General features: G+C 58.6%; 54 protein-coding genes (2 of these 54 only partly in view). 28 read left to right on the top strand and 26 right to left on the bottom strand.

The annotated features are described in order from the left end of the window. The 6 genes from RD1_RS01905 to RD1_RS01880 all read left to right on the top strand — a co-directional run. Nucleotides 1–720: the 3' portion of a CCA tRNA nucleotidyltransferase gene (locus RD1_RS01905; RefSeq protein WP_011566747.1), read on the top strand. Its footprint begins 459 nt before the window's first position; only the last 720 of its 1,179 coding nucleotides appear in the window; its start codon lies beyond the left edge, outside the window; its stop codon occupies nt 718–720. Between the two features lie 170 nt (nt 721–890). Continuing rightward, on the top strand, nt 891–2,729 hold the full coding sequence (locus RD1_RS01900) for an ABC transporter ATP-binding protein (protein WP_011566746.1): 1,839 nt from the start codon (nt 891–893) through the stop codon (nt 2,727–2,729). After that, a complete protein-coding gene (locus tag RD1_RS01895; protein WP_011566745.1) occupies nt 2,726–4,558 on the top strand; it encodes an ABC transporter ATP-binding protein in 1,833 nt (610 codons plus the stop codon). The genes RD1_RS01900 and RD1_RS01895 overlap by 4 nt, the downstream gene beginning before the upstream one ends. 38 nt (nt 4,559–4,596) lie before the next feature. After that, nucleotides 4,597–5,823 (top strand): class I SAM-dependent RNA methyltransferase, encoded by a 1,227-nt coding sequence (locus tag RD1_RS01890; RefSeq protein WP_011566744.1) that lies wholly within the window; start codon nt 4,597–4,599, stop codon nt 5,821–5,823. Between the two features lie 19 nt (nt 5,824–5,842). Further along, nucleotides 5,843–6,622 carry an ion transporter gene (locus RD1_RS01885; protein WP_011566743.1) on the top strand — a complete coding sequence of 260 codons (780 nt, stop codon included), beginning with the start codon at nt 5,843–5,845 and terminating at the stop codon, nt 6,620–6,622. 86 nt (nt 6,623–6,708) lie between these two features. Next, nucleotides 6,709–7,209 carry a L,D-transpeptidase family protein gene (locus RD1_RS01880; RefSeq protein WP_044032889.1) on the top strand — a complete coding sequence of 167 codons (501 nt, stop codon included), beginning with the start codon at nt 6,709–6,711 and terminating at the stop codon, nt 7,207–7,209. 4 nt (nt 7,210–7,213) lie between these two features. On the opposite strand, the gene RD1_RS01875 is transcribed toward RD1_RS01880, so the two are convergent. Continuing rightward, a complete protein-coding gene (locus RD1_RS01875; protein ID WP_011566741.1) occupies nt 7,214–7,759 on the bottom strand; it encodes a CAP domain-containing protein in 546 nt (181 codons plus the stop codon). A gap of 164 nt (nt 7,760–7,923) precedes the next feature. Between RD1_RS01875 and RD1_RS01870 the strand changes: the two genes are divergently transcribed. Next, entirely contained in the window at nt 7,924–8,535 is a 612-nt protein-coding gene (locus RD1_RS01870) for a L,D-transpeptidase (RefSeq protein ID WP_011566740.1), read from the top strand. Between the two features lie 141 nt (nt 8,536–8,676). Further along, nucleotides 8,677–8,853 carry a hypothetical protein gene (locus tag RD1_RS21110; protein ID WP_044025465.1) on the top strand — a complete coding sequence of 59 codons (177 nt, stop codon included), beginning with the start codon at nt 8,677–8,679 and terminating at the stop codon, nt 8,851–8,853. Between the two features lie 72 nt (nt 8,854–8,925). Here RD1_RS21110 and hemH read toward each other — a convergent pair whose 3' ends face one another. Continuing rightward, a complete protein-coding gene (gene hemH / locus RD1_RS01860) occupies nt 8,926–9,999 on the bottom strand; it encodes a ferrochelatase (protein ID WP_171959982.1) in 1,074 nt (357 codons plus the stop codon). Between the two features lie 55 nt (nt 10,000–10,054). Further along, a complete protein-coding gene (locus tag RD1_RS01855) occupies nt 10,055–10,873 on the bottom strand; it encodes a methyltransferase domain-containing protein (RefSeq protein WP_044032888.1) in 819 nt (272 codons plus the stop codon). Nucleotides 10,874–10,889: 16 nt separating this feature from the next. Between RD1_RS01855 and RD1_RS01850 the strand changes: the two genes are divergently transcribed. The 4 genes from RD1_RS01850 to RD1_RS01835 are packed head-to-tail and all read left to right on the top strand — an operon-like array spanning nt 10,890 to nt 13,192. Beyond that, nucleotides 10,890–11,621 (top strand): ComF family protein, encoded by a 732-nt coding sequence (locus RD1_RS01850; RefSeq protein ID WP_011566737.1) that lies wholly within the window; start codon nt 10,890–10,892, stop codon nt 11,619–11,621. Between the two features lie 39 nt (nt 11,622–11,660). Next, entirely contained in the window at nt 11,661–11,918 is a 258-nt protein-coding gene (gene grxC, locus RD1_RS01845) for a glutaredoxin 3 (protein WP_011566736.1), read from the top strand. Next, on the top strand, nt 11,918–12,748 hold the full coding sequence (locus RD1_RS01840) for a carbon-nitrogen hydrolase family protein (RefSeq protein ID WP_011566735.1): 831 nt from the start codon (nt 11,918–11,920) through the stop codon (nt 12,746–12,748). The genes grxC and RD1_RS01840 overlap by 1 nt, the downstream gene beginning before the upstream one ends. Then, nucleotides 12,749–13,192 carry a MarR family winged helix-turn-helix transcriptional regulator gene (locus RD1_RS01835; protein ID WP_011566734.1) on the top strand — a complete coding sequence of 148 codons (444 nt, stop codon included), beginning with the start codon at nt 12,749–12,751 and terminating at the stop codon, nt 13,190–13,192. It abuts the gene before it with no gap. 98 nt (nt 13,193–13,290) lie between these two features. Here the strand turns inward: RD1_RS01835 and ubiG are convergent, their stop codons facing one another. Continuing rightward, nucleotides 13,291–14,037 (bottom strand): bifunctional 2-polyprenyl-6-hydroxyphenol methylase/3-demethylubiquinol 3-O-methyltransferase UbiG, encoded by a 747-nt coding sequence (gene ubiG / locus RD1_RS01830; RefSeq protein WP_011566733.1) that lies wholly within the window; start codon nt 14,035–14,037, stop codon nt 13,291–13,293. Nucleotides 14,038–14,085: 48 nt separating this feature from the next. On the opposite strand from ubiG, the gene pip reads away from it, so the two are divergent. The 6 genes from pip (at nt 14,086) to infB (ending at nt 21,424) form a co-directional block, all read left to right on the top strand. Next, nucleotides 14,086–15,057, top strand: coding sequence for a prolyl aminopeptidase (gene pip, locus RD1_RS01825; protein ID WP_044032887.1), 972 nt, complete (start codon nt 14,086–14,088; stop codon nt 15,055–15,057). Continuing rightward, the gene (locus RD1_RS01820) at nt 15,054–15,947 is read left to right on the top strand and encodes an ABC transporter substrate-binding protein (protein WP_011566731.1); all 894 of its coding nucleotides are present in this window, start codon (nt 15,054–15,056) and stop codon (nt 15,945–15,947) included. The genes pip and RD1_RS01820 overlap by 4 nt, the downstream gene beginning before the upstream one ends. A 143-nt stretch (nt 15,948–16,090) precedes the next feature. Next, entirely contained in the window at nt 16,091–16,681 is a 591-nt protein-coding gene (gene rimP / locus RD1_RS01815; protein ID WP_011566730.1) for a ribosome maturation factor RimP, read from the top strand. Next, the gene (nusA, locus tag RD1_RS01810) at nt 16,681–18,297 is read left to right on the top strand and encodes a transcription termination factor NusA (RefSeq protein ID WP_011566729.1); all 1,617 of its coding nucleotides are present in this window, start codon (nt 16,681–16,683) and stop codon (nt 18,295–18,297) included. The genes rimP and nusA overlap by 1 nt, the downstream gene beginning before the upstream one ends. A gap of 22 nt (nt 18,298–18,319) precedes the next feature. Continuing rightward, nucleotides 18,320–18,940: an RNA-binding protein gene (locus RD1_RS01805; RefSeq protein WP_011566728.1), complete on the top strand. Its 621-nt coding sequence runs from the start codon at nt 18,320–18,322 to the stop codon at nt 18,938–18,940. 9 nt (nt 18,941–18,949) lie between these two features. Next, a complete protein-coding gene (gene infB, locus RD1_RS01800) occupies nt 18,950–21,424 on the top strand; it encodes a translation initiation factor IF-2 (RefSeq protein WP_011566727.1) in 2,475 nt (824 codons plus the stop codon). Nucleotides 21,425–21,757: 333 nt separating this feature from the next. Here infB and mutT read toward each other — a convergent pair whose 3' ends face one another. Genes mutT through RD1_RS01785 form a run of 3 tightly spaced genes read right to left on the bottom strand, consistent with a single transcriptional unit; the run spans nt 21,758 to nt 24,265 of the window. Next, nucleotides 21,758–22,156, bottom strand: a complete 399-nt coding sequence (mutT, locus tag RD1_RS01795; RefSeq protein ID WP_011566726.1) for an 8-oxo-dGTP diphosphatase MutT — start codon at nt 22,154–22,156, stop codon at nt 21,758–21,760. Between the two features lie 18 nt (nt 22,157–22,174). After that, entirely contained in the window at nt 22,175–23,401 is a 1,227-nt protein-coding gene (argJ, locus tag RD1_RS01790; protein ID WP_011566725.1) for a bifunctional glutamate N-acetyltransferase/amino-acid acetyltransferase ArgJ, read from the bottom strand. A 6-nt stretch (nt 23,402–23,407) separates the two neighbouring features. Beyond that, entirely contained in the window at nt 23,408–24,265 is an 858-nt protein-coding gene (locus tag RD1_RS01785) for a foldase protein PrsA (protein ID WP_011566724.1), read from the bottom strand. Between the two features lie 174 nt (nt 24,266–24,439). Here RD1_RS01785 and secA point away from each other — a divergent pair, with 174 nt between their 5' ends. Then, entirely contained in the window at nt 24,440–27,154 is a 2,715-nt protein-coding gene (gene secA, locus RD1_RS01780) for a preprotein translocase subunit SecA (protein ID WP_011566723.1), read from the top strand. 256 nt (nt 27,155–27,410) lie between these two features. On the opposite strand, the gene dnaJ is transcribed toward secA, so the two are convergent. After that, complete coding sequence (dnaJ, locus tag RD1_RS01775) at nt 27,411–28,565, bottom strand: molecular chaperone DnaJ (RefSeq protein WP_011566721.1); 1,155 nt, start codon at nt 28,563–28,565, stop codon at nt 27,411–27,413. 78 nt (nt 28,566–28,643) lie between these two features. After that, nucleotides 28,644–30,554 (bottom strand): molecular chaperone DnaK, encoded by a 1,911-nt coding sequence (gene dnaK / locus RD1_RS01770; RefSeq protein ID WP_011566720.1) that lies wholly within the window; start codon nt 30,552–30,554, stop codon nt 28,644–28,646. A gap of 210 nt (nt 30,555–30,764) precedes the next feature. On the opposite strand from dnaK, the gene RD1_RS01765 reads away from it, so the two are divergent. From RD1_RS01765 to galU, 4 genes are all read left to right on the top strand, one after another. Then, nucleotides 30,765–31,364 carry an alpha-ketoglutarate-dependent dioxygenase AlkB family protein gene (locus RD1_RS01765; protein ID WP_011566719.1) on the top strand — a complete coding sequence of 200 codons (600 nt, stop codon included), beginning with the start codon at nt 30,765–30,767 and terminating at the stop codon, nt 31,362–31,364. 335 nt (nt 31,365–31,699) lie between these two features. Then, nucleotides 31,700–32,500 carry a 3'(2'),5'-bisphosphate nucleotidase CysQ gene (gene cysQ / locus RD1_RS01760; protein ID WP_011566718.1) on the top strand — a complete coding sequence of 267 codons (801 nt, stop codon included), beginning with the start codon at nt 31,700–31,702 and terminating at the stop codon, nt 32,498–32,500. Then, nucleotides 32,500–33,300 carry a 3-deoxy-manno-octulosonate cytidylyltransferase family protein gene (locus tag RD1_RS01755; protein WP_011566717.1) on the top strand — a complete coding sequence of 267 codons (801 nt, stop codon included), beginning with the start codon at nt 32,500–32,502 and terminating at the stop codon, nt 33,298–33,300. Before cysQ ends, RD1_RS01755 begins: the two co-directional genes overlap by 1 nt. 213 nt (nt 33,301–33,513) lie before the next feature. Next, nucleotides 33,514–34,407: a UTP--glucose-1-phosphate uridylyltransferase GalU gene (gene galU, locus RD1_RS01750; protein ID WP_011566716.1), complete on the top strand. Its 894-nt coding sequence runs from the start codon at nt 33,514–33,516 to the stop codon at nt 34,405–34,407. Between the two features lie 51 nt (nt 34,408–34,458). Here galU and RD1_RS01745 read toward each other — a convergent pair whose 3' ends face one another. The 12 genes from RD1_RS01745 to RD1_RS01690 form a co-directional block, all read right to left on the bottom strand. Continuing rightward, entirely contained in the window at nt 34,459–34,923 is a 465-nt protein-coding gene (locus RD1_RS01745) for a PTS sugar transporter subunit IIA (RefSeq protein WP_011566715.1), read from the bottom strand. Between the two features lie 40 nt (nt 34,924–34,963). Further along, nucleotides 34,964–35,530, bottom strand: a complete 567-nt coding sequence (gene raiA, locus RD1_RS01740; protein WP_011566714.1) for a ribosome hibernation-promoting factor, HPF/YfiA family — start codon at nt 35,528–35,530, stop codon at nt 34,964–34,966. Nucleotides 35,531–35,776: 246 nt separating this feature from the next. Further along, complete coding sequence (gene lptB, locus RD1_RS01735; RefSeq protein ID WP_011566713.1) at nt 35,777–36,535, bottom strand: LPS export ABC transporter ATP-binding protein; 759 nt, start codon at nt 36,533–36,535, stop codon at nt 35,777–35,779. After that, nucleotides 36,536–37,027 carry a lipopolysaccharide transport periplasmic protein LptA gene (gene lptA / locus RD1_RS01730; protein ID WP_011566712.1) on the bottom strand — a complete coding sequence of 164 codons (492 nt, stop codon included), beginning with the start codon at nt 37,025–37,027 and terminating at the stop codon, nt 36,536–36,538. Nucleotides 37,028–37,030: 3 nt separating this feature from the next. Next, on the bottom strand, nt 37,031–37,597 hold the full coding sequence (locus RD1_RS01725; RefSeq protein ID WP_245897159.1) for a hypothetical protein: 567 nt from the start codon (nt 37,595–37,597) through the stop codon (nt 37,031–37,033). 47 nt (nt 37,598–37,644) lie between these two features. Beyond that, nucleotides 37,645–38,607 (bottom strand): KpsF/GutQ family sugar-phosphate isomerase, encoded by a 963-nt coding sequence (locus tag RD1_RS01720; RefSeq protein WP_011566710.1) that lies wholly within the window; start codon nt 38,605–38,607, stop codon nt 37,645–37,647. Then, on the bottom strand, nt 38,604–39,218 hold the full coding sequence (locus tag RD1_RS01715; RefSeq protein WP_044032886.1) for a ribonuclease D: 615 nt from the start codon (nt 39,216–39,218) through the stop codon (nt 38,604–38,606). Before RD1_RS01715 ends, RD1_RS01720 begins: the two co-directional genes overlap by 4 nt. 205 nt (nt 39,219–39,423) lie before the next feature. Then, nucleotides 39,424–39,840 (bottom strand): alternative ribosome rescue aminoacyl-tRNA hydrolase ArfB, encoded by a 417-nt coding sequence (gene arfB, locus RD1_RS01710; protein ID WP_011566708.1) that lies wholly within the window; start codon nt 39,838–39,840, stop codon nt 39,424–39,426. Nucleotides 39,841–40,173: 333 nt separating this feature from the next. Then, nucleotides 40,174–40,794 carry a queuosine precursor transporter gene (locus tag RD1_RS01705; RefSeq protein WP_011566707.1) on the bottom strand — a complete coding sequence of 207 codons (621 nt, stop codon included), beginning with the start codon at nt 40,792–40,794 and terminating at the stop codon, nt 40,174–40,176. A 69-nt stretch (nt 40,795–40,863) separates the two neighbouring features. Continuing rightward, nucleotides 40,864–41,748 (bottom strand): esterase-like activity of phytase family protein, encoded by an 885-nt coding sequence (locus RD1_RS01700; protein ID WP_044032885.1) that lies wholly within the window; start codon nt 41,746–41,748, stop codon nt 40,864–40,866. 8 nt (nt 41,749–41,756) lie between these two features. Then, a complete protein-coding gene (gene mepA / locus RD1_RS01695) occupies nt 41,757–42,686 on the bottom strand; it encodes a penicillin-insensitive murein endopeptidase (RefSeq protein ID WP_011566705.1) in 930 nt (309 codons plus the stop codon). Beyond that, on the bottom strand, nt 42,683–44,047 hold the full coding sequence (locus tag RD1_RS01690; protein WP_011566704.1) for an MFS transporter: 1,365 nt from the start codon (nt 44,045–44,047) through the stop codon (nt 42,683–42,685). The genes mepA and RD1_RS01690 overlap by 4 nt, the downstream gene beginning before the upstream one ends. 156 nt (nt 44,048–44,203) lie before the next feature. On the opposite strand from RD1_RS01690, the gene RD1_RS01685 reads away from it, so the two are divergent. The 3 genes from RD1_RS01685 to yaaA all read left to right on the top strand — a co-directional run bounded on the left by RD1_RS01685 (nt 44,204) and on the right by yaaA (nt 47,455). Next, nucleotides 44,204–44,491, top strand: a complete 288-nt coding sequence (locus RD1_RS01685) for a YggT family protein (protein ID WP_011566703.1) — start codon at nt 44,204–44,206, stop codon at nt 44,489–44,491. Between the two features lie 107 nt (nt 44,492–44,598). After that, nucleotides 44,599–46,641: a DNA helicase RecQ gene (recQ, locus tag RD1_RS01680; protein ID WP_011566702.1), complete on the top strand. Its 2,043-nt coding sequence runs from the start codon at nt 44,599–44,601 to the stop codon at nt 46,639–46,641. A 34-nt stretch (nt 46,642–46,675) separates the two neighbouring features. Next, the gene (yaaA, locus tag RD1_RS01675) at nt 46,676–47,455 is read left to right on the top strand and encodes a peroxide stress protein YaaA (RefSeq protein WP_011566701.1); all 780 of its coding nucleotides are present in this window, start codon (nt 46,676–46,678) and stop codon (nt 47,453–47,455) included. On the opposite strand, the gene RD1_RS01670 is transcribed toward yaaA, so the two are convergent. The 5 genes from RD1_RS01670 to RD1_RS01650 form a co-directional block, all read right to left on the bottom strand. Next, nucleotides 47,440–49,698 carry a response regulator gene (locus tag RD1_RS01670; RefSeq protein ID WP_044032884.1) on the bottom strand — a complete coding sequence of 753 codons (2,259 nt, stop codon included), beginning with the start codon at nt 49,696–49,698 and terminating at the stop codon, nt 47,440–47,442. The two genes, yaaA and RD1_RS01670, sit on opposite strands and share 16 nt — an antisense overlap. Nucleotides 49,699–49,797: 99 nt before the next feature. Beyond that, complete coding sequence (locus RD1_RS01665; protein WP_011566699.1) at nt 49,798–51,840, bottom strand: membrane protein; 2,043 nt, start codon at nt 51,838–51,840, stop codon at nt 49,798–49,800. Continuing rightward, a complete protein-coding gene (locus tag RD1_RS01660; protein ID WP_011566698.1) occupies nt 51,837–54,614 on the bottom strand; it encodes a DUF4159 domain-containing protein in 2,778 nt (925 codons plus the stop codon). Before RD1_RS01660 ends, RD1_RS01665 begins: the two co-directional genes overlap by 4 nt. Beyond that, nucleotides 54,611–55,441: a DUF58 domain-containing protein gene (locus tag RD1_RS01655; RefSeq protein WP_050759117.1), complete on the bottom strand. Its 831-nt coding sequence runs from the start codon at nt 55,439–55,441 to the stop codon at nt 54,611–54,613. The genes RD1_RS01660 and RD1_RS01655 overlap by 4 nt, the downstream gene beginning before the upstream one ends. 71 nt (nt 55,442–55,512) lie before the next feature. Continuing rightward, complete coding sequence (locus RD1_RS01650; RefSeq protein WP_011566696.1) at nt 55,513–56,520, bottom strand: AAA family ATPase; 1,008 nt, start codon at nt 56,518–56,520, stop codon at nt 55,513–55,515. A 69-nt stretch (nt 56,521–56,589) separates the two neighbouring features. Between RD1_RS01650 and RD1_RS01645 the strand changes: the two genes are divergently transcribed. Then, nucleotides 56,590–57,165 carry a DUF1285 domain-containing protein gene (locus RD1_RS01645; protein WP_011566695.1) on the top strand — a complete coding sequence of 192 codons (576 nt, stop codon included), beginning with the start codon at nt 56,590–56,592 and terminating at the stop codon, nt 57,163–57,165. A gap of 75 nt (nt 57,166–57,240) precedes the next feature. After that, nucleotides 57,241–57,396, top strand: the 5' portion of a protein-coding gene (locus tag RD1_RS01640; RefSeq protein WP_011566694.1) for a hydroxypyruvate isomerase family protein. The gene runs 606 nt beyond the window's last position; the window shows 156 of its 762 coding nt (coding positions 1–156); the start codon lies at nt 57,241–57,243; its stop codon lies off the right edge, out of view.

The following is a 57,396-nucleotide window of genomic DNA, read 5'->3' as shown; positions in this document are numbered from 1 at the left end:
CGGCGGGTCAGATTTATCGAAGACCCGCAAAAACGGATCCGTGAAGACTATCTCAGAATTCTGCGGTTTTTCAGATTTCATGCGTGGTATGCGGACCCTGCTGCCGGGTTCGACCCGGATGCGTTGGATGCGATTGCGCAAAACACCGCTGGATTGGCGCAGCTTTCGGCTGAACGGATTGGCACGGAAATGATGAAGCTCTTGCGCGCGCCCGACCCGGCGCCTTCGGTGGCAGCAATGCGGCAGACCGGGTGTCTGGCACGGGTTTTGCCCGGCAGCGATGACCGGTTTTTGGCACCTGTTGTCCATCTTGAAGGCTCAATGGGTCATGGGCCTGATCCGGTGTTGCGGCTTTCTGCCTTGGGGGGTGATATGGCAGAGGACGTTCTGCGGCTCAGCCGGGCAGAGGCGCGAAAACTAAAACAACTGCAGGTGTTTGGCTTTGGTCCCATGTCGCTTGCCGAGATTACCTATCGTGAAAACGCGGATCTTGCGCGCGGTGCGGCGATCTTGCGCGCAGCTTTTGCCAGCCAGCCCGTGCCAGCCTCGGCACAGGATGAGATTTCCAAGGGCGCGCAGGCAGAATTTCCTATCAAGGCGTCGGATCTGATGCCGACCTATCAGGGCAAAGCGCTGGGTGACCGGGTGCGCCTGCTCGAACAGCAATGGATCGCATCGGGGTTTTCGCTGACGCGCGATGCGTTGCTCGCTTTGGAGTGAGGCACTCGACAACCGCCCCGATTGTCTGATACGCCTCTCACACGACAACGGAGGAATACGAAATGTATCGCGGGATCTGGGACAGCTGAGCTTGTCATAACCCTATCCTGCCGGATTTGCCGCAGCGGCGTCCGGGCATTTCGTGCACCTAAACCCCAAGGCCTCCGCCCATGTTCCGTTATTTCGAAAACCTTATCGATCCCTATGCTGATTATGTGGAAACCGATCAGCCGCCCGCAAAACTCTGGCCCTTTTTGTGGAGTTTCGCCGGGCAGTTCCGCAAACTCTTTATCGTAGCGGGGTTCATGTCGATCATCGTCGCCGGGATCGAGGTCGGGCTGATCTATTACATGGGCCGCGTCGTTGACCTGATGGAAGGCGATCCGGCGGTCTTCTGGGCGAGGCATGGGACGGAATTGATCCTTGTGTCCTTGTTCATCCTGTTTCTTCGTCCGGCGATACAGGCGCTGGACGTTCTGGTGTTGAACAATGCGATCCTGCCGAATTTCGGCTCCCTGATGCGGTGGCGCAATCACCGGCATGTGTTGCGGCAATCGGTTGGCTGGTTCGAAAATGATTTCGCGGGCCGGATTGCAAACCGGATGATGCAGGCGCCGTCCGCCGCAGGCGAGGTGGTGTTTCAGATCTTTGATGCGCTATCGTTTTCGCTGGCGTATTTTCTGGGTGCCGCCATCTTGCTCAGCACCGCTGATCCGCGGCTGTTGATCCCGCTGTTGTTGTGGTTCGTTCTCTACGCGGCATTGGTGCGCTGGACGGTGTTGCGCGTCGGTCCTGCGTCCGAGGCTGCGTCAAACGCCCGTTCCAAGCTGACGGGGCGGTTGGTGGATGCCTATACCAACATCCATTCGGTGAAGATGTTCGCCCATCACGAACGCGAAATCAACTATGCCCGCGAGGCGATCGAAGAGACCCGCGTCACGTTCCAGAAAGAGATGCGCGTTTTCACCAAGATGGATGTGGTTCTGGTCATGCTGAATGGTGTGCTGATCATCGGCGTCGTCGGTTGGGCGATGTTGCTGTGGGTACAGGGCACGGCCAGCGTCGGTGTGGTTGCCGCGGCCACGGCGCTGACGCTTCGGCTGAACGCCATGACCGGTTGGATCATGTGGGCATTGACCAGTTTTTTCCGCGAATTGGGTGTTGTCGCTGAAGGGATGCAGACCATCGCGCAGCCTGTGACGCTGACGGATGCAGCAGATGCCAAGCCATTGCGGCTGACCTCGGGCGAGATTTCGATCGAAGGGTTAAGCCACCACTACGGGCGCAGCAGCGGCGGTCTGGACAGGATTGATCTGACCATCCGCCGTGGTGAAAAAGTCGGGCTGATTGGCCGTTCAGGTGCGGGGAAGTCCACTTTGGTCAAATTGCTGTTGCGGTTTTACGATGCCGAAGCAGGCAGGATCACCATTGATGGGCAGGACATCAGCACGGTCCGGCAGGACAGTCTGCGGCTGGCCATCGGTATGGTGCAGCAGGATAGTTCGCTGTTGCATCGTTCCGTGCGCGACAACCTGATGTACGGCAGGGCCGGGGCCAGCGAAGAACAGATGATCGCGGCGGCCAAACAGGCACAGGCGCATGAGTTTATCCTCGACCTTGAGGACCCCGAAGGTCGGCGGGGGTATGATGCGCATGTCGGTGAGCGGGGCGTCAAACTGTCTGGGGGGCAACGCCAGCGTATCACGCTGGCGCGGGTCATTCTGAAAGATGCACCGATCCTGCTGTTGGATGAGGCGACCTCCGCATTGGACAGCGAGGTCGAAGCGGCCATTCAGGACACGCTCTATGGGATGATGGAGGGCAAGACCGTCATTGCGATTGCGCACCGTCTGTCCACCATCGCCAAGATGGACCGGATTTTGGTGATGGATAAGGGGCGAATTGTCGAAGATGGCAGCCACGACGCGCTTTTGTCCAAAGGCGGGCTATATGCAGATTTCTGGGCGCGCCAGTCGGGCGGATTTCTAAGTGTTGAGGAAAATCAATGAACATTGGAGGCTGGATAGACGCGTTTCGCCGGGCAGACGGATCCCCGCCGCAGTCGTTGGGCGCGTTCATGCTTTGGTGCCTCTCTGGATCATGGCCCGCCCTGTGCCTGGCCACGGTGCTCTCGGCCCTTGCCGGCGCTATGGAGGTGGGCACGGCCCTGATCCTCGGTTTGGTGATCGACGCCACGGCAGCCTCGACACCTGATGCGTTCTTTTCCGGTGACAACCTGCCCGTCGTGATTGGCGCCTTGGCTTTTTTCCTGCTGGCCCGCCCGGTGTTGTATGGCCTGTCATCGGCCACGAACTCCATCATCGTGATGCCGAACGTGAACCCGCTGGTTTTGTCGCGTTTGCATCGGTGGACGTTGGGCCAGACGGTCGGGTTTTTTGACAATGACTTTGCCGGGCGGATCGCGCAGAAACAGATGCAGGCGGCGCGGGCGGTTACGGATGTTGTGTCGGAACTGATCAACGTCGTGGCCTTTGCGTTGGCGGCGCTGATCGGTTCTGTTGCCTTGCTGTTTGCGATTGACTGGCGTGTGGCGCTCTGTTTTGCGGTTTGGCTGGTTGCGTATTTCGCGCTGATCAACTGGTTCCTGCCCCGTATTCGCGAGCGTTCGGCGCGGCGTGCCGGGGCGCGGGCCATGGTGTCCGGGCAGATCGTCGATACGATCACCAATATCAAGACGGTCAAGCTTTTTGCCCATGCCGAGTATGAAGACAAGGCCGCACTGGGCGCGATGCAGACCTTTCGTGAACGCGCGCTTGCCTTCGGCTATCTCTCGGCGGGGTTCCGTTTGGCGCTGATGTCCCTGGCCGGGCTTTTGCCCGTGTTGCTGATCGGCGGGACGATCCTGCTCTGGCAGGCAGGGCAGGCGACGCAGGGCGATATCGTTGCAGCGGGTGCTGTCGCGATCCGGATTGCGCAGATGACCGGTTGGGTCAGTTTCACACTGATGCAGATCTATTCCAACATCGGCGAGGTCGAGGATGGGATCAAAACGCTGACGCCGCGCGAACGTATCGAGGATAATGCCAGCGCGAAAACGCTGGATGTACCCGCAGGACAGATCAAACTGCAGGATGTGGGCTTTGCCTATGGGCGCGAAACGGGCGGCGTTCAGGGGATCAACCTGACCATTCATCCCGGCGAGAAAATAGGCATCGTCGGTGCATCCGGTGTGGGTAAATCCACGCTGGTGGCGCTTTTGTTGCGTCTTTACGATGCTGAGAAAGGCAGGATTACGATTGATGGCGCGGATGTCACGGAGGTGACACAGGAAAGCCTGCGCAGGAATATCGGGATGGTCACGCAGGAAACGGCCATGTTCAACCGCTCTGCCATGGATAATATCCTCTATGGGCGGCCCGATGCGACACGCGAAGAGGTGATTGCGGCGGCACAGAAGGCCGAAGCCGATGCATTTATCCAGACCCTTGAGGATCACCGCGGGCGCACGGGTTATGACGCGCATCTGGGCGAACGGGGCGTGAAACTCTCCGGCGGGCAACGCCAGCGGATCGCTCTGGCGCGCGCCATTCTCAAGGATGCCCCTATCCTTGTTCTGGATGAGGCGACAAGCGCGCTCGACAGTGAGGTCGAAGCCGCCATTCAATCCGCGCTGGAGCGGGTGATGGAGGGTAAAACCGTCCTTGCCATCGCGCACCGTCTGTCCACGCTGACCGAGATGGATCGGATCATCGTGATGAAAGACGGCCAAATCGTCGAAGATGGCCGTCACGAGGCATTGCTGGCACAGCAGGGTCTTTATGCGCAGTATTGGGAACGCCAGTCTGGCGGGTTTATTCGCACGCAAGCGGCGGAGTAGGGCTGGCCGTGGCGCCAAATCAAACGTAAAGCGATGCCATGACAGAACTTCTGATTTCGCGCTTGGGGCTTCATGGGGATGGGATCGCCGATGGCCCGGTCTATGTGCCGCGCGTCTTGCCCGGTGAAACGGTCGAGGGACGTGTTTCCGGGCAGGTGCTGCAGGATGTAAAAGTGATCCGCCCGTCGGATCGGCGTGTTTCTGCCCCTTGTGCGCATTACAAGTCCTGCGGTGGGTGCCAGTTGCAACATGCGGATGATGCATTCGTGGCGGATTGGAAGGTCGATGTCGTCCGTCAGGCGCTTGCCAACCACGGAATAGAGACTGTTTTTCTTCCGATCAGGACATCGCCCGCGAAATCGCGCCGCCGTGCTGGCTTTGCTGCGCGTCGCACGAAAAAGGGCGCGCTGGTCGGGTTTCACGGGCGTGCCTCTGACACGATCATCCCGGTTGAACGCTGCGAGATTCTGGACCCGGCCGTTTTGCAGGGCGCGCGCATCGCCGAGGAGTTGGCGCTTGCGGGCGCCATTCGGAAAACCGCATTGGCCGTCAGTGTGACGCTGACCAAATCCGGGCTGGATGTGGCCGCGTCAAAAGGAAAACCGCTGGACGGGCCACTGCGCCAGCGGCTTGCGGCGATCTGTGAGGCGCAGGTGATTGCCCGGTTGTCGTGGGATGATGAAGTCGTCGCCATGCGCACCCCACCGCAGTATGAATTTGACGGCATAGATGTCGCGCCACCGCCCGGCGCGTTTTTGCAGGCGACCGCTCACGGCGAGGCGGCCCTTTTGGCTGCCGTGCGCGACATCACGCAGGATGCAGGCAGGATCGTTGATCTGTTTGCCGGATGCGGCACCTTTGCACTGCCGCTCGCGCGTCGCTGCGAAGTGCATGCGGTTGAAGGTGACGGTGACATGACGGCCGCGCTGGATGCGGGGTGGCGTCATGCACAAGGATTGAAAAACGTCACCACCGAAACACGGGATTTGTTTCGCCGCCCCCTCGTGCCGATGGAGTTGACGAGGGTGGATGCGGTCGTGCTGGACCCACCGCGCGCCGGGGCCGAGGCGCAGGTCGTTGAACTGGCCGAGGCAGCCGTGCCGCGCCTTGCCTATGTTTCGTGCAACCCCGTGACATTCGCGCGCGACGCGGCTGTGTTATGTGCTGCCGGCTATGTGCTGGATTGGGTTCAGGTGGTGGATCAATTCCGCTGGTCGGCGCATGTAGAGCTTGCCGCGAGCTTTACCGCTGCACATATGCGGTAAGCGCATAAAGGAGAGCCCGATGGGTGTAAGAGAGCAACTTGATATCTGGCTGGACAATCGCTGGGTGACGAACCTTGTGATTGCCGTGATCATCTTCAACGCCATTCTTCTGGGGATGGAGACGTCGCCGCAGATCATGGCCGAGGCGGGCGATCTGATCATCATGCTGGACAAGGCCTGTCTGACCTTCTTCGTGGTTGAGATTTTCCTGAAACTGGTCGCACGCGGGCGGCGGTTTTTCAAAAGCGGCTGGAATATCTTTGACGTTCTGATTGTTGGTGCAGCGCTGGTGCCGGGATCGCAAACGATGTCGGTGCTGCGCGCCCTGCGTATCCTGCGGGTGCTGCGCGTGATCTCCGTCGCGCCCAGCCTGCGCCGTGTGGTTGAGGGTTTTGTGACGGCCCTGCCGGGCATGGGCAGTGTTTTCGTTCTGATGGCGATCATCTTTTACATCGGGTCGGTCATTTCAACGAAACTGTTCGCGGCCAGTTTCCCGCAATGGTTCGGGTCGCTGCCGCAAAGCGGATATACGCTGTTTCAGATCATGACGCTGGAAAGCTGGTCGATGGGAATCGTGCGCCCGGTGATGGAGGTTTATCCCTTTGCATGGATGTTTTTCATCCCCTTCATCATGATGACCACGTTCGCGGTTGTGAACCTGCTGGTGGGTTTGATCGTGAATTCCATGCAGGACGCGCACCAACAAGAGGCGGGCGAGCAAACGGACGCCTACCGGGATGAGGTTCTGTCCCGTCTGATTGCCATCGAAGAGAAACTCAAAGACAGGCCCCGGTCCTGACGTTTTTGTGACCTTGCTTAACGTCTTGGCCATGCTAGACGTGTAAAAAAGAGCAGAATGTCAGAACGACAAACAGGACAGCGAAAATGCGTCGACGAGAGTTAATGTTGGGGACAGCCGCGTTGATGTCCCTTGGGGCCTGTGCGACAGGGTCAAAGTTCAAACGCTATTCCGGGCCGGAAGTCACCTTTGTGGTGGTGAACAAAGGGGCGCGGCGGATGCATCTTTTGCACAATGAAACCGCGCTCAGAAGCTATGACATCCATCTGGGATTTGCGCCCGTCGGTCACAAACAGTTCGAAGGGGACGGCAAGACGCCGGAGGGACTGTATCGCATCGACCGGCGCAACCCGAACAGTGATTTCCATTTGTCGCTGGGCATTTCCTACCCGAATGTGAACGACTATGCGGCGGCCAAGGCGGTCGGGAAATCACCGGGCGGCGATATTTTCATCCATGGGCAGAAGTCGCCCTTCAGAAAGGATGAACCTGATTGGACATGGGGATGCATCGCGGTGACGAATCCTGAAATCGAAGAAATCTATGCGATGGTTCAGAATGATACACTGATCCAGCTGAACGCCTGAGGGATCAGCTGCCCAGACCGGCACCCGCACCGGATGCCTTTCCGAGAATCAGCGTCCACCAGATCTTGCCGTTGTCTTCCTGAAACCACGCAAAGCCGAGGCGATTCGCATCGGGGGACAGGATCACGCGCCTTGTGTCCGGCTTTTCCATCCATGCCCCGAGCGTTTCGATCTCCGTCTCATAGGTTTCAGAGATGTTTTCCCCCACAAGCGTGCCCGCAAAACCCACCCGCTGCACGCGATCAATGGGGGAGGATCCGTCCGACCCAAAATGCCAGGGTCTGTTTTGCACGGACATATCGCGCGAATGGGTCGCTGCCGCTGCATTCAATTGCGCATCAAGGGCCACAGGGCCCTGACCCGAGGCTGAGCGCAGGGCGTTCACCGCATCCAGCATCCGGAATTGAATATTCGCCGTGTCACGCTCCTTGATTCGGTAGACCTGCGGCAAAGGTTTGCCGTCAGAGCCCAGCCGCGTGCCCGATGATGTCGGAGCACAGGCCGCCAAAGCGACGGTTAACGCAACAAGCAGCGATATCAGACGGATCATTCGGTTCTCCTCAAAGGGTCGTGTTGCCACATATCGCGCAATCGGCGATATATCAAACCCACGCGCATCAGGTTGGTGTGATGACATCTGTTTGATTTGCGACTGAGGCATTCTGGCCATATTATGCCGCGCAACAAAGACCACGGAATTTATGGAGACAGCGAATGTCTGAACAGAACTTCAAAAACCCCGGACGCCGGGCGTTCCTCGCGGGCGGTGCTGCCTTGCTCGCGTCTCCGGCGATCGCGCAGGACCTTGGGTCAGTCAATTCAGCGGGCACCACGCAAGGAGAGCGGGACCTGACGGAAACCGTGCGCCGTAATATATCGAGTTTCCGGACCCTTGACTGGCAACCTTATTTCTCTGATCTGCGAAGGGGCGCCATCCTTGTGGATATCGACAGCCGCGCGTTGCACTATTGGGCGGAAGGCGGAGATTTCTACAAACTCTACCCCTCAAGCGTGCCCCTGTCCGAAGAATTGACTCGCCGCGGCCGTACCAAGATCGTGCGCAAGGTCGAAGGCCCAAGCTGGCGTCCGACGCCGTCCATGCTGGAACGCAACCCCGACTGGCCCGAATTCATCGGCCCCGGGCCTGACAACCCCATGGGCACGCATGCGCTCTACCTCAGCTGGACCTACTACCGGATTCACGGCACGCATGACACACGCAAAATCGGTCGTCAGTCGTCAAACGGATGCATCGGGCTTTTCAACGAACACATTGCCGAGCTTTATGAACTGTCCGAAGTTGGTACACAGGTGTTGCTAATTTGACGACATTTCGGCGGTTTGCGGCTAGAAAAGTGGAATCTGGTTTGCAAAAACAAACCTTTGGTGCTTTACAGTCAATCACGACGTAATACTTGGGCCTGTGCTATCGCTTTGCGTGGCATGCCTTTTCTGGAGGTTTAATACATGAAAAAACTCGTTCTCGCAGCCGCTTTCGCAGCAGCAGCATCGACAGCTTTTGCTGGTTCTTTGGAAGAGCCAATCGTTGAAGCGCCGGTCATCGTAGAAGAAACACAAGGTTCTTCCGCGGGTATCCTGCTTCCACTGCTCCTGCTGGTTATCGTTGCAGCAGCTGTTTCCTGATAGGAATACAAGCATTAAAAAGAGGCGGTGCTTTTCAGCGCCGCCTTTTTTTATTTTCCGGGGTGATCCAGCTTACGTGTCAACCCAACCCTTCAGGTTGTCGTCGATCGTGTTGCACAGCGCCGCGATATGCGCGTCATCATCGTTGAGGCATGGAATATAGGTGAACTGCTCGCCGCCTGCCTCTTCAAAGCTTTCCTTGATCTCTTCGTTGATCTCTTCCAGCGTCTCGATGCAATCCGCCGAAAATGCAGGCGCGCAGACGGCGATGTTCTTTTTCCCAGCCTCTGCCAGTCTTGCCACTTCCTCTACGGTATAGGGCTGCAACCATTCCTCGGGGCCGAACTTGGACTGGAATGTGGTGGTGATTTCCGTATCAGCCCAACCCAAACGCTCTTTCAGCAGGCGCGTCGTTTTCTGGCACTGACAATGATAGGGATCGCCCTCCATCAGATAGCGGATCGGCACGCCATGGTACGAGCACACCAGAATATCCGGCTTGGTGACCATCCCCGCATAGGCCCGCTCAATCGACTGCGCCAGCGCTTCGATATAGTCGGGGCGATCGAAATACGGGTCCACCGTGCGGGTGGTCGGCTGCCACTTCTCGTAGGTCAGTGAGCGGAAAAATTCGTCATTTGCCGTGGCGGATGTGGCCCCGGCATAATGGGGATAAAGTGGGAAAAACAATATCTTGCGACATCCTGCGGCCGTCATGGCCGCAACTTTTGACCGGGTCGACGGATTGCCGTAGCGCATGCAGAAATCAACCATGACCTCGTCCCCATGACGCTGCGCCATGACCTCTTTGACCTTTTTGGTCTGCGCCTTGGTGATGGTCATCAACGGGCTTTCGCCGTCCTCTTCGTTCCAGATGGATTTATAGGCCGCACCGCTGGAAAAGGGGCGTTTTGACAGGATGATGAGCTGCAAGAGCGGCTGCCAGATCCACGGGCTGTAGTCGATCACGCGGCGGTCAGACAGGAATTCGTTCAGATACCGGCGCATCGACCAGTAATCATAATTGTCCGGCGTCCCAAGGTTTGCCAACAGAATGCCGACCTTGGGTTTTGCGACTTCCGGGTGGTCGCTCTCTGCATGTGTGGGCCGCGCCATTGCATTCGCGTGGGAGCTGCTATCCAGCATGTTCTTTTCCTTGTCTACAGGCCATGACCGTCAGATAGATGGTTTTTGGCTCGGGTCAATCACGCAACGGCTGCTCGGGTACACGCAGGGCATCCGCGAGCCGTTGTTTTGCAGAACCAGGTCGAAGCGGCTTTTGTTGCGTGTCGCTTGCCGCCCATCCGGTCAGAAACACCATTTCAAACGTCGCAATAACCTGATCTGCCTGTGTTGCATAGTTTTCTGCGTAAATTGCCGCCATCCGTTCAAAAAGTGCGCGCGGCGGGGTCACGCGCCGCCTTTGTTCCAGCGCGTTCGTTTCACCCATGTTGCGCAGGTCACGCATGAGGTGAAATGCGTCGCGGTATTGCGCCCGCAACGTCACACTGTCCGCCACCGGCAGCGCAAAGCCTGCCCGCTGCAACAGCGCCCCGAGATCGCGGATTTCCCCCATCGGGGCGATGCGCGGGGACAGACCACCGGTGAGTGCGATCTCTGCATCGCCAAGGCAGTTGCGCAATTCCTGCAATGTCTGCCCCCCCAGCGTGGCCGCAATCATCAGGCCATCCGGCTTCATGCTGCGCCGACACTGGATCAACTGACCGACCGGATCATTCGCCCAGTGCAGCGACATGGCATGGATCACCAGGTCATGTGCGCCCACCTCCAGATCCAGCGTTTCTGCGTCGCGAACGATGTGGGCACCCGGCATATGTTTGCGCCAGAGATCGGGAAAAGGCGTGACAACGGCAGGGACTGTAAACGCCCTATTAACCAAGGTCAGCCGATCCTGCACTTCGTCCGCTGCCGATTCTTGCAAGAACAGTTCTCCCGCCACTGCGCGTGCGCGGTGTCGTTCAAGAGCCTGCGTGTCGGTCAGTTTTGTGTCTTTTATCATAAAAGGATCAATTAAGGTGTCGCAGCTCAGTTTTCAAACGGCAGTTTCGCTCGTCTACCCTCCGCGCTGTCTGGGATGCGGCGGACAGGTCGAAAGCGATTTCGGTCTGTGCGGCGGCTGCTGGCGGGATACGCCCTTCATCGGGGGGTCGATCTGTGACAGTTGCGGTGCACCTTTGCCGGGCGACAATCATAACGAATGTCTTAAGTGCGATGACTGCATGATCACGCCGCGCTCTTGGAGCAAGGGGCGTGCGGCGCTGCTTTACAAAGACAACGCGCGGCGTCTGGTGCTTGCCCTAAAACACGGGGATCGTCAGGAAATCGCCGAGCCTGCGGCGCTCTGGATGTCGCGCGCCATCGAAGACTTGCCGTTGGACAATGTTCTGGTCGCTCCGATTCCCCTGCATTGGACGCGGTTGTTGAAACGCAGGTATAACCAATCCGCGCTTTTGGCACAGGCCTTGGCCCGTCACGCAGGGTTGCCCGTATGCCCGGATCTTTTGCAGCGACAACGGCGCACGCAGCCGATGGACGGAATGACCAAGGAAGTCCGGTTCACCTCTGTCAAAGGCGCGATCCGCGCACACCCCAAAAGACGCCACCGGATGGCGGGCCGACCTGTTCTGCTGGTGGATGATGTTTTTACCTCCGGTGCCACCTTGTCGTCGGCCACCGATGCCTGTCTGGCCGCGGGATCAGGGCCGGTTTACGTTGTGACCCTAGCGCGCGTGACAAAGAATACCTAAATGCCTCTTCAACGTCTGTGTTGAACAAGGATCGGTCGAATGAAAAACGTGGAAATCTATACCTCCCCTTTGTGTGGCTTTTGTCATGCGGCCAAACGGTTGCTCTCGCAAAAGGGAATCGACTTTGCCGAAGTGGATGTTCTGGCCGACCCGGATCGCAAGCCGGAAATGGTACAGCGCGCCAAAGGCAGCCGCACGGTTCCGCAGATTTTCGTGGGTGATGTGCATGTCGGTGGGTGCGATGATCTTTACGCGCTTGAGCGTGCGGGCAAGCTGGATCAACTGCTGGCCGCGTAATGAAAACCGCACTGATCCAGCTGAATGTCACCGATGATCCGGAAGAAAACCTGCCGGTCACGCTGGGGTATGTGCGTCAGGCCGCGGCAGAGGGCGCGACATTCATCCTCACGCCCGAGGTGACGAATTGCCTGTCCAACAGCCGATCCCACCAGCGTGAAGTCCTGTCACACGAAGAAGACGACCCCACGCTGAAGGCGCTGCAACATGAGGCGCGCACCCTTGGCGTCTGGATTCTAATCGGCTCGCTTGCATTAAAGACGCAGGATGCGGATGGGCGCTTTGCCAACCGGTCGTTCATGATCGACCCGCAGGGGGATATCGTAGCGCGCTATGACAAAATCCACATGTTTGATGTGCAGGTCACGCCCGAAGAAACCTATCGCGAATCCGAGGGGTATCGACCCGGCGGGCGCGCCGTCACCGCGCAGACGGATTTCGCCACCGTGGGCATGACCGTTTGTTATGACGTGCGCTTTTCCGCGTTGCACATGGCGCTGGCGCGGGCGGGTGCGGACATCCTGACCGTTCCGGCGGCGTTTTCCCCGGTCACGGGTGCCGCGCATTGGCATGCATTGCTGCGCGCGCGCGCAATCGAGACGGGCTGCTATGTTCTTGCGCCTGCGCAAACCGGCACGCATGCGAGCAAGCATCACAAGACGCGGGCAACCTATGGCCATTCCCTTGTGGTTGGCCCATGGGGAGACGTGCAATTGGACGCAGGCACGCAACCGGGCGTTTACATGACCGATCTGCATATGGAACAAGTAGGGTCAGCGCGGGCGAGAATTCCAAGCCTTGCGAATGCGCGCCTTTTCGATGGTCCATGAATGAATGAAGACAAAAACGCCCTTGCAATAGCTCTGTTTACCGAAGTTATGGCGGCTGACCAACTTGTGCGCGCCCGTCTCAGCCGCGTGCTGCCCAAGGGTATGGAAATCTCGCATTTCTCGGTGTTGAACCATCTGGCGTGGATCGCGGATGAACGCACCCCGGCGCAACTTGCCGAGACGTTGCATGTGACGCGCGGGGCGATGACCAACACCTTGGGCAAGCTGGAATGGGCCGGCTATGTCCACATCCGCCCGGATTGGGACGATGCGCGGCGCAAACTCGTCGCGATCAGCCCGGCAGGGCGTCAGGCGCGCGACTATGCCGTCGGCACGGTCACGCCCGTGATTACACAGATGGTCGACAAGATGGGCGCAGAACAGGTACGCGGTGCGATACCCATTCTGCGCGAAATGCGCATGCTCCTTGGGGATGAGGGCTAAAGCGTCGTCTGAAAACCTGAAGTACGCAACGCTGCCTGACTTCAAGGGTTTCAACGCATGACATAACGGTTGTTATTTCAGGCATCGCGTCAGACGCTCTAGGCGGGCTTCACGCTCGCCGTGACGTAGTTCACGCTCAGATCCCGACCCGACAGTTTCCAGGACCATGAGATCGGGTTGAACACGAATCCCTTGCGGTCCACCGGGTCCATCCCCGATTGACGCAGCAGATCGTAAAGCTCATCCGGGGTGATGAATTTGGACCACTCATGCGTGCCTTTGGGCAGCCAGCGCATCACATGTTCTGCCCCGATGATGGCCATCACATAGGATTTCGGGTTGCGGTTCAGGGTCGAACAGACCTGCAATCCACCGGGTTTCAGCAACTGACGACAGGCGATCAGGTAGTCGATGGGGGAGGCGACATGCTCCACCACCTCCATGTTGAGGACCACGTCGAATTGCTCTCCCTCAGCGGCCAGCGCTTCGGCGGTGGTATGGCGATAATCTATGGTCAGGCCCGATTGCTCGGCATGTACACGCGCCACGGGGATGTTCCGCTCTGCCGCATCTGCGCCCACGACATCCGCTCCGAGCCGCGCCATGGGTTCGGCCAGCAACCCGCCCCCGCAGCCGATGTCCAGAATACGCAATCCTTTGAACGGTTCCGGGCTTGCCAGATCGCGGTCAAATTCACCTGCAATCTGCGTGGTGATGTAATCCAGCCGACACGGGTTCAGCATGTGCAGCGGTTTGAATTTCCCGTTTTCGTCCCACCATTCAGCCGCCATCGCCTCGAACTTGGCAATTTCGGACGGATCAACAGTTGTTTGTGGCGCTTGCATTCTCGGCTCCATATGATCATGTATCTTTCCGTACTATATAGGCCCCTAATGGATAAATTCTCGGACCAAAAGCGCGCAGTGCAATACCTGTACCCTCCGGTTGATCCCTTCGATCAGCGGATGCTGGATGTTGGTCAGGGGCATCGCATTTATGTTGAACAATGTGGCAACCCCGCAGGCATTCCCGTGATCGTGTTGCATGGGGGCCCCGGCGGTGGATGCAGCCCTGCCATGCGCCGGTATTTCGACCCTACGGTCTTCCGTGTGATCCTGTTTGATCAACGTGGCTGTGGTCGCTCGCGACCCCACGCCAGCGTGACGCATAACACCACATGGCACCTTGTGGATGACATTGAACTGATCCGGCGCACGTTGGATATCGACGATTGGATCGTATTCGGCGGCAGTTGGGGGGCCACACTTTCGCTGATCTATGCGCAATCACACCCGGACCGCACGCGGCATCTGGTCTTGCGCGGTGTGTTCCTGATGACGCAGGCCGAGCTTGACTGGTTCTATGGTGGTGGCGCGGGCAAGTTCTGGCCAGAGGTCTGGGCGCGGTTTACCGGGCCGATCCCCGAAGACGAGCGGGGCGATCTGATCGAAGCCTACCGCCGCCGCCTGTTTTCCGGTGACATGCCGCAGGAGACACGTTTTGCCAAGGCCTGGTCGTCCTGGGAAAATGCGCTGGCGTCGATCCACTCTTCGGGCACATCCGGGGACGCCCCCGGTGAATATGCGCGGGCCTTTGCACGGCTTGAGAATCATTACTTCTCCAATGCCGGGTTTCTGGATTTTGACGGGCAGATTCTGGCGAATGTGGGCCGGATCGCCCATATCCCCGGTGTCATTGTGCAGGGGCGCTATGACATGATCTGCCCCCCTGACAGCGCCTACCGCCTCGCGGAAGCCTGGGAGAATTGCGAGTTGAAAATGGTCCGCAATGCCGGGCACGCCCTATCCGAACCGGGAATCAGTGCAGAACTCGTGCGCACCATGGACAGGATTGGCGGGCGATGACGCGGCGCTCGCATATGGATCGTCGTGCGCTGTTTGCCACGGGTGCCGCTGCGGCCTTGCTCGCGGCCACGGGCGTATCGGTGCAGGCAAGTCCGTCGCGCAAGGGACGGTTGCGCGCGGCCCTCTCGGGGGCAAGCCGGACGGATCGTTTCGATGCCCGGCAAGACCATGGCCTGTTCATGCAGGTGGCCATGGCCGGTGCGGTTTTCGACACGCTGACCGAAGTCGCCGCGGATGGCACGCTTCATGGCGAGTTGTCGACCGCTTGGGAAGGGGATGCGCGCGCGCAGGTCTGGACCCTCACGCTGCGAGACGATGTCGATTTTCATGACGGCACGCGGTTTGCGGCACAGGATGTGGTGGCGTCTTTTGATCTGCACCGCGATACGTTGCTGGCCGATGTGGCGCGGGTTGCCGTGCTTGATGCGCGGCGTGTTCTGGTTGAACTGCACAGAGGCGACCCTGACTTCCCCTATCGTTTGTCGGACCCCCGGTTGGTGATGTACCCGTCCCGCAATATCGCGGAGGCGATGAGAGACGGCATCGGCACGGGGCTTTACAGGGTGCAGCGCTTTCAGCCCGGTCGGCATTTTCTGGGTGCACGGGTTGCGCATCACTACAAAGACGGGCGCGCCGGGTGGTTTGATACGGTGGAACTGGTGGCGCTGTCCTCAAGTGCTGTGCGGGCCGAAGCGCTCAGGGACAATTACGTGGACGCAGCGGAACTGTCGGATACGGCTGATCTGGCGGACCTGTCGGGCATCACGCTGTTGCCGGAAACGCACGCAATGACGGCGGCTGTGTCGCAGGGTCTTGCCTTGCCGGCCCAGACCGGGAGGCGCTGGCCACTGGATAACCTGCGCGCCGCTGAGCGGTGGTGGATGGCCTGAGACGATCAGGGGTTGCAGTAGCGGCATACCGGGTCTATATGCTGTTCAACAGCGGCGCTTTCGGGTCCAAACCGAAAGCCCAACCGGAATTTTGAACGGGCCCTGCGCCCGTTTTTTTGTGCTTGAAGCAAAACGAAAGACGTATGAACAACGACCTGATTGCCAAGGCTGCCATAGACCGCCGCATGGCCGAGATCATCACACCGGTGATCGAGGACATGGGATTTGAACTGGTGCGCGTCCGCCTGATGTCGGGCAAGTCGACCATTTTGCAGATCATGGCGGATAGGCCGGATGGCGGGATCGAGGTGGATGACTGCGCCGAGATCAGCCAGGCGGTGAGTGCGGTGCTGGATGTCGAGGACCCGATCCTTGATGAGTACACGCTTGAGGTTTCAAGCCCGGGCATCGACCGTCCGCTGACACGTCTCAAGGATTTTGAGATGTTCGAAGGCTATGAGGCCAAGATCGAAACCGGTGATATGGTTGATGGCCGCCGACGGTTCAAAGGCGCGCTGGCCGGTGTTGAAGATGATGAGGTCCTGATCAATATCGAAGAGGGCACGATTGGCCTGAAGTTCGACTGGTTGAGTGATGCCAAACTGGTGCTCACGGACGACCTGATCAAGGAAATGCTGCGCCAGCGTAAGGCTGCCGGTGCGCTTGACGAGACAAATTTCGACGAGGTTTCTACGGAGCTAGAGACCGATACGCCTTCTGAGGGAGACCAATAATGGCGATTACATCCGCAAACCAGCTTGAGCTGTTGCAAACGGCCGAGGCCGTGGCACGAGAGAAAATGATCGACCCCGGTCTGGTCGTAGAAGCGATGGAAGAATCGCTCGCCCGCGCGGCGAAGTCTCGCTACGGCGCGGAAATGGACATCCGGGTGCATATTGATCGCAAGACGGGCCGGGCGACGTTCACCCGCGTGCGCACGGTGGTCGAAGACGAATTGCTGGAAAACTATCAGGCGGAATTCACCGTTGAGCAAGCCAAACAATACATGGAAAACCCTGAGGTCGGCCAGCAACTGATCGAAGAAGTCCCCCCGGTAGAGATGGGCCGAATCGCGGCGCAATCCGCCAAGCAGGTGATCTTGCAAAAGGTGCGCGAAGCCGAGCGTGACCGCCAGTACGAAGAGTTCAAGGACCGCGCGGGCACGATCATCAACGGTCTGGTCAAGCGCGAAGAATACGGCAATGTCATCGTGGATGTGGGGGCTGGCGAAGCGATTCTGCGCCGCAACGAAAAGATTGGCCGCGAATCCTATCGCCCGAACGACCGTATCCGTGTCTACATAAAAGACGTGCGCCGTGAGCAACGCGGCCCGCAGATTTTCCTGTCCCGCACAGCGCCCGAATTCATGGCCGAGCTGTTCAAGATGGAAGTGCCTGAGATTTACGATGGTATCATCGAGATCAAGGCGGTCGCGCGGGATCCCGGATCACGTGCAAAGATTGCGGTGATTTCGTATGATGGGTCGATTGACCCGGTTGGTGCCTGTGTCGGTATGCGCGGCAGCCGTGTTCAGGCAGTGGTGAACGAGTTGCAGGGCGAGAAAATCGACATCATTCCGTGGAATGAAGATCAGCCGACGTTCCTTGTGAACGCGCTGCAACCTGCCGAAGTGTCCAAAGTTGTTCTGGACGAAGAAGCAGGCAAGATCGAAGTCGTCGTCCCCGAAGAGCAGTTGAGCCTTGCGATTGGTCGCCGGGGTCAGAACGTGCGTCTGGCGTCACAACTGACTGGTCTCGACATCGACATCATGACCGAAGAGCAGGAAAGCGCGCGCCGTCAGGCCGAATTTGAACTGCGTACGAAGCTTTTTGTCGACAATCTGGATCTGGATGAATTCTTTGCCCAGTTGCTCGTGTCCGAAGGTTTCACCAGCCTTGAAGAAGTCGCCTATGTCGAAGTGGATGAGCTGTTGGTGATCGACGGGGTCGATGAGGATACGGCGAATGAGCTTCAGGCGCGGGCCCGCGATGTGCTTGAGGCACAGAACAAGGCAGCCCTTGAAAGCGCGCGCGCCCTCGGTGTCGAGGACAGCCTGATTGAATTCGAAGGGCTGACACCACAAATGATTGAAGCGCTGGCAAAAGATGACGTCAAAACGCTTGAAGATTTTGCAACCTGTGCCGACTGGGAACTGGCAGGCGGCTGGACCACGGTGGATGGTGAACGCTCGAAAGATGATGGCGTGCTGGAACCCTTCGACGTCACGCTGGAAGAGGCGCAGGATCTGATCATGACCGCCCGTGTCATGTTGGGTTGGGTTGATCCGGCAGATCTTGAGCCCGACGAAGACGTTGCCGAAGACGCTGAAGCGGAGGAAGCCGAGGTCTGATCTCAGGCCTCGGTGGCACCTGATGGGTCGTGGTGGCGCTCCCAAAGACCGCGGTGACGGTCCTGAACGCAAGTGCATTGCCACGGGCGACGTGCAGCCTAAGTATGGGCTGGTACGTTTCGTGGTCGGGCCCGACGGGGATGTCGTGCCCGATATTCTTGGCAAATTGCCGGGGCGCGGTATCTATGTCTCCGCGGATCGGGCTGCGTTGGAAAAGGCCATCGCCAAAGGTCTCTTCTCGCGTGCTGCGAAACAATCGGTTAAAGTGCCAGAAACACTTGTTAACGAGGTCGAAACGCAACTGGCCCGCCGAGTTGTCGATTTGATTTCGCTGCAACGCAAGGCTGGCCGGGCCGTTGCCGGGTTCGAAAAGGTAAAGAACTGGCTGCAAATGGAAGAGGCAGAGGTGCTGATTCAGGCAGTTGACGGCTCAGGCCGTGGAAAATCGAAATTGAGCACGCCGCATTACGGATCCTACATCGGTTGGTTGACGGCAGACGAATTGGGTTTGGCATTTGGGCGCCAAACTGTGATACATGGGGCGCTCGCCTCTGGTGGACTCACGCAACGTGTTGTAGAGGAAGCCCAACGACTTAAAGGCGTGCGCGTAAAAGAGGATGGCAGGGGCCATCCGAAAGGATAGACGAGCTACATGAGCGATACTGACGGCAAAAAAACTCTGGGTCTTCGCGGCGGTGCGCCGCGTCCAGGCAACGTAAAGCAGAGCTTTAGCCACGGGCGGACGAAAAACGTCGTGGTAGAGACCAAACGCAAGCGCGTTGTGGTGCCCAAAGCAGGTGCGACGACGTCGGCAGGTGGCAAAGCCCCCATCGGGGACCCGTCCAGAAGGCCGGCGGGTATTTCCGATGCGGAGATGGAACGTCGCCTGAAGGCGGTCAAGGCAGCGAAAGCACGTGAGGCCGAAGAAGAAGCGGCGCGCATTGCCGAAGAAAAGGCGCGTGCCGAAGAACGTGAGCGCCGCCGTGCTGAACAGGAAGAACGCGAACGCGCGGAGCGTGAACGCGAGGAAAGCCTGAAAGCCAAGGCAGAAGAAGACAAGCGTCGCAAGGACGAGGCCGAGGCGGCCGCCAAAGCCGCCGCAGCGCCTGCTGCAGAACCCGTCGTGCAACGCCCGGCTGCCAAAGCAGCCCCCGAACCGGCGCCGCGTAAGCAACAGGACCGCGACCGCGACAACAAACGCGGTGGCAAGGGCAACGATGACAGCCGTCGCTCCGGTAAACTGACGCTGAATCAAGCGCTTGCCGGTGGCGAAGGCGGACGTCAACGCTCGATGGCAGCCATGAAACGCAAGCAGGAGCGCGCGCGCCAGAAAGCCATGGGCGGTCAGGTCGAGCGTGAAAAGGTCGTGCGCGATGTGCAGGTGCCTGAGGCGATTGTGGTTTCTGAACTGGCGAACCGCATGTCCGAAAAGGTCGGTGAAGTCGTCAAGGCGCTGATGAACAACGGCATGATGGTGACGCAGAACCAAGCGATCGACGCGGATACTGCGGAACTGATCGTGCAGGAATTCGGCCATCGAATCGTGCGTGTTTCGGATGCTGACGTCGAAGATGTCATCAAGGAAGTCGAGGATGATGAGGCGGACCTCAAGACACGGCCGCCGGTCGTCACCATTATGGGTCACGTGGATCACGGCAAAACCTCTTTGCTGGACGCCATTCGCAAAGCCAAGGTTGTGGCGGGCGAAGCTGGCGGGATCACGCAGCACATCGGTGCCTATCAGGTCAAGACCGACAGTGGCCAACTGTTGAGCTTCCTCGACACGCCTGGTCACGCGGCCTTTACGTCGATGCGGTCCCGTGGCGCGCAAGTTACTGATATCGTTGTGCTTGTTGTCGCCGCCGATGACGCGGTGATGCCGCAAACCATCGAAGCGATCAATCACGCCAAGGCGGCGGAAGTGCCGATGATCGTCGCGATCAACAAGATCGACCGCCCGGCGGCGGACCCGACGAAAGTACGCACGGACCTGCTGCAACATGAGGTTATCGTTGAGCAGATGTCGGGTGATGTTCAGGATGTCGAAGTTTCGGCGATCACCGGGCAAGGTCTTGATGACCTGCTGGAGGCGATCGCGCTTCAGGCAGAGATACTTGAGCTCAAGGCCAACCCAAATCGGGCGGCACAAGGTGCTGTCATCGAAGCGCAGCTTGACGTTGGTCGGGGGCCTGTTGCGACGGTTCTGGTTCAAAACGGGACACTGCGCCAGGGCGACATCTTTGTCGTCGGAGAGCAATACGGTAAGGTGCGTGCGCTGATCAACGATCAGGGCGAACGTGTCAAAGAGGCTGGTCCGTCGGTCCCGGTTGAGGTGCTTGGCCTGAATGGCACGCCAGAGGCTGGCGACGTGTTGAACGTTACATCAACCGAAGCGCAGGCGCGCGAAATCGCGTCCTACCGCGCGAATGCCGCGAAAGACAAACGTGCGGCTGCCGGTGCGGCGACGACGCTTGAGCAGCTGATGGCCAACGCCAAGGCGGATGAGGATGTCAGCGAATTGCCGATTCTGGTGAAGGCAGATGTGCAAGGTTCTGCCGAAGCAATCGTTCAGGCGATGGAGAAAATTGGCAACGACGAAGTGCGTGTCCGGGTTCTTCATTCCGGCGTTGGTGCGATCACCGAAACCGATGTGGGCTTGGCCGAAGCGTCCGGCGCACCAATCATGGGCTTTAACGTGCGGGCGAATGCCTCAGCCAGAAACACGGCGAACCAGAAAGGTGTCGAGCTGCGTTATTATTCGATCATCTACGATCTGGTCGATGATGTGAAAGCGGCTGCATCCGGGTTGTTGTCGGCGGAAATCCGTGAAAACTTCATCGGCTACGCGACCATCAAAGAGGTGTTCAAAGTGACCGGCGTCGGCAAAGTCGCGGGCTGTCTGGTGACCGAAGGTGTTGCGCGCCGTTCCGCAGGCGTGCGTTTGCTGCGTGATAACGTGGTGATCCACGAAGGAACGCTGAAGACACTCAAGCGCTTCAAGGACGAGGTGGCTGAGGTTCAGTCCGGTCAGGAATGCGGTATGGCCTTCGAGAATTATGACGATATCCGGGCCGATGATGTGATCGAAATCTTCGAGCGTGAAGAGATTACGCGAACCCTGACCTGAGCCTGTCGATGGCAAAATACAAAAAGAGGCAGCGATGATGCTGCCTCTTTTCGTTTCTATTCCTTACCCTTCGGTCCTAATCAGGCGGCTTTTGTGACCGGTACGCCTGCGTAGGTGGTGTTGTTTACCCTCACAACAATCCTACCATCAGGCAATGCCCGCACGTAGGTTCCTTGCACAGATATCGCACTGCCTTGCATAATTGTCCGTAACATGTCTCTCCTCCCCAGGATAATGACACGATTCAAATCTAGGTTGTAATTAAAATTTGTCACACATTTGTTTCGAATGTGTTAACAGATTTTAATAAATTGGCGCTTTTTTTCCGAATTCTTAAAGAAGATCGCGCAAAACGGGAATGAGCGGTATGTCTGCGGCGGGCATCGGGTAGTTCTTCAGGTCCCTTGCAAACACCCATTTCAACGATTGATTCTCTTTGGACATGGGCGTGCCTTCCCATTTGCGGCAGGCAAAAAGCGGCATGAGCAAATGAAAATCATCATAACTGTGGCTGGCAAAGGTTAAGGGGGCCAGACAGGATTGCCATGTGTTGATGCCCAGTTCTTCCTCCAACTCCCGGATCAATGCGTGTTCCGGTGTTTCCCCCGCTTCGACCTTGCCGCCGGGAAACTCCCAGAGCCCCGCCATGGCTTTCCCCTCTGGTCGTTGCGCCAGCAAAATCCGCCCGTCAATGTCGATCAATGCGACCGCAGACACCAGAACCGTTTTCATCTCGTACCCTTTGCAGTCTCAGGACCGATAGTCCGCGTTGATTTCAATGTACCCATGGGTCAGATCACATGTCCAAACGGTCGCCTTACCTGACCCCAGTCCGATATCGACGTGGATGCAGATATTCTGTCCCTTCATATGCGCGGCCGCCTCCGCTTCGACATAATCCGGGTTCACCCAGCCCTTTCGGGCGACCTCCACATCGCCGAAACGGATCGACAGCGCGTCGCGGTCCGCCGGGGCACCGGATTTTCCGATTGCCATGACGATGCGGCCCCAATTGGGGTCTTCACCGGCGATGGCGGTCTTGACCAAGGGCGAATTGGCAACCGACAGCGCATGCGTCTTTGCGTCCTTGTCAGACGCGGCCCCGGTGACGGTTATCTCGACAAATTTCGTTGCGCCCTCCCCGTCCTTGACGACGAGATGGGCGAGATCTTTCATCACTTTGTGCAGCGCATCGCCAAAGGGCGCGCTGTCACCCACATCCACCCCTGATGCGCCGGTGGCGCAGACCAGCACCGTGTCCGATGTCGACGTATCACTGTCTACGGTGATACAGTTGAAAGTCTTTTCGTTATGTGTCGCGACGAGGGATTGCAGGGTGCCTTGATCAATCCTGGCATCGGTAAAGATATAGACCAACATGGTCGCCATATCCGGCGCGATCATGCCCGACCCTTTCGCAATCCCCGCGATAGAGACTGTTTTACCGTCGATTTCAACAGAAGCCGTCGCGCCTTTCGTGAAGGTATCCGTTGTCATGATGGCGGCGGCGGCGGCCTCAATGGCGTTGGGATCGAGTGTTGCTGCCAGAGTGTCGAGGCGCTCGGTAATGCGTTCGAACGGCAGCGGTTCTCCGATCACGCCGGTCGATGATGTGAACACGCGGGTTTCTGGCACGTCGCAGGCCCGCGCCACGGCGCCCACGATCCGGGCCACGGCGTCGCGCCCGTTGCGCCCCGTGAAGGCATTGGAGTTACCCGAATTCACGAGAATGGCCGCGCCGTCCTTCGCTGGCCCTCCCAGCTTTTCCTGGCAGTCAAGCACAGGGGCCGAACGGGTGGCCGATTTGGTAAAGACACCCGCGACTGTTGTGCCGGGTGCCAGTCTGGCCAGCATCACATCAGCGCGACCCTCGTATTTGATCCCGGCGGCAACGGTCGAAAACGAAACGCCGTCAATGACCGGCATCTCTGGAAACCTCTTGGGTGCCAGTGGCGATACAACGGTAATTTTAGCCATGTTTCGTTATTCCAAAAGGTCGAACCGGTTGATCAGATCGAACCGCTCATCTGCGTTTTCAAACGGCGTCACCTCAATCGCTGCTCCGGCAGCTGCGTTTTGGATGATACCAAGTGCTGCATCCTGCGCGAGACGAGCCTCTATGCCTTCCCGTGCTTCTTCGAGCGTCGGAATGTTCTTTTGCCGCGTGTCGTTAAGGGTGATCACATGCCAGCCGAATTGCGTTTCAACAGGATCAGAGACCTCTCCGACCTCCAGTGCGATGGTTGCGGCTTCGAAACTCGGAACCATCATGCCCGTGCTGAACCATCCCAACTCGCCGCCATTCGGGCCGGAGGGTCCGGTTGATTTCTCCCGCGCGGTTGCCGCGAAATTCGCACCGCCATCAATCGCTTCTTTCACTGCGATTGCTTCTTCTTCGGTCGCGACCAGAATATGGGAGGCGTTGAACTCTTCTTCGGGGTCCAGGTTGCCAAATTCTGCGTCATAGGCCGCTTGTATGTCCTCTTCGGTGACGGCCTGTTCCAGCCCTATTTCGATCGCCTTGGCGGCCTTCAGGGAGCGTTCCTGATTTTCCAGCGCCATCGCCTCCCCGGCGGACAGGCTTTCAATTCCCTGTGCCAATGCGGTCTGCTGAATCAGTTGTTCAACAATTCCATTCCACAGCTGCTCAGCGGGCATCTGATTATAGCGTTCACCCAACGTGGCGCGCGCTGCGATCATGTGACCCAGCTTGATGTCCTCGCCATTCACTGTCGCGATGACCGTGTCTGCCGTCAGCGCGGTGTCATCCTGTGCAACCACAGGGGCAGCAATCGCTGCCGTCAACGCGGAAAAAGCCAGAATTCTGAGATGTTTTTGCATGTAATCGTCCTATGAGGGGGTCGCGACGGGGCGCGACATTGACACGGTTTGGCGTGACCCTTACATCCCGCGTGTGGCGCTGCAAGAGTGTAGCGATCAATAACTTTCTATGGGCTGCGTCGCAGACGAGCAAGCAGATCGGCACCTGCCCGTATTACTTCGGCTGGAGAACGCATGCTGGGCATCGGAACTATTTCAAGAAAGATCTTTGGCTCGCCCAACGACCGTAAAGTCAAAGCGACCCGTCCTGTCATTGCCCAGATCAATGCGCTTGAACCTGAGTTCGAAAAACTCAGCGATGAGGGGCTCAAGGAAAAGACCGAAGAGTTCCGCAAACGTGCGCTGGAGGGGGAAAGCCTCGATGCGTTGTTGCCCGAAGCCTTTGCCAACTGCCGCGAGGCGGCGCGCCGTGCCCTGGGGCTGCGTGCCTTTGACACGCAGTTGATGGGGGCCGTGTTCCTGCATCAGGGCAATATCGCCGAGCAGAAAACCGGTGAGGGTAAAACGCTGACCGCCACCTTTGCCGCCTACCTGAACGGGCTGACGGGTCGTGGTGTGCACATCGTGACGGTCAATGAATATCTGGCAAAACGCGACGCCGCTTGGATGGGCAGCGTCTTTGGTGCCTTGGGTCTGACCACCGGCGTGGCCTATTCCGACATGCCCGAGGATGAAAAGCGCAAGGCCTATGCCAGCGATATCACCTATGCGACCAATAACGAGCTTGGGTTTGACTATCTGCGCGACAATATGAAATCCGAGTTGGATCAGATTTATCAAAAACAGCATAACTTCGCCATTGTGGACGAAGTCGACAGTATCCTGATCGACGAAGCGCGCACGCCTTTGATCATTTCCGGTCCCTCTCAGGATCGGTCCGAGATGTACAAGACCGTCGACGCGGTGATCCCTCAGGTGCGTGACGATCATTTCGAGTTGGATGAGAAAACCCGCAACGTCACCTTTACGGATGAGGGCAATGAGTTTCTCGAAGAAATCCTGCACGCGCAGGGCCTCCTCGAAGAGGGCCAGTCGCTCTATGATCCGGAAAGCACAACGGTTGTTCACCACGTCAATCAGGGTCTGCGCGCGCATAAACTGTTCCAGCGCGACAAGGATTACATCGTGCGCGACGACAATGTCGTTCTGATTGATGAGTTCACGGGCCGTATGATGCCCGGTCGTCGGCTGTCCGATGGTCTGCACCAGGCCATCGAGGCCAAGGAAGGCGTTGACATCAAACCGGAAAACATCACGCTGGCTTCCGTTACGTTCCAGAATTATTTCCGCCTGTATGACAAGCTGTCCGGCATGACCGGTACGGCCCTGACCGAAGCCGAAGAATTCATGGAAATCTATGGTCTTGGTGTGGTCGAGGTGCCGACGAACAAGCCCATCGCGCGGGTTGACGAAGACGATCAGGTCTATCGCACAGCGCGCGAGAAATACGAGGCGATGCTGGAAAAGATCAAGGAAAGCAACGCAAAAGGCCAGCCGGTTCTGGTCGGTACGACCTCCATCGAAAAGTCGGAGATGTTGAGCAATATGCTCAAACAAGCCGGTATCACCCACAATGTTCTGAACGCGCGCCAGCACGAGCAGGAAGCGCAGATTGTGGCCGATGCAGGTAAATACGGCGCGGTGACGATTGCGACAAACATGGCGGGCCGTGGGACGGATATTCAGCTGGGCGGCAATGTGGATTTGCAGGTCATGAATGCCCTGACCGCCGACCCCGATGCGGACCCTGAAGCCCTGCGCGCCAGCATCGAGGCGCAGCATGCAGATGAAAAGGCCAAGGTGCTGGCGGCAGGCGGTCTTTATGTTCTGGCCTCGGAACGCCACGAAAGCCGGCGCATCGACAACCAGCTGCGCGGGCGGTCCGGTCGTCAGGGTGACCCGGGGCGGTCGTCATTCTTTCTGAGCCTCGAAGATGACCTGATGCGTATCTTCGGGTCGGAACGGTTGGAGAAAGTCCTCAAGACCCTTGGCCTCAAAGAGGGTGAGGCGATTGTGCACCCTTGGGTCAACAAATCTCTTGAGCGCGCGCAGTCAAAGGTCGAAGGCCGCAACTTTGACATCCGCAAACAGTTGCTGAAGTTCGACGACGTCATGAATGAGCAGCGCAAGGTGATCTTTGGTCAGCGTCGCGAGATCATGGAAGCCAAGGACCTGTCCGAGATCACGACGGATATGCGCCATCAGGTCATCGACGATTTCATCGAACAATATCTGCCGCCGAACACCTACGCCGATCAATGGGATGCAGAAGGCCTGTATGCCGCGGTTCAGGAGCAACTGGGCATTGACGTGCCCGTGATGGATTGGGTCGAGGAAGAGGGCGTCGACGACGAAGCCATCCGCGAACGTCTGGTCGAGGCGACCGACAAGCTGATGACCGAAAAAGCCGGTCAATTCGGTGCGGAAAACATGCGCAACATCGAAAAACAGCTTTTGTTGCAGGCGATTGATACGAAATGGCGTGAACACCTGTTGACGCTGGAGCATCTGCGTTCGGTCGTCGGGTTTCGTGGGTATGCACAGCGCGATCCGCTCAACGAGTATAAGAACGAATCGTTCCAACTGTTTGAATCCATGCTGGACAGCCTGCGCGAAGATGTGACGCAAAAGCTCTCGCAAATCCGTCCGATGACGGAGGAAGAACAACAGGCGATGATCGAACAGATCCGCGCCCAGCAGGCGGCTGCCCAAGCGGCGGCAGCAGGCCCGACCGTATCCGCACAAGCCGGACCGGTTGCCGGGCCGGCGGACGCAGCTGTAGCCTTTGACGAAAATGACCCATCTACCTGGGGCAACCCGGGACGTAACGAGCCTTGTCCCTGTCAGTCAGGCAAGAAGTTCAAACACTGTCACGGCCGTTTGATCTGAACCATCGAACGGAATGGTCCCATCTTTGAGCGTTTGACGAAATACCTGAAACATCAGGTATCAGGTAACGCAGGACTGCTGTCTTCGGCGCTGAAAAACCGTTGCGCGGCCCTGATGGCAGCAGCTTAAGATCGGGCACGGGGCGTATGCCGCCCTCCATCAAAACGGGACCGTAACCGTTGTCGATATCCGCCATGCCTGATGGGGTTTTGCTGGCGGGCCTGACTGGCCCGCCCAGATCATATGGCTTTTAACCCTAGCCCTTCATGCTGTCCCAAAAGCTTTTGACAGACGAGAAAAAGCTAGATGATTCCGGGTTGTTGTTCTCGGATAACTCATCGAATTCTGCCAACAGTTCCTTTTGGCGGGATGTCAGGTTGACCGGTGTTTCAACCGCGAGCTCTATGAACATATCACCCGAAGACCCACCTCTGAGGGCTGGCATGCCCTTGCCGCGCAACCGCATCTGACGTCCTGACTGGCTGCCGGACGGGATCTGGACGCGGCCGCGGCCACCGTCGATCGTCGGCACTTCTATCGAACCACCGAGCGCCGCCTTGGCCATGGACACAGGCACGCGACAAAACAGGTTTGTCCCATCGCGTTGAAACAATTCATGTTCTGCCACTTCGATAAAAATGTAAAGATCGCCCGACGGGCCGCCGCGCATGCCCGCTTCACCCTCACCGGCGAGCCTGATGCGGGTTCCTGTCTCGACCCCAGCCGGGATATTGACGGATAGCGCGCGATCTTTTTCAACACGGCCCGCCCCCTGACAGCTTTTGCAGGGATTCTTGATGATCTGGCCAAGGCCGGAACATGTCGGGCAGGTGCGTTCGACTGTGAAAAAACCTTGCTGTGCGCGTACCTTACCCATGCCCGAGCAGGTTGGGCAGGAGCTCGGCTCGGAACCGCCCTCGGCGCCCGAACCGTTACAGGTTTTGCACCCTATGGATGTCGGGACATTAATGGTTTTCTGCAAGCCGCTAAAGGCGTCTTCAAGGTTGATCTGCAAGTTGTAGCGCAGATCGGAGCCGCGCGATGCTCGATTTCCACCACCGCGTTGACCACCGCCCGCGAAGTTTCCGAACAGATCGTCAAACACATCTGAAAACGCCGACGAAAAGTCCTGACCGCCGCCAAAACCGCCACCGGGGCGGCCGCCACCGCCGCCGCCCATACCGCCTTCAAAGGCTGCGTGGCCATAGCGGTCATATGCAGCCTTCTTGTCGGCATCCTTCAACACTTCATAGGCTTCGTTCGCTTCTTTGAACTGGGCTTCTGCGTTTGGATCATCCTTGTTCCGGTCAGGGTGCAGCTCTTTGGCTTTGCGGCGATACCCCTTTTTTATGTCATCGCTCGAAGCGCCCTTGGAGACGCCAAGCACCTCGTAATAATCACGTTTTGCCATGAAAATATCCCCTAGATGGAACGTGACGGGCCGGCCCGTAAGGCCGGCCCGTTCAGTGGTTCCGGGTTTCGCAGAGCCTTAGGCCCGTTTGTCGTTGTCGAGATCCTCGAACTCGGCGTCCACGATGTCATCCTGATCATCATGTGGCCCGTCGGCAGGTTCGGCGACGTCGTCGTTTTCTTCCTGAGAGGCATTGTAGATCGCCTCGCCCAGTTTCATGGCCGCTTCGGTGACGTTCTGGATGCCGGACTTGATCTTGTCGGCATTTTCGCTTTCCATCTCGTCCTTCAGCGCGGCAATTGCCAATTCGATCGCTTCAACCGTGGTTGGATCAACCTTGTCGGAATGCTCTTCCAAGGACTTCTCAGTCGAGTGGATGAGGCTTTCCGCCTGGTTTTTCGCCTCGATCAACTCGCGACGCGCCTTGTCCGCATCGGCGTTTTCCTCGGCATCCTTGACCATCTTTTCGATGTCCTCATCGGACAGACCGCCAGACGCCTGGATCGTGATCTTCTGTTCCTTACCGGTGCCCTTGTCCATCGCGCCAACCGAAACGATGCCGTTGGCGTCAATGTCGAAGGTTACTTCGATCTGCGGCATGCCGCGTGGGGCCGGAGGGATGTTTTCCAGATTGAACGCGCCGAGGATTTTATTGTCCGCAGCCATTTCACGCTCACCCTGGAAGACGCGGATCGTCACCGCGTTCTGATTGTCCTCGGCTGTGGAAAAGATCTGCGATTTCTTCGTCGGGATGGTCGTGTTGCGATCAATCAGGCGGGTGAAAACACCGCCCAGCGTTTCGATCCCAAGCGACAGTGGCGTCACATCAAGCAACACAACATCCTTGACGTCGCCCTGCAGAACACCCGCCTGGATCGCGGCACCCATGGCCACGACTTCATCCGGGTTCACGCCTTTATGCGGCTCCTTGCCGAAGAACTTTGTGACTTCCTCGACCACTTTTGGCATCCGAGTCATACCACCGACCAGAACAATCTCGTCGATGTCGGAGGCGGACAGGCCCGCATCCTTCAGCGCGTCTTTGCACGGCTTGAGCGACGCTTTGATCAGATCACCGACCAGGCTTTCCAGCTTGGAGCGGGTCAGCTTCATCACCATGTGCAGCGGCTGCCCGTTTGAACCCATCGAGATGAACGGCTGGTTGATTTCTGTCTGGCTGGAAGAAGACAGTTCGATCTTGGCCTTCTCTGCCGCCTCTTTCAGGCGCTGCAACGCCATTTTGTCCTGCGTCAGGTCGACCGAATGCTCTTTCTTGAACGTATCCGCGAGGTAATTCACGATCCGCATGTCAAAGTCTTCACCGCCAAGGAACGTGTCGCCGTTGGTTGACTTCACCTCGAACAGACCGTCGTCGATTTCCAGAATGGTGACGTCGAATGTACCGCCGCCAAGGTCATAAACCGCGATGGTTTGTGTCTGCTCTTTGTCCAGACCGTAGGCCAGCGCAGCCGCCGTCGGCTCGTTGATGATCCGCAACACTTCGAGACCGGCGATTTTGCCGGCGTCCTTGGTGGCCTGACGTTGTGCGTCATTGAAATAGGCAGGCACCGTGATGACCGCTTGCGTGACGTCTTCGCCAAGATAGCTCTCGGCGGTTTCTTTCATCTTGCCGAGGATAAAGGCTGAAATCTGGCTGGGTGAATATTTCTCGCCCTTGGCTTCGACCCATGCATCACCATTGCCACCGTCAATCACGGCAAAGGGCAGGTTCTTCTTATCCTTGGCGAGGGCCGCGTCGTCATTGCGACGACCGATCAGGCGCTTGACACCGAAAATTGTGTTGTCCGGGTTGGTCACGGCCTGCCGTTTCGCAGGCTGTCCCACCAGACGCTCATCATCCGTGAAGGCAACGATGGAGGGCGTAGTGCGCGCCCCTTCCGCGTTTTCGACGACACGGGGCTGCGATCCATCCATGATGGCGATGCAACTGTTTGTGGTTCCGAGGTCGATACCGATAACTTTTGACATTTTTTGATCCCTTTTTCTTAAGGCGAAGACACGGAGCGTTGGCCCGTTATGGCGCCGCTGCCCCATATTTGATCACATCAAAGCGCTACGCTTCATGTGGTTCGCAGCGTATATAAGGAGGGGGTTCCTATGCTGCAACCTTTCACTTCTTTATGCAGGCGGATTCTACGTGTAATTTTTCCGATTGCGGCAACTTAGGTGAATTGCGCCATGCATTTGAGTGTTTTGGGCTTTGATATTTACAAAGGTTACCTTGATCTGGCCGCGCAACAGCGTGTTCTGGATGATGTGCGCGACATCGTCCGATCCGCGCCGCTGGTGCAGCCGATAACCCCCCGTGGAAACAAAATGTCAGTGCGCATGACAGCGGCGGGGGCCTATGGGTGGGTCACGGATCGGCAGGGCTATCGCCATGCAAGGACGCATCCGGGCGGGCAGGACTGGCCCGCGATCCCGGAATCGGTGTTGCGGGTGTGGAAAGACCTGAGCGGATCCGCGCGTGATCCGGAATGCTGCCTTGTGAACTTCTATGGTGAAGGCGCGCGCATGGGGCTGCATCAAGACAAGGACGAAGGCAGCCTTGAATGGCCGGTGCTGTCGATTTCACTGGGGGACGATGGGCTGTTTCGAATGGGCCACAGCGAACGGGGCAGCAAAACGCAATCTGTCTGGCTGCAATCGGGCGATGTCGTTGTTATGGGCGGTGCGGCGCGGCTGGCCTATCACGGGGTTGACCGGATTCGCTTTGGCTCCTCCACGCTTCTTGAAAACGGCGGGCGGTTGAATTTGACGCTGCGCGTTGTGACGTGACCCCTTTGTGGCGGTGCAGCACGATTACCACAGATCATCGGACCGTTTGGGCCAACCACCGAAAACATCAGAACAGGCAGAAGAGTTTTCAGAATGTCCATCGCAAGCGCAGCGGTTGCGCTGCTGTGGCTCTTGCGCACTGACCGCACGGCAGATCAGATCGGCCATCGTCGGTGCCGAGCTCCAACCGCCTTTTCGTGAGTGCAAACTGTGCAACATGAGCGGTTGACCCTTACAATCGCGCCGCCGTGTCATGGAATTCTTGCTGTTCCGCAACACTCGCCGCATAAGGGGCGGCATAAAGTTACACGCCAGGGCCGCGAAAAGGTAAATTCATGTTTGATTACAATAAGCTGACACAGGTTATGCGACGTCTTTCCATTGAGGCGGGCGCAAAGATCATGGAAATTTACGAGTCAGATGACTTTGATGTGCAGACCAAATCAGACCAAAGCCCCGTTACAGCCGCCGATGAGGCCGCCGATGCCATCATATCGGCGGGACTCCGCGCAGCCTTCCCGGACGTTTTGCTGATCACCGAGGAACAGGCGGCATCCCACAGTCAGACGGGTGATACATTCCTGATCGTGGACCCGCTGGATGGCACCAAGGAATTCATCCAGCGCCGCGGCGATTTCACCGTCAACATCGCGCTGGTCGAGGATGGCGTGCCGACACGCGGCGTGGTCTACGCCCCCGCCCGTCAACGGATGTTCTTTACGGATGCAAGTGGCCAGTCTGTCGAGGAAACGGGAAGTTTTGCGCCTGAAACCGTTGGCGAGACCAAGGCGATGTCCGTTTCGGCCCCGGACAATGCCGCCTTGATGGTCGTTGCATCAAAATCCCATCGGGATCAGGCGACGGATGACTACATCAACAAATACGCCGTGCGTGATATGAAAAGTGCGGGGAGTTCACTGAAGTTCTGTCTCGTTGCGACGGGCGAGGCAGATTTGTATCCCCGTCTGGGTCGCACGATGGAATGGGATACCGCTGCGGGTCATGCGGTGCTTGCAGGTGCAGGTGGGCATGTTGTGCGGTTCGACGATCTGTCACCGCTGCGCTATGGCAAATCCGGGTATGCGAACCCGTTCTTCATTGCCTATGCGCCCGGTGTCGAGTTGACCAAAGCCTGATGTCTGTCCTGATCGCAATCCCAGCGCGCTATGCCTCGTCGCGGTATCCCGGCAAGCCGCTGGTCGGTTTGCGTGGCGCTTCCGGTCAAACGCTCAGTCTGATTGAACGCAGCTGGCGCGCAGCCATGGAGGTGTCGGGCATCGACCGCGTTGTGGTGGCCACGGATGATACCCGTATTCAGGACGCGGCGCAGGCTTTCGGGGCAGAGGTCGTGATGACGTCGCCTTACTGCGCCAATGGCACCGAAAGATGTGCCGAAGTGCACGCAGCGCTGGGCGGGGGATATGACATCGTCGTCAATCTGCAAGGGGATGCGCCGCTTACCCCCGCGTGGTTTATCGAGGATCTGGTCGCAGGTCTTTTGAACGCGCCCACGGCCGAAATCGCGACGCCCGTGTTGCGATGTGATGGTGAAACGCTGCAGGGACTTTTGAACGACCGCAAGGCAGGCCGGGTCGGTGGCACCACGGCGGTTTTTGCGCAAGACAACCATGCGCTCTACTTTTCCAAGGAGGTTATCCCCTTCACGTCCCGAGACTATTCCGAAGATGCGCAAACGCCGGTTTTCCATCATGTGGGCGTCTATGCGTACCGCCCTGCGGCCCTTGCGGCCTATCCGGGCTGGCAGGTCGGCCCGCTGGAACAGCTGGAAGGGCTTGAGCAGCTTCGGTTCATGGAAAACGGCAGGTCGGTTTTATGCGTCGAGGTTGAGGCAAAGGGCCGGCAATTCTGGGAACTCAACAACCCTGAGGACGTGCCGCGCCTTGAGGCAATGATGGCAGCGATGGGGTTGGAATGATTCGGAGTGTTTACCCTCTTGTCTCTGAGCGGTGGTCATTTGGAAGCGGATAACCTAGGGTAAAGCCCACGCGATGCCTGTAATCTGCGTGTTTCAACCTAAAAGGTACTGTAAGAGTGGATCAGCGGAACGGTAAACAGACATCCTGCACGGCCCTTCGGCTAGGATGAAAACTGGTAAGAAAGAACGAATATGGCAAACGAGGGTGGCGAGATGACGCGCAAAGTAACGAAGGCTATTTTTCCTGTCGCAGGTATGGGGACGCGGTTTTTACCAGCAACAAAATCCGTCCCGAAGGAAATCATGACGCTGGTGGACCGACCGCTCATTCAATACGCCATTGATGAAGCGCGCGCCGCCGGGATCAAGGAGTTCATCTTTGTAACCTCGCGCGGCAAAGGTGCGCTCGAAGACTACTTCGATCATGCCCCGCAGCTTGAGCAATCCTTGCGTGACAAGGGCAAGACAAAGCTGCTGGAAATGCTCGAAAACACCAATATGGAAAGCGGCGCAATCGCCTATATCCGCCAACACAAAGCGCTGGGGCTGGGTCACGCCGTTTGGTGCGCGCGCCGTCTGATCGCGGACGAACCTTTTGCGGTGATCCTGCCGGATGATGTCATTGCAGGGGACAAACCGTGTCTGCAGCAAATGGTTGAGGCATACGAGGAAACGGGCGGCAATATGGTGGCCGCGATGGAAGTGCCACCGGAAAAGGCGTCTTCTTACGGCATGTTGGACATCGAAACGGATATGGGGTCGATGGTGCGCGTCAAAGGGATGGTTGAAAAACCACCAGAGGGTAAAGCACCGTCAAACCTTGCGGTCATTGGCCGTTACATTCTTGCCCCGTCCGTCTTGTCGAACCTCAACGACATGAAAAAAGGTGCCGGAGGCGAGGTGCAACTGACAGATGCCATCGCAACCGAGATCGAAAAAGACCATGGGGTCTATGGGTATCGCTTTCAGGGCCAGAGGTTTGATTGCGGCTCAAAGTCGGGCTTCCTGCAGGCGACGGTTTCATTCGGGCTGGCGCGAGATGACCTGCGGGATGATCTTTCGAGATATATCCACGAAATCGTCAGCATGAGCAAAGCCGCACAGTAAAGCGACCGAAACATCACCAGACGTTGCAGCCGCCTGACCAGTTTTCACCGGTCAGGCGGCTTGTTCTGCTTCTGCCGATGTCAGAATTGTATAGAGTGTGGCCGGGTTGCGGTTGGCCCGCAGTTTCGCACACACGGACGCATCACGCAGGGTGCGCGAGACCAGCGCCAGCGCCTTGAGGTGATCGACACCTGCATCCTCGGGCGCGAAAAGGGCAAAGGCGATATCAACCGGTTGGCGGTCAACGGAGCCGAAATCAATCGGTTTGTCGAGAAGAACAAAAACACCCAGAACGGAGTCAAGATCGCTCAACCGGGCATGCGGCAAGGCGATGCCATGCCCCACACCCGTCGGCCCAAGCGCTTCGCGCGCCAGCATCGCATCAAGGACCACATCTGCGTTCAAATCATAGACTTGTGCAGAAAGATCGCTGATGTCTTGCATCAAGCGTTTCTTGCTGGAGGCCGAGTTCAGCACCTTTACGGCCTCCGGCTTCAGGAGTTCAGAAAATTCCATATCGCTCGCACTTTTTTGACGCAGCCTGCGCCGTTATACTCTACTTAGGATCGATCCAGCCGATGTTCCCATCATCCCGACGGTATACAACATTCACGCCTTCCTTGCCTTCGTTGCGAAACACCAGAACAGGAGCACCTTGAAGCTCCATTTGCATGACGGCCTCGCCCACGGAAAGAGAGGGGATCTTCGTCTCCATTTCAGCCACAATGATCGGTTGCAGCGTTTCGGGCTCCTGATCCTCCGACTCAACTTCTGATGCGAGGATATATGAGGACGCGCCGTAGATTTCAACAGGCTCGGCCCGATCTTTATGATGATCTTTCAACCTACGCTTGTAGCGACGCAGCTGCTTTTCCATTTTCTCGCGACAGGCATCAAATGCTGCGTATATCTCCGTCTGATGCGCCTTGGCCTGTGCCGTCAGCCCGGTCGACAGATGTACCGTTGCCTCGCAAACAAACTCATGGGCCGATTTGGAGAAAACAACAACGGCCTCGGTCGGGCGCTCGGCATACTTCTTGACCGCTTCGCTGAGTTCCTCGCGTACGTGGGTCTGAAGTGCTTCACCAATATCGATCTGTTTGCCGCTGATTTGATACCGCATGGGTTCTCCTTTTAAGTCAGACACTGCCAAAAGCGCACGCTTTCGCGACGTGCTTAAGTGATGACAGGTTATGGAAAATGGCTACCGTTCAGGTTGATGTTTTCTGTGCTCTGACGAGCTGTCGCACACGGTGAAACACAAGGACTGATCTTCGCCATGGTTCCATTGAGCCCGACTATTGGGGAAAGAGTCAAACAAAAGAAACGCGCATAAGCGGAAAAATTGTAAAGGTTAACAAAGGGTATATCAGGAAATCCTGAATTTATCGCCCAGATAAACCCGACGCACGTTTTCGTTCTCTACGACATCTTGTGGCGTGCCTGACATCAGCACCTTGCCTTCGTGCAGAATATAGGCGCGATCCACGATTTCCAGCGTTTCCCGCACGTTGTGGTCGGTGATCAGCACGCCGATGCTGCGTTTCTTGAGGTCGGCCACAAGGGTGCGGATATCATCGACCGAAATCGGATCGACACCCGCAAAGGGTTCGTCCAGCAGCAGATACCGTGGGTTTGCCGCGAGGCATCGGGCGATTTCCACACGCCGTCGCTCACCGCCGGACAGGGCAAGCGCGGGAGCGCGGCGCAGGTGCTCGATCGAAAACTCTGATAGCAACTCTTCGAGCCGCTCGCGCCGCTTGTGGCGGTCCGGTTCGGTAATATCGAGGATCGCGGCGATGTTATCCTGTACGGAAAGGCCGCGAAAGATGCTCATCTCCTGCGGCAGATATCCGATCCCCAGTTGCGCACGGCGATACATGGGAAAGGTCGTCACATCCTGCCCATCAATCTGCACGCTGCCGCCCTCGGGCGTCACCAGCCCGGCAATGGCGTAAAAGGTCGTTGTCTTGCCCGACCCGTTCGGCCCCAGCAAAGCGACGACTTCGCCCCTGTCTAACTCCATCGAAAAATCGCGGATGACAGTTTTCTTGCGATAGGATTTGCGCAAATGCTCAACCCGTAACCCGGCAGAGCCCTCTGCGACTGTCAGCCTGGGGCGTGCCATCTACTGATCACCGGTTTGCAGCACGGTTTTGACCCGGCCTGACATTTGCGCGGTGCCGTCGGATATCTGAACAGTCATTGTGTCAGCACTGATTGCCGAGGGGCCCTGCGCGACAAGAACACTGCCGCTCATCACGATTGTCCCGTCATCGACATTATAGTCTGCCCGCTCGGATTCGGCGGCATCCTGTCCGGAAATCAGCACGACATTGCCCGTGGCCTCAATGCGGTCAATGGCCTGTGCCGTCGTGTCATAGACCACCAGCACATTGTCGGCCGACAAGCGCATTTCGCCCTGAATCACGATCACATTGTCCGTAAACAGCGCCGTTCCCGCGTTCTGATCGACAGCGAGACTGTCGGCGGTGACCTCAACGGGCAGTCCGCTGTTGTCCTGAATCGTGCCAAAAGCCACCTGCGTGCCCTGTGCCAACAGACCGGTGGCCGCAAAAACAAGCGGCAGGGATAAAATGAGATTTCTGAAAACAGTCACAGCTTATTCTTTCGTTTTATCCGGCGTGTGTACCAGTTTTACGCCGTTTGTAAAAACCCATTGGCCATCTTCTTTTCCCTCCGGGACAAAGAAGCGCATCGCGCCGGCCTGCAGATCCCCCAAAGGCGTGGTGGCAGACACCGCACCGGGTGAGGTCACATCCATGGCAGACATGCGCATCAACAACTCATCGGACAGCAGTACATAACCGGTGGAGGTGGTAATCCTGACATCGCCGGTCAGCCGTGACAGGTCATTCGCAATGTCAAGCAGGGCATCATTTCCATAGGCGGTAATGTTTGTACCGCTGGCCATCTTCATCTCGATATCGACGTTCTTGCCTTTGTTTGTTCCGCCGACACCCGTTGGCCCGGTCATGGTTTCAGCAATCACGGCGATCTGATCCCCATTCGCGGACATGCTGGTGTAATAAGGTCCTGTGACTTGCTGGTTGGTCAGGCGTTCCTGCACTTCGCTGTCGGCAAAAGGAATCGTGCTGGGCGGATCAACCGCACGCGAAATCAGAAAGAGCGTCGACAACATACCAAGCGCTACGAGAGGCAGGGTCACCTTCAACCATGCCACCATTCGAGAGTAGCGATCAGCATGCATCAAGATCACCCCAGGCCAATACGCAGGCAGTCGTGGATATGGATCAGCCCGACCAGTTTCCGGGGTTCCTGCGGATCGACGACCAGCAGGCAGGTGATCTTCTTGTCATTCATGATGCCGACTGCCTGTTCGGCCAAGGCATCAGGCGGGATCGTCACGGGTGATGGTGTCATGACGTTATGCGCCTCAAAGGAGGCCAAGCCGTCCATATGTCGGCTGATGTCCCCGTTTGTGATGATCCCTTGCAACAGCCCTTGCGGGTCAGATACCGCGACGACTCCAAATCCTTTCTGGCCGATTTCGCGCAGTGCTTCGGACATTGGGGCGTCGCCCGGCACGACCGGGACAGCGCGCCCCGTGTGCATGAGGTCCGAGACCTTGCTCAACTGGGCGCCAAGTTTTCCGCCAGGATGAAACGCGCGGAAGTGTTCTGGCGTGAATTTACGGTGTTCCATCAAGGCGACGGCCAGCGCATCGCCGAGCGCCAGCGTCATGGTTGTCGATGAGGTCGGAACGATGCCCGTGCCACAGGCCTCCTGCGCGCGCGGCAGAACCAGGGCCACATCAGACTGCCGCAGCAGCGTGGACTCAGGGCGGCTTGCCACCCCGATCATCGGAATGGAAAAGCGGCGCGTATATGCAATGACATCGGCCAGTTCCGGGGTTTCGCCGGAGTTGGACAGGACGATCACCACATCGCCGGCCCCCATCATCCCAAGATCGCCATGGCTGGCTTCGGCCGGGTGTACGAAATGCGCAGGTGTGCCGGTGCTGGCCAAGGTCGCGGCGATCTTGCGCGCGATATGGCCCGATTTTCCCATGCCGCAGACGATAATGCGCCCGGTCGCGGCAATCATCAGTTCAACAGCCTTGGCAAAGCTGTCGTCGATGCTCTGCTCCAGCTGTTGCAGGGCGTCGATCTCGATCCGGATTACACGGCGCGCGGTATCTTGAAATATCCCGCTCATGAGTGCGCAAAAATGTCCGTGTCAGGCCACCCCATCAAGTCCAGTTTCGCGCGCATCGGCAGAAAGTCAAAACAGGCCTGCGCTGTTTCCATGCGGCCCTCCCGTTCCAGCATCTTGTTCAGGGCCTCGCGTAATTGGTGCAGATAGAGAACATCCGATGCGGCATATTCAATCTGCGCGTCTGTGAGCGTCTCCGCACCCCAGTCGCTGGATTGTTGCTGTTTCGAAATGTCGATCGCCAAGAGTTCTTGCAGCAGTTTGGCCAGACCGTGGCGGTCCGTATAGGTGCGTACCAAACGGCTGGCGATTTTCGTGCAATATACCGGCGCCGCCGTTGCGCCAAAAGCATTGAGCATGGCCGCGATGTCAAAACGCCCGAAATGAAACAGCTTGAGCACCTTGGGATCTTCGAGCAGCTTGCACAGGTTCGGCGCCTCGGTCTGGCCCTTTGCGATCTGGATCAGATGCGCCTTGCCGTCCCCGCCCGAAAGCTGCACGACGCACAGACGGTCGCGATGCGGGTGCAGGCCCATCGTCTCGCAATCAATTGCCACCATCGGGCCGAGGTCAAGCCCATCAGGCAGATCGTTCTTATACACGTTGTGGGTCATGGGTTTCCTATATTCTTCTGCAAGACGTCGCCAAAGCCTGTTCGGCGTTTCCTTGTGCTGCGTGTTAGCCCTGTAAATCGTATCGCACAAGGCTGCGGCACATGTCGTGATCGCATCAGCACCAGTTTCCATTGGCAGATCTTGACCGGTTGCCCTGCGGCGCGCCCTTGGACCTCTCGCAAGGATGTTGCGCGTACTGCCGGCATTATTCCGGATCCACCCGACCGCGCAGGGATTTGACCTCGCCGCGTTGCTTCTTGGCCTTGAGCCGCCGCTTTTTAGACCCCAGCGTGGGGCGCGTTGCGATCCGCCGTTTGGGGGCCACCAGCGCCTTGCGGATAAGCTCTGCCAGGCGCTCGCGGATAATTTCCCGATTGCGCGCCTGACTGCGGGTTTCCTCGCATTGCAGAACCAGCGCGCCATCGGTTGTCCAGCGCCGCCCGGCCAGCCGTTTCAGGCGGGTTTTGACCGGTGCGGGCAAATTTGGTGAACGCGCGGCCTCAAACCGCAGTTCAACGGCGGATGAAACCTTGTTGACGTTCTGCCCGCCGGGACCGGAGGAGCGCATGAAGCTCTCGGTCAGTTCCCAATCCTCGATGGTGATGTTGTCGCTTATTCTCATGATGACCTCGGGCAAACCGCCCTCAAACGCTGACTGAATGGGCGGATGGGTTTCCGCTCAGGTGTTCGCGCGGCCACGCCTATCAAAAAGGGCCGCACATTTACAGTGCGGCCCAATCGAATGGTTGCGGAGGTGGGATCGGTTAGACGATCACGTCCACCCTGTGGTCTGCCCGGTAAGGGCTGCCTTAGCAGGCGACCTCCAAAGCTGTTCCGACACCTCTCTCCAATACCTTTCTTGACACTGGATCACCTCCTTTACCTATCTGTTTCTGATATCAGAATCGTTGCATAGGTTCAGAAATTTGCCAAGCTTTTTTTCGTTAAAGATGTGTTACTGCGCGGCGGTCATCCGCCCGGTGATCAGGCGGAACGGCACCAGCGCCAGCAGCGCAAGGCTCAGCTTGACGCCCCAATCTGCAATCGCAAGCGACACCCACAGCGGGGCCTGCGGGCCAAATCCAAGGATCGGCAGAACCTCCCCCGCCCAGGATACGTCATTGGCAGGCTCGATGAAGCTGAGGCTTGCTGAAAAGGCGATGCTGAAAAATAAGGCAGTATCGACGGTGCTGCCGATCAGCGTAGAGGCCAGCGGCGCGCGCCACCATGTTCCTCCCCGAAGTGCGGAAAAGATCGACACATCCAGCAACTGCGCCGTCAGGAAGGCGATGCCGGACCCGATTGCGATCCGAAGCGTAACCAGCGGCCCATATTCGCCCATGATCTGTGTGCCGATCAGCGAACAGATGATCCCGACGATAAAGCCGGTGAACACAACGCGCCGGGCAGCCTGCGCACCGTAGACGCGGTTCATGATGTCCGTAACGAGAAAGGCGAGCGGGTAGGTGAAGGCCCCCCACGTCAGCCAGTTTCCGAACAGGAACTGGACAAGAATATTGGAGGCAACAACGATTGCAGCCATGGCAATGATGCCGGGGAGGTGAGCGCGTGTCATGTGAATAATCCGTTTTGGCAAGGGTGCGGCACTTGGTCGGCAACCATCGCCGACGCCGCGTCTTTAGGCCTATTGCGGCTGCGTGGCAACCCTTTGCGTCAGAGCGTATTCGACAATTTCACCGCGCATGAAGGGATAGAAATTATCGTCAGACACCATGGTCAGCCTGATCGTCCCGGCAGCGTCGCGCCAGACTGCGAGGCCTTCGAGGTTGCCATGCGTCCCCAGTTTGGTTTGCAGAACAGTTTCGATATCCGTCACACTGTCTTCCTGCACTCTCATCGCCCGCACGCGGCTGTAAAAGCCGAAGGGATACAGGCCGCGCTCAAGCACATAGAGCCGTCCATCGGGGCCAAAATCGGCCCCAACCGGGGAGAATTCGTCGGTGACCGGAAGGGTAAAGGCCTGTTGCCACGCCTCCCCCGGTTTGCGGCGATAGACCAGTGCGGCCCAAGCGCCGGGATGGACATGCTCGGGGATCGCGAACAGCGATCCGCCGTCCTGAATGGCGAGCGCTTCAAGCCCGCCGTTTTGTTTGAATGCGCCCCATGCACGGGTGTAGCTTGGGAGTTTCTCCGGCGTGTCCAGCGTCGGGTAGGCGTGCACGCGGTGGGCGTGCTCAAAGGACACGAAAATCGCACCAGACGCGGCCCATGCGACCCCTTCCGCGTCCGTTTGCAGTGTTTCCCAGACACGGCCGCGCGGGTCGACCAACACGCGTTTCGTGTCGATCTCGATTCCCGTCAGTTGCCCGTCCCTGCGCAGGAGCTGACCGCGCGCCACATGCCCCCGGTCCGTGACAAAGACAAATTCCGTGCCATCAGGTGTCAGATCAATGCCGGACAGGCCGCCGATCCAGTCCTCGTCGCGGGGGATGTCGGTTACTGCCAACAGGTGAGCGGGTTGATCCGGCGGCGCGACAGGCTTGAACCAGAACCACGGCGCGAGGGCCACGGCGCTGATTATTGCGATTGTAAAACGTCGGCGCATTGTGCAGGCAGATCAGCAAGGCGCACGGGCGGCCTTGGCTTTCGAGGTTTCGCATTGGGATCAGGTGGGGGCGGGTTCAGGATATTATTGACCCACGCCTGCGCATCCGCGCATCCGTCCCCTGCGGGTGGCGGGGTTTGATCCACACAGCCGGTCGATCCGCTCGGACAGGACAGGCGCACATGGAAATGATAGTGATGCCCGAACCACGGTCTGATCTTGCGCAACCATGACCGGTCACCTGTCGCTGTGTTGCAAAGCTGAACCTTTGCGCCGGGAAAGATGAAGATGCGCGCGACGCGCGGGTCCGATGCGGCGGCCTTGAGAATCGCGGCATGTTGAGGGGTCCAGTTGTCGTTGACAAAGGCCCCGGCATTGCGCCGCAGTGAAATGGAGGAGATGTTTTCGCGTTCCGCCACGCTCAGCGACAGGTTTGTGGCAGGGCGCAGCCAGATGTCTGCGTCCAGCCCGATCTGGTGACTGGCATGACCCGACAGCATCGGACCCCCGCGCGGCTGGCTCAAATCCCCGACATAGAGACCATTCCATCCCGGTTGCTGCGCTGCGATCCGGCTGAGGTCTTTCACAAAGCTCACCGTTTCGGGGTGTGCCCAGTTGCGGTTGCGCGACAGCCGCATCGCCTGCCATGTGGGGCCTGTTTCAGGCAGTTGTGCGGCCCCTGCGACGCACCCTTTCGCATAGCTGCCGAAGGGAGCGGGCGGGCTTTGCGAGGCTGCTGATTTCGCCCCGAAAAGCTGTTTTGCCGGTTTCAGGCTGTCTTTATGCCCGGAGGTGCCGATCGTCGGCAATGGCGCGACCTGCGCAGGTGGCGCGCTTTGTTCGGAACAGGCCATCAGGCCGACTGCAAGCACGGATATCAGGATGAAATGTGACGTTTTCATGCGTAGTCCCCTTTGGGTTTGACCCATATGAGCAGGATCAGGCCCAGAATGAAAAGCACAACAATCGGTGTGATCCCCATACGCTGGCTGCCGGTGAGGTCTGATACGATTGCGATGGATGCCGGTGCAAGAAATGATGTCGCCTTGCCGGAGAGCGCATAAAGCCCGAAGCCTTCTGTCATGCGGTCCGGGTTGGCCTGATGCGTCATCATCGTGCGGGACGATGACTGCAACGCGCCGCCTGCCGCCCCGATGAGCGCGCCCGCGATGTAGAATGTAACGTCAGGGATGGCAGAGCCGTCGGCCAGTGCGATGCCCAGAATGGACCGGGGCGTCAGTGACAAAATGAGACCCGAGGTCAAAATCAGCGTGACACAGCAGAAAATGATCACCGGCATCGGGCCGATGCGGCGATCTGCATGCCCGCCGATCCAACAGAAAACCGCACCGCTGATGGCGGCGAGAATGCCGAAAATGCCGATGTCCATGATGCTCCAGCCGAGCACGCCCAACGCATAGATGCCGCCGAATGTATAAAGGCCGTTCAGGGCGTCGCGATAAAACATCGACGATCCCAGATAGGCGAGTAAGGACGGCGTTCGGGGGAGTTTCACAAGCGTGTCGCGCAAGCCGATCAGGCCGATGCGCAGATGGTTTTGCGGCGTATGCCTTGGGGCGATGTCGCGGAAATGCAAAAAGAAAGGGATGATGAAAACCATGAACCACGCAGCGGTCAGCGGCCCGACGATGCGCGTGTCTGCGCCTGTGTCCGGGTCCAGACCGAACAAGGGCGAAAGGCCCGCAATCGTGCGTCCGGTGTCACCGGCCTGAAAAAGCACCAGCATGATGGCAAGCGCGACCACACCGCCGAGGTAGCCAAACGCCCATCCGGAGCCGGAGATGCGCCCCCGTTCATTGCTGTTGGGGTGCAGCTCCGGCAGGAAGGAGTTCGTGAAAATGGTCGCAAACTCCATGCCGATCAGGCCAATCCCGAAGAAGAACAGCGCCCAGAGTATCGAAAAATCGGCAGGTGCTGTCCACCACAGGCCCGCGGCGCCCACCACGTAAAGCGTGCTGAACAGGACAATCCACGGCATGCGTCGCCCGCTGCCATCCGCGATTGAACCCAAAAGGGGCGCCAGCACGGCGATTGCGATCCCTGCCGCCGTCAGCCCATAGCCCCAATAGGCCTGCGCCTGTGCACGTGCCGCGTTTGCCGCCATGCCATCAGCGATCAATGTTTCGGTTGCCGTCTGCGCGAAATAGGGGCCGAAAATGAAGGTCAGCAACAGGGTGTTGTAGGGCTGGCTTGCCCAGTCAAAGAAATACCAACCCCAAATGCGTTGACGCGTCGAGCTCATCCGCCTGCCTGCTCTGCCTTGTTTCCTTAAGGTAGAACAGGCCCGCCGCTGTCAGGCAAGTAAAGCTTTGTTAAATCGCACCCTCTAGGACAGGCGCAGCCTTGCCCTTTGGATGCTGCTTGCTTAACTGAACAAGGCCCAACGAAAGGTATTTTGATGCAATCGATCTTTGAAATTCTGATGCTCCTGCTGAATGTCGTGTGGTTCTTTATCATCGCGCATGTGATCATGAGCTGGCTGATCAATTTTCAGGTGCTGAACACGCAGCAATCGCTGGTTGCGCAAATATGGTATGGGCTGAACCGCTTGCTGGAACCGATTTATGGCCCAGTGCGCCGGGTTTTACCGCAAATGGGCGGGATTGATCTGGCACCTCTGGCCGTCCTGTTGATCGTTGCGATCCTGCGCATTGTACTTGTGAACAACTACGCGCTCTTCATTTAGCGGTCGGCTGGCGGGGCATTTTTCACAAATGCACCGGATAGCCCTTGTCCGCGAATCGTGACTGTGGGAGTCTGCGCCACAAAGCGGAATTAACGAACAGGACCGACATGACCGGCGCGCCCCAGATGCTTCGCGATGTCTTTGGGTTTGATGCATTTCGACCCGGGCAAAAAGAAATTGTCGATGCTGTGACTGCGGGCGAAAACGTGCTGGCGATCATGCCAACGGGTGGCGGTAAATCGCTTTGTTTTCAATTGCCTGCAATTTTGCGCGATGGCGTGACGGTTGTGATCTCACCCCTCATCGCCCTGATGCGCGATCAGGTGCGCGCCCTTCAGGAGGCCGGTGTCGCTGCCGGGGCGCTTACCTCCGGCAATACGCCCGAGGAAACCGACGCGGTATTCGATGCGTTGGATCAGGGGCGGCTCAAGCTGTTGTATATGGCGCCCGAGCGTCTGGCGGCAGGCTCGGCGCTGGGTCTGCTGCGGCGCATCGGTGTGTCCCTCATCGCGGTGGATGAAGCGCATTGCGTAAGTCAGTGGGGCCATGATTTCCGGCCTGATTACCTGCGCATTGGTGAATTGCGGCGTGTGTTGGGGGTGCCATTGGCTGCATTTACGGCCACGGCAGATGCGGACACCCGCACCGAAATCGTTCGGAAACTTTTTGACGACACCGATCCACAGATATTCCTCAGGGGGTTTGATCGCCCGAACATCCATCTTTCCTTTGCGGCCAAGGATGGTCCCCGACGGCAGATTTTGGATTTTGCGGCGGCACGTCCCGGGCAATCCGGCATCGTCTACTGCGGAACGCGTGCCAAAACCGAAAGCCTCTCTGCGGCCCTGCGCGAAGCGGGGCGCACCTCGTTGCACTATCACGGCGGAATGGAGGCGGAGGATCGCCGGATCGCGGAGCGCCGCTTTCAACAGGAGGACGGGCTGATCGTTGTGGCAACCGTCGCTTTTGGCATGGGCATTGATAAACCGGATATCCGCTGGGTGGCGCATGCGGACCTGCCAAAGTCGATCGAGGCCTATTATCAGGAAATCGGCCGGGCCGGGCGCGATGGCGCACCGGCGGAAACGCTGACCCTCTTTGGTCCGGATGATATCCGCCTGCGGCGTAACCAGATCGACGAAGGGCTGGCGCCCCCCGAACGCCGCGCGGCTGATCATGCCCGGCTCAACGCGTTACTGGGGTTGGCCGAAGCGATGAAGTGCCGCCGCGCGACGCTCCTTGGCTACTTTGGTGAGACCGATATCACTTGCGGCAAATGTGATCTCTGCGATGCGCCGCCCGAAACATTTGATGGCACCATCGCGGTGCGCAAGGCGCTGTCGGCCATCCTGCGCACAGATGAATGGTTCGGGGCGGGGCATCTGATCGACATCCTGTTGGGCATTTCCACCGACAAAATCATGCAACGCGGCCACGACAAGTTACCCACTTTCGGTGTCGGCAAGGAATATGACAAACGCCAGTGGCAAGCCGTTTTCCGGCAAATGATGGGGCATGATCTGGTGCGCCCTGACCCCGCGCGCCATGGTGCGTTGAAGATGACGGATGCAGCGCTGCCGATCCTGCGCGATCAGGCGACGATTGAATTGCGGCGCGACAGTATCCGCAACGCAAGCACGCGGCGTCCTGCGGTGAAATCCATGGTTGGCGAAGAAGACGCACCACTGCTTTCCGCGCTCAAGGCCAAGCGGCGCGCCTTCGCCGAGAATGCCAAGGTGCCGGCATATATCATCTTTACCGACCGGACCCTGATCGAAATGGCGGAAAACCGGCCCCGGACCCTTGATGATCTGGCAGGTATCGGCGGGGTGGGGGCCAAGAAGCTCGAACGTTACGGCGCGGCCTTTCTCGAAGTGATCAATGGCGAAGCGGAGCATATGCACCCGAACCGACGGAAGCTGGCGGGCAAAACCGCCGGCACAGTCTACGACCGCCTTCTCGAAGTGCAGGCCGTGTTGGCCCGTGGTGAGGCGGGGCAGGACAAGCCGCTGAGTTGTTCGTCTTCGCAGCTGGCAAAACTCGCGCAGATGCACAACGCCGATGAAAAAGCCGTTGAAAATCTGCTGGGCGATCGTCGTGCGGCACGTTTTGGGTCGGCCTTTCTGGACGTCCTGCGGGAGGCGGGCTAGATACGACAGCAGAGACTTTTTCGGGGGATGACAAATGTTGGTGGTGATTTCACCTGCAAAGCGGCTGGACTGGGCGGAGCGGGATGTTCCGGTCACGCAGCCTGATTTTCAGGAAGACGCAGTGCGTCTGTCAAAGACTGCCCGCAATCTCACCCTTGGGAGTTTGAAATCACTGATGGGGCTAAGCGATGATCTGGCGCGTCTCAACCGTGACCGGTTCAATGCATTCGCAGAAGACCCCGCGCCAGAGGCCACGAGACCGGCGGCTTTGGCTTTCGCCGGGGATACATATCAGGGTCTGGAAGCGACCAGCCTAGATGAAAATGAACGCGCATGGGCGCAGGATCATCTGCGGATTTTGTCAGGTCTTTACGGGGTTTTACGCCCGCTGGACGCCATTCAACCGTACCGGCTTGAAATGGGCAGCCGTCTGAAAACGCGGCGCGGGTCGAACCTGTATGAGTATTGGCGCGATGATCTCTCAAAGGCGCTGAACGCGCAGGCACAAAGCGTCGGGACAGATGTGCTGATCAATTGTGCAAGTCAGGAATATTTCGGCGCCGTTGCGCCCAAGGCCCTGAAGTTGCGGGTGATTACCCCGGCGTTCATGGAAGACAAAAACGATGGCAAGGGGCCGAAGATCGTCAGCTTCTTCGCCAAGAAGGCCCGTGGCGCCATGGCCCGCTTTGTGATCCAGAACAGGCTTTCTGATCCGGACGCACTTACCGGTTTCGACACCGGTGGCTATGCGTATCAACCGGAGTTGTCGACGCCGGACAAGCCCGTTTTCATTCGGCCCTATCCCGCTTCCTGATCCATGTCATCGGGGCAGGGGTGCGCGGCATCGCTGGGCCGGAAGTCCATGATTTTGCCGATGATTTCGTTCTTGCGCAGTGGCTTGGTCATGTAATGGTCGAGGCCAGCCTCAAGAATATCCTTGTCATCCCCGCTCATCGCGTGGGCGGTCAAAGCGATGATCGGCACATGGGCACTAGTGCTTTTTTCAATTTCGCGGATCGCGCGGGTCGCCTGTTTGCCATCCAGACGCGGCATTGAGATATCCATGAAAATCAGATCAGGCTGGAATTCCGGGTAGGCATCGACGGCTTCCTGACCGTCATTTGCAAATTGCAGTTCGATATCAAGCGCTTTGATCATCTTGCCAAAGACCAGCCGATTGGTCTTGTTATCCTCGGCGGCGAGTATGCGCATCTTGCGGGGTGCTGTCGGCTCAACGGGTTGTGCATCAGACGGCGAGACGGTTTTGCGGTGTGAAAAGACGGCTGGTGATGCGGCACCATCAGCCTTATCCGGTGCTGCGTTGTTATTGCTCACCGGCTTGACCGTTTCGAGCCAGCCAAACAGGTCACTGCGCAGATAGGGTCGTTGCGCAATGATATCGACACTGTCGCTCAGCGGGTCCTTACTGGCATAACCGTGGTTACTGCTGAGCAAAATGATCTGCTGCGTATGACCAGCCTTGCGCGCTGTTTGCGCAAACTGCAGGCCGTTCACGTCGGCCATGATGTGATCAACCATCACAAGATCAACCGAGCTATCGAGCATGGCAAGCGCAGTGGCTGCATCCTGGCAGGCCGTCACCTTTAGGCCAATCTCTTCCAGTTGTCGCTGAAGTATGTCGCGGTTGAGCGGAAAATCATCAACAACCATGACGTGGCGCAATCCAGGGTCGAGCGCCGGGTGGGCCAGTGTGACAGGGCCCGTAGGTTCGAGCGCAATCTCAAACCCGAAGCAAGAGCCAACGCCTTCTTCGGAAGTGAGCCAAATCTGCCCATTCATCATCTTAATCAGCTTTTTGGTGATCGCCAGACCCAGACCGGTACCGTCAAACTGGCGGTTCCGTTCGCTTTCAACCTGATTGAACTCGCCAAAGACGTGATCAATCATATCCTCTGGAATGCCGATGCCGGTATCTTCGACCCTGATTTGCAAGATCACTTTGCCCGTCGCTTCGTCAGGTTTGCCCGAGACGCGCACTGTCACGGACCCTTCAGTCGTAAATTTTACGGCATTGCCAAGCAGATTGGTCAGGATCTGACGCAAACGGCCCGGATCGCCAATGAAGTCAGAGGACAAAAACAGCGCGTAATCAACGCTCAGCAAAATACCCTTGTCGCGCGCGATTGACTGCAACAGGCGCAACACTTCGTGAATGGATTTTTCAAGGTTGAAAGGTTCGGGGTGCAACTGGAGTTTTTCCGCTTCGATCTTGGAATAGTCCAGCACGTCATTGATGATGACGAGCAGCGCCTCACCAGAGTTCTTGATGGTGTCGACATAGAGCCTTTGCTCTTCGCTCAGCGGTGTTTCCGTCAGAACATCCGCCATGCCGACGACACCATTCATGGGGGTTCTGATTTCATGGCTCATATTGGCGAGGAAGGCGGATTTCGCTCGACTTGCCGCCTCCGCACTGGCGCGCGCGGCCTCGAGTTTCTCCTCGTATCGCACGGCAGCGGTGATGTTGATGCCAAGGGAGATTATATCCCCGTCAGGTCCGCGCCGATCAATCATCCGAATGTATTCATTGTTCCAAAGTTGAATAACGACAGCTTCGGGTTCGGGCGACTGGACACGTTCAATCATTTTCTGACGCCATTCAGCCGGGCGCAAGTCACCCGTATTCACGATGCCTTCCTCTGTGAGAAACTGCAGCACGGTCACATAGCTGACGCCGGGTTGCATGTCTTCGAGCCCGTCAAAGACAGCAAGATAGGAATTATTTGCCATGATAAGTTCCAGATCAGGCGAATAAAACGCGAACCCGTCATTTATCGTTTCAATGGACTGCCACAGCCTGCGTTCCACACGCTCGATCTGTTTGTGGGCGGCGGAAAGGTCCGATTTGACGCGTTTGTTTTCATCCCGCACATTGGCGACTTCGGCGCGCGTTTCGACGATCTCGTTCGACAGTTGGCGCGCATGGAGCCCCAGTTTTCGATTCGCGGCAAAGAGTTCGGCCTGCTTGAGTTCAAGCAAACGCTCCGCAGCAAGTCGACTGCGCCTTTCCTGGGCCAGTTTATTGGCAATGCTCATTCAGATATACGCATGGATTAAAACACCGGTTTGCGCCGCAATCTGCGGGTTTTGGGTGAATATCTGTTTAACCCGACACGATAACCGTCAAGTCACGCCTTAGCGACGCCCTTCGCGCAGCCACGCGGCGGTTATCAGACCGGCAGAGAGCAACAAAACCAACCACCCGGGCAGAATGGCGGTCTGGCGCACGTCGCGCGTCTCATAGGCATTGCGCGGCGTCAGTCCGATCCAGCCGCGCCCGGCGGCGGGACGTCCTTCACGCACCTCGCGCAGTCGGGGCAACCCGTCTTCCAGCATCACCGTGCCACCGCGCAGGGCTGCCAGAACCGGTGCCAGAATATCCGGCGTCGCTATGGTTTGCTCAAACTCGCGCGGGGCAGCAGGGCCAAGGCCGATGACGGCCATCTGATCGCCATTTTCCAACCGGTAAAGGCCGATTTCCGGGCCGTCGAAAACGGTCTCGAAAACACCGGGGCCGGATTGTAACAGAGGCAATTCGGTGACGTTCCCCAAGGGGTCGGTGATCACGACCGGCGGCACGGTTTCCTGCAAGGTACGGCGCAAAATGCGCATGGTCTGCCCCGTGGCATCCGCTGTCAGTGCTTCTTCTTCGAGTTCGGGTTCACGCATCATCCAATGCGCCAGCCTGCGCAGCAATTCCAATTGCGGGCCGCCGCCCTCGTACCCGCGGTTCCATAGCCAAGCGTGGTCGGAGGCCAGCAAAGCAACGCGCCCCTCACCAACACGATCAAGCACGAGCAGGGGCCTGTCGCCGGCACCGGCCATGACGACATTGCCTCTTGGGTCGGTGATGTCGATGTGGCGCAACCAAGGTCCCCAATCCCCGCCACCGGGCAGGCCGGTCGACACGGGATGGCGGTTACCGATTTCCGTCACGGTGGGTCGAAACGGCTGATCAAGGACGCGGGCGGTCGGGGACGCAGGCAGCACCGGACCGAGAGGCGAGCGATAGATGCTATCCGCGCCCGCAAAATCAGGGCCTGCTGCAACCAGAACGGCACCGCCTTGCCGGATATAATTGGCGACATTGTCGAGATAAAGCGCGGGCAGGATGCCCCGGCGTTTGTAGCGGTCAAAGATGATCAGATCAAAATCGTCTATCTTTTCCAAAAACAATTCGCGTGTGGGGAAAGCGATCAGGGACAATTCGCTGACCGGCACGCCATCCTGCTTTTCCGGCGGACGCAGGATCGTGAAATGCACCAGATCCACGGAACTGTCGGATTTCAGCAGGTTGCGCCATGTGCGCCCACCTGGGTGTGGTTCACCCGAGACCAGCAGCACGCGCAGCCGGTCGCGCACGCCATTCATCTGGATCAGGGCTTTGTTGTTGCGGTCCGTCAATTCGCCGTCAGCCTCCGGCACGGTGAATTCGATCACATTGCGCCCACCGTGGGGCAAGGTCACGGGCAGGTCGATGTCCTGACCCAGCGGCACCTGAAACTCCTGCGGTTCCGCCCCATCGACCGAGATCAGCAAGGGCGCGGCCGTGGCTCCTGCCGGGGCATTCCCCATATCCTCGATCCGCAGGGTCAGGGTGACAGGTTCGCCAATGATCGCAAAGGCGGGCGCGTTTTTGATGCTGAGCCGACGGTCCCAGTCGGTGCTCTTGCCGGTCATAAGCAGGTGCATAGGTGCAGGCAAATTTACCGGTAAGTCCGCGTCATGCACACGGCCATCCGATACGGCGATGATGCCGGCCACCCGGCTGCGCGGCTCCTCGGCGAGGGCCTTGGACAGTGCTGTCATGAGTTGTGTACCCGTGTCGCCGTCACCATCGGTGACGGTTATCCGCCGCACTTCGGTATTGCTGCGCGCGGCGATACGGTCGGCCAGTTCATCGGCAGCGCTTTGGGTCTGTTCGGCGCGGTCCGACAGGTTCTGACTGGCGCTTTCATCTTCGAGCAGCAGCACGATATCGCTGAGTTCTGCGCGGTCCTCCTGCTGGTAGCTTGGGCCTGTCAGCGCCGCGATCACGACGAGAGCCGCAAGACCGCGCAGGGCCCAACCGCTCAGCCCGCGCAGGGCGGCAAAAACCACACCCGCCATGGCAAGGACGGCAATCGCCGCCAAAAGTGTCCATGGGATCAGCGGGTCAAATATCATCTGTCCGGTCATTGGCCCAACCTATCGAGCAGTGCGGGTACATGTACCTGATCTGATTTGTAATTGCCGGTCAGCACATGCATCACGAGGTTTACGCCAAAGCGGTAGGCCAGTTCCCGTTGCCGCTCGCCGGTAAAACCGCGCCCGATCGGCACCAAAGGTGCGCCGTTCTCCGCCATGGCCCAGGCCGCGGCCCAGTCGTTGCCACCGATCACGACGGGTGTCACACCGTCATTGAGGTTGCGAAACGGCATCCCTTCGATCTGTTCCGCATCCGGAGGGGCCGCTTCGACCCAGACATCGCGGCTGGTGTGGCGTCCCGGATAGTCCTGCAACAGGTAGAACGTGCGGGTCAGAACGTGATCCGCAGGCAGCGGTTCCAGCGGCGGTATATCGAGTGGTGCTGCCAGATCGCGCAGTTTGCGACCGTTCGGGCTGGACGTGCCAAAACGGGCAATATCCGCATCCTTGGTGTCAAACAGGATCAGACCGCCCGAGCGCAGGTAGGCGTTCAGCTTGGCGTAGGCCTCTGACGAGGGGCGGGGCTGTTCCACCGTGATCGGCCAGTAGAGTATCGGGAAGAATGCCAATTCATCGCGTTCAAGGTCTACACCGACGGGGCTTGCAGGTTCGACCGAGGTGCGGAACGTCAGTGTTTGCGACAATCCGAACAGCCCGGCGCGCGACAGATCATCGACGCTTTGATCGCTGGTGATGACATAGGCCAGCACCATCTCTTCGGTGGATTGCAGGGCAAATTCGTCAAGTTCACTGCTTTGCGCAGCGCTTTGCGAGGGTATGGCGAGCGGTATGCCCAAGGCGATAACAATGGCTGCGGTGCGTCCGGCCGCGCCCTTTAGACGCCCCGTCAGGGCCAGTGATGCGATCACATCGGCAATGAGGGTCAGCAGCGCAAGGCTCAGCAGCAAACCCGCGATGGGTTGTTCGGGTGGCACGGAAAACCCGCGCACGGGAATGCGCGCAGGCCAGACGGCGGGTTCAAGCGCGGTTTCATCCGTCACGACGTTGCGCGCGAGGCGACGATCACCGGAGGCATAGATGCCGGGCTGCATCTCGGGGCTGGGCGGGGCCGTGACAAGGTCGGGGCCGGGCACACCGGGCAGATTGCCCGCGTCCGAAAGTGTTCCAAATCCATCCATAACCTGTTCTGGTGTCCATGTTGTGCCGTCCAATTGGGTCGCATCAGGCCGGGTGCCCGAGGAGGCGACGGCCAGACGTTCCAGCATCTGCACAAACAGACCCGAAAGCGGCAACGTAGACCAATCCGCCGTGGCCGTCACGTGAAAGAGCACGATCTGTCCTTGCTCACGGGTCTTGCGCGTCACCAGCGGCGTGCCATCCGTCAGTTCCGCAATCACGCGTTCGGCGAGTGTCGGGTCGGGTTGCGCCATGATCTGGCTTGTGACCTGAACATCATCCGGGATGGGCAGGCCAAAGAACGGTGAGTTTTCGCGGAACGGGGCGAGGGTCTTGGGCTCGCCCCAACTCATGGCACCGCCGACGGTCCGACCACCGGTGCGCAGCCGCACGGGCATCAGCGGGTCTTCGTCCACGCGGCTGACATCGCTCGCGGCAACGCGGGGTCCGGCAAAGCGCACCAGCATACCGCCCTGATCCAGCCATTCGCCCAGATCCTCGGCCTCGCCACCTGACAGGGTGGCAATGTCCGCCAGAATGATCACATCCGGGTTGGCGGGCAGGATATCGGACAGGCTGCCCTTGATCAGATCAGCACTGGGGGCGAGTGCTTGTTCAAGATAATGCAGCGGGGATAAAAGCTCCAACCCCTCGCGGTCTTCGCGCCCGGCAATCAGCGCGATTTCACGGCGGCGCAGCGCATCATCCGCCAGTGTCGTCGCCCCGGCAGAACGCTGGCCCTGAATGTCAAACCGCGTGATCCGCGCGCGCAACTCGGCGGGCAGCGTCAATGCGGTGTCCGCGTTTGTCTCTCCGGCCTGAAAGGTGGCCGTCGCCGTGGCGAGCAATGTCGCATTGCCCACCGGGTCACGGCCCTGCACCTGCAGCACTACCTCACGCTCCGGGCCGGGTGTGGCGCGCAGCGCCGATAGCTGGATGGCGCCATCCTCAAACCCGGCGGGGGCAAGGGCCACGACATTGGCGGCGGTTTGATATACGTCGACCATGCCTTTCGCCTCAAAGGCCGCCAGTGCCTCATCGCGGCCCGGATAATCCAGCCCATCACTGAACCACAACGTATCGAAGGCACCGGTTTCGTTCAAAAGCGAGGTCGCCTCCGCGATGCGGGCGGCATCCGGTTGCCATCCGGAGGGCGTAAATCCGGGTAAACGGCTGCGCCATGTATCGGCGGCCTGAAAAACGGGGGCTTCGGGTCTGGCCAGATCAAGGAATGCGACCGGACGGGCCGCACGGCTGGCGCGGCTCAACTGCGCATCAATGGCTTCCATCTGCTCGTCCCAGCGGGTGGCACCGGCCCAGCTGCCATCCAGCACGATCATCAGCGGGCCATCGCCCTGTGCCTGATCCTCATTCGGGTTCAGAACCGGCCCGGCAAGGCCAAGAATGATCGCGGCAACCGCCAGCATCCGCAGCAACAACAGCCACCACGGCGTGCGGTCTGACACGCTTTCATCATCCTGCAAGCCCAAGAGCAGGGCAACACCGGGAAACATGCGCTTGATCGGCGCTGGCGGGATCGCCCGCAGAATGAGCCAGAGTATCGGCAAGGCCAGAAGCGCGAGCAAAAGCCACGGAGCGGTGAACCCTATCCCACCCAGAACAGTCATCGAAACCCACCTGTATCCAGCGCAGAGTAAAGCCACAGCAAGGCCGATTGCGCAGACATATTCGTATGATGCTGCCCGTATTGCCAGCCCGTCACAGTGCACAGGTGCTGCAGTTCTTCCTTGCGCGCGGCCAGTCTGTCCAGATAGCGCGTGCGCAGATCATTCGCCTTCAGCGTCTCGTGGCTGATCGTGCCACCGACGCTTTCGAAAATGGTGCGCCCTGAAAAGGGAAACTCCTCTTCCGATGGGTCAAGCACATGCAACAGTACCCCGCGCACGCCCCGGTCCGCAGCCTTGGTCAGCGCCAGTTTCACCTCTGCCACATCGCCCATGAAATCGGAGATAAACACGGCACGGGCCGACGGAATCATCGCGCGATGCTCGGGGGGGGCGTAATCCTCCTCGGCATCCTTGGTGAACATTTCCGCAAGGCGCAGGATCTGCGCATTTCCCCGCCGTGGCGGCAATGTCGTGCCGGTCAGGCCCACGCGTTCGCCCCCGCGCACCAGCAGGATCGCAATGGCCAGCGCCAGGACCCGCGCGCGGTCCGCCTTTTCGGGCACATCGCTGGCGCTGGAGAACCGCATGGATGCGCCCTGATCCACCCAGAGCATGACCGACTGCGCAATCTGCCATTCGCGTTCGCGCACGAACTGCGTGTCCCCCATAGCTGAGCGGCGGTGATCGATCAGGCGGCGGCTGTCACCGGGTTGCGCCGGGCGGTATTGCCAAAAGTCGTCTCCCATACCGGCGCGACGCCGACCGTGATCGCCCAGCAGCACAGCGCCCGCCAGATGCTCAGCCCGCGCGAGCAAGGCAGGCAGCATCGCGGCCTGTGTTTCGGCACTCGCGCGCAGCGCCGTCGGGCGCGCGTCTTGTGGCAGGGAAGACAGGGAACTCACGCGGCGGCCTTTGTCCCGGAAAGTGTCACCGCAGTACTTTCAATCAGATCCGTGAGGCTGTCCCCACGTGCCCGTGCCGCGAAATTCAGCGCCATACGGTGGCTGAGCACGGGGCGGGCCATGTCGATCACATCTTCGGCCGAAGGCGCGAGTCGCCCTTCAAGCAGGGCCTTGGCGCGCACGGTCAGCATCAGCGCCTGTGCCGCGCGCGGGCCGGGGCCCCATGCCACGGTTTCACGCACCTGCTGGCTGGCGCTGTCCTCTTCGGGACGGAAGGCCCGCACCAGATCAAGGATCATCTCGACCACGCTTTCGCCCACTGGCATGCGGCGCAGCAATTTCTGCGCGGCCAGCAGATCGGCGGCGGAAAAGACTTCGGTGGAGGCTTCCTCAACCTCGCCGGTGGTCGCCAGCAGAATGTCGCGTTCCGTGTCGCGGTCCGGATAGGCCACATCGATCTGTACGAGGAAGCGGTCAAGCTGGGCTTCGGGCAGAGGATAGGTGCCTTCCTGCTCGATCGGGTTTTGCGTCGCCAAAACGTGGAACGGCGTCCCAAGGGTGCGGTTTTCACCGGCCACGGTGACGGTCTTCTCCTGCATCGCCTGCAACAGGGCGGATTGCGTGCGCGGCGAGGCGCGGTTGATTTCATCCGCCATCAACAGCTGGCAAAAGATCGGCCCTTCGATGAAACGAAACGCGCGGCTGCCGTCCGATGCCGTATCCAGCACTTCGGAGCCGAGGATATCCGCTGGCATCAGGTCAGGCGTGAACTGCACGCGGTTGCCATGCAGCCCCATGACGGTCGACAGTGTCTCAACCAGACGGGTCTTGCCCAGACCCGGCAAACCGATCAACAGCCCATGGCCCCCGCAGAGCAATGCCGTCAGCGTCAACTCAACCACGCGCTCCTGTCCGATAAAGCGCTTGGTGATGGATGACTTGGCTTGCGCCAATTTCTCGCCCAGTGCCTCGATCTCGGCGACCAAATCCTCTGCTTCACTCATGACAATGCGCTCCGTTGGGTTATATGCTTCAGTGTAAATCTATGGCGCTATGATGAAATGGCAAAAGCAATGAGTGGACAAAAAACCGTTACCCCCTCCGCAGAGGGCCTTGCTGCGTCAATAAATGCAGCAAAAACACGCGGCTTACCGCCTGTTCATTTGTGGAACCCGCCGTTTTGTGGCGATCTGGACATGCGCATTGCCCGCGATGGTACGTGGTTTTACGAGGGCACGCCGATTGGCAGGCCCGGTTTGGTGAAATTGTTCTCGTCGATTCTCAAGAAAGAGGCCGAAGATTATTTCCTCGTGACCCCTGTGGAAAAGGTCGGGATCACCGTGGATGACGCGCCCTTTGTCGCCATCGACTTCGAAGCGCGCGGCAGTGGCACGGATCAGGTTTTGAAATTCTTCACCCATGTGGATGACAGCGCGGTTGCAAGCGCTGACCTGCCCATCCGGGTGGAACGTGATCCCAAAACCGGCGAACCTTCGCCCTATGTCCGGGTGCGCAGCAATCTGGACGCGTTGATCGACCGCAAGAGCTTTTACCGGCTCGTTGATCTGGGCGCGCATCATGAGGGCTGGTTCGGCCTGTGGTCGTCCGGAGCTTTCTTTCCAGTCATTCCCAGCGCGGAATTGCCCTGACGTTGGCATTTTACGGGCTTTGCGCTTGGGTCTTGTGGTCGCGATTGGTAGCGTGATCCGAGGGGGAGAACGAACATGCCGAAACTTGCCGCCAACCTCAGCACGCTTTGGGCTGAGTTGCCCTATCTGGACCGTTTCGAGGCGGCGCAGGCGGCAGGGTTTGAAGGTGTCGCGGTGCCGCTTCCCTACGAAATGCCCGCCAAGGAGACGCAGCGCGCCGCCCTGCGGTCC

The organism is Roseobacter denitrificans OCh 114 (assembly GCF_000014045.1).
Taxonomy (GTDB): Bacteria; Pseudomonadota; Alphaproteobacteria; order Rhodobacterales; family Rhodobacteraceae; genus Roseobacter; species Roseobacter denitrificans.
This window is presented reverse-complemented; position numbering and strand designations above follow the sequence as displayed.

Bases quoted from the DNA above. Each gene is read 5' to 3' on its own strand.
- RD1_RS01745 (WP_011566715.1), bottom strand. From the start codon at position 34,923: ATGGAATTTTCTGAACTCCTGAAGCCGGAGGCCGTAAAGGTGCTGAAC.
- RD1_RS01820 (WP_011566731.1), top strand. From the start codon at position 15,054: ATGACGCGGCGCTCGCATATGGATCGTCGTGCGCTGTTTGCCACGGGT.
- RD1_RS01650 (WP_011566696.1), bottom strand. From the start codon at position 56,520: ATGAGTGAAGCAGAGGATTTGGTCGCCGAGATCGAGGCACTGGGCGAG.
- lptB (WP_011566713.1), bottom strand. From the start codon at position 36,535: ATGGCACGCCCCAGGCTGACAGTCGCAGAGGGCTCTGCCGGGTTACGG.
- dnaJ (WP_011566721.1), bottom strand. From the start codon at position 28,565: ATGGCAAAACGTGATTATTACGAGGTGCTTGGCGTCTCCAAGGGCGCT.
- RD1_RS01670 (WP_044032884.1), bottom strand. From the start codon at position 49,698: ATGAGCATTGCCAATAAACTGGCCCAGGAAAGGCGCAGTCGACTTGCT.
- RD1_RS01870 (WP_011566740.1), top strand. From the start codon at position 7,924: ATGTCTGAACAGAACTTCAAAAACCCCGGACGCCGGGCGTTCCTCGCG.
- RD1_RS01900 (WP_011566746.1), top strand. From the start codon at position 891: ATGTTCCGTTATTTCGAAAACCTTATCGATCCCTATGCTGATTATGTG.
- RD1_RS01660 (WP_011566698.1), bottom strand. From the start codon at position 54,614: ATGACTGTTCTGGGTGGGATAGGGTTCACCGCTCCGTGGCTTTTGCTC.
- argJ (WP_011566725.1), bottom strand. From the start codon at position 23,401: ATGGCTAAAATTACCGTTGTATCGCCACTGGCACCCAAGAGGTTTCCA.
- secA (WP_011566723.1), top strand. From the start codon at position 24,440: ATGCTGGGCATCGGAACTATTTCAAGAAAGATCTTTGGCTCGCCCAAC.
- RD1_RS01755 (WP_011566717.1), top strand. From the start codon at position 32,500: ATGTCTGTCCTGATCGCAATCCCAGCGCGCTATGCCTCGTCGCGGTAT.
- RD1_RS21110 (WP_044025465.1), top strand. From the start codon at position 8,677: ATGAAAAAACTCGTTCTCGCAGCCGCTTTCGCAGCAGCAGCATCGACA.
- RD1_RS01855 (WP_044032888.1), bottom strand. From the start codon at position 10,873: ATGATAAAAGACACAAAACTGACCGACACGCAGGCTCTTGAACGACAC.
- dnaK (WP_011566720.1), bottom strand. From the start codon at position 30,554: ATGTCAAAAGTTATCGGTATCGACCTCGGAACCACAAACAGTTGCATC.
- RD1_RS01785 (WP_011566724.1), bottom strand. From the start codon at position 24,265: ATGCAAAAACATCTCAGAATTCTGGCTTTTTCCGCGTTGACGGCAGCG.
- cysQ (WP_011566718.1), top strand. From the start codon at position 31,700: ATGTTTGATTACAATAAGCTGACACAGGTTATGCGACGTCTTTCCATT.
- mutT (WP_011566726.1), bottom strand. From the start codon at position 22,156: ATGAAAACGGTTCTGGTGTCTGCGGTCGCATTGATCGACATTGACGGG.
- RD1_RS01840 (WP_011566735.1), top strand. From the start codon at position 11,918: ATGAAAACCGCACTGATCCAGCTGAATGTCACCGATGATCCGGAAGAA.
- RD1_RS01665 (WP_011566699.1), bottom strand. From the start codon at position 51,840: ATGACCGGACAGATGATATTTGACCCGCTGATCCCATGGACACTTTTG.
- pip (WP_044032887.1), top strand. From the start codon at position 14,086: ATGGATAAATTCTCGGACCAAAAGCGCGCAGTGCAATACCTGTACCCT.
- RD1_RS01765 (WP_011566719.1), top strand. From the start codon at position 30,765: ATGCATTTGAGTGTTTTGGGCTTTGATATTTACAAAGGTTACCTTGAT.
- RD1_RS01875 (WP_011566741.1), bottom strand. From the start codon at position 7,759: ATGATCCGTCTGATATCGCTGCTTGTTGCGTTAACCGTCGCTTTGGCG.
- arfB (WP_011566708.1), bottom strand. From the start codon at position 39,840: ATGAGAATAAGCGACAACATCACCATCGAGGATTGGGAACTGACCGAG.
- RD1_RS01890 (WP_011566744.1), top strand. From the start codon at position 4,597: ATGACAGAACTTCTGATTTCGCGCTTGGGGCTTCATGGGGATGGGATC.
- RD1_RS01885 (WP_011566743.1), top strand. From the start codon at position 5,843: ATGGGTGTAAGAGAGCAACTTGATATCTGGCTGGACAATCGCTGGGTG.
- RD1_RS01805 (WP_011566728.1), top strand. From the start codon at position 18,320: ATGGGTCGTGGTGGCGCTCCCAAAGACCGCGGTGACGGTCCTGAACGC.
- RD1_RS01645 (WP_011566695.1), top strand. From the start codon at position 56,590: ATGAGTGGACAAAAAACCGTTACCCCCTCCGCAGAGGGCCTTGCTGCG.
- RD1_RS01655 (WP_050759117.1), bottom strand. From the start codon at position 55,441: ATGCTGCCTGCCTTGCTCGCGCGGGCTGAGCATCTGGCGGGCGCTGTG.
- RD1_RS01835 (WP_011566734.1), top strand. From the start codon at position 12,749: ATGAATGAAGACAAAAACGCCCTTGCAATAGCTCTGTTTACCGAAGTT.
- RD1_RS01705 (WP_011566707.1), bottom strand. From the start codon at position 40,794: ATGACACGCGCTCACCTCCCCGGCATCATTGCCATGGCTGCAATCGTT.
- rimP (WP_011566730.1), top strand. From the start codon at position 16,091: ATGAACAACGACCTGATTGCCAAGGCTGCCATAGACCGCCGCATGGCC.
- galU (WP_011566716.1), top strand. From the start codon at position 33,514: ATGACGCGCAAAGTAACGAAGGCTATTTTTCCTGTCGCAGGTATGGGG.
- RD1_RS01685 (WP_011566703.1), top strand. From the start codon at position 44,204: ATGCAATCGATCTTTGAAATTCTGATGCTCCTGCTGAATGTCGTGTGG.
- recQ (WP_011566702.1), top strand. From the start codon at position 44,599: ATGACCGGCGCGCCCCAGATGCTTCGCGATGTCTTTGGGTTTGATGCA.
- nusA (WP_011566729.1), top strand. From the start codon at position 16,681: ATGGCGATTACATCCGCAAACCAGCTTGAGCTGTTGCAAACGGCCGAG.
- RD1_RS01895 (WP_011566745.1), top strand. From the start codon at position 2,726: ATGAACATTGGAGGCTGGATAGACGCGTTTCGCCGGGCAGACGGATCC.
- RD1_RS01880 (WP_044032889.1), top strand. From the start codon at position 6,709: ATGCGTCGACGAGAGTTAATGTTGGGGACAGCCGCGTTGATGTCCCTT.
- RD1_RS01715 (WP_044032886.1), bottom strand. From the start codon at position 39,218: ATGACCCACAACGTGTATAAGAACGATCTGCCTGATGGGCTTGACCTC.
- mepA (WP_011566705.1), bottom strand. From the start codon at position 42,686: ATGAAAACGTCACATTTCATCCTGATATCCGTGCTTGCAGTCGGCCTG.
- infB (WP_011566727.1), top strand. From the start codon at position 18,950: ATGAGCGATACTGACGGCAAAAAAACTCTGGGTCTTCGCGGCGGTGCG.
- RD1_RS01690 (WP_011566704.1), bottom strand. From the start codon at position 44,047: ATGAGCTCGACGCGTCAACGCATTTGGGGTTGGTATTTCTTTGACTGG.
- hemH (WP_171959982.1), bottom strand. From the start codon at position 9,999: ATGCTGGATAGCAGCTCCCACGCGAATGCAATGGCGCGGCCCACACAT.
- raiA (WP_011566714.1), bottom strand. From the start codon at position 35,530: ATGCGGTATCAAATCAGCGGCAAACAGATCGATATTGGTGAAGCACTT.
- ubiG (WP_011566733.1), bottom strand. From the start codon at position 14,037: ATGCAAGCGCCACAAACAACTGTTGATCCGTCCGAAATTGCCAAGTTC.
- RD1_RS01720 (WP_011566710.1), bottom strand. From the start codon at position 38,607: ATGAGCGGGATATTTCAAGATACCGCGCGCCGTGTAATCCGGATCGAG.
- yaaA (WP_011566701.1), top strand. From the start codon at position 46,676: ATGTTGGTGGTGATTTCACCTGCAAAGCGGCTGGACTGGGCGGAGCGG.
- grxC (WP_011566736.1), top strand. From the start codon at position 11,661: ATGAAAAACGTGGAAATCTATACCTCCCCTTTGTGTGGCTTTTGTCAT.